We start from the raw sequence: 56,260 nt of genomic DNA, 5'->3' as shown, positions 1-56,260 counted from the left end.
CTCAATGAAGAAATGACAATCGGCACCGTTGTCCGGGATTTTCGCGCGGCATTGCCGGAGGCGCGAATTGTCGTCTGTGACAATGCGTCGACAGATAAAACTGCCGAAGTCGCTAAAGCTGCCGGTGCGGAAGTAATCTATGAGGATATGCCCGGAAAAGGGAACGCGATCCGCCGCCTGTTTTCGGATATTGAGGCGGATATCTATCTGATGGTGGATGGCGACGCCACCTATGAAGCTTCCCTTGCGCCGGTATTGGTGGATCATCTTTTGAAACGGCGACTGGATATGGTTTGTGCCAAGCGCGTGGCAACCGGTCAGGCCGCCTACCGCAAGGGGCATGTGCTGGGTAATCGGATGTTCTCTGGCATTGTTGCACGGGTATTCGGCCGCCGTTTCGAGGATATTCTGACCGGATACCGGGTTTTTTCACGTCGGTTCGTCAAATCATTCCCGATCCTCTCCGAGGGGTTCGAAATTGAAACCGAACTAACCATTCATGCGCTGGAACTCAACATGCCTGTGGCCGAAATCGCGAGCACCTATATAGAGCGCCCGGAAGGCTCTGCCAGCAAGCTTAATACCTTCTCGGATGGATTAAAAATCACCAAACTGATCGTCAAGCTGATTAAGGATGAACGTCCGATGACATTCTTCGGGGGCCTGTTCCTGTTGCTGGCAATGATATCAATCATCCTAGCGACACCTGTCGTATTTACCTTTCTGGAGACGGGGCTGGTACCGCGCTTTCCTACCGCTATTCTGGCAAGTGCCTGCATGCTGTTATCATTTCTATTTCTGGCATGTGGATTTATTCTTGATTCCGTCACGCGCGGGCGGCGGGAAAGAAAACGACTTTCCTATCTCTCGATTGCGGGTCCGGCTTCAATTAGGGCGCAACGCACAAAATGAGTAAAGATATCCTCATCCTCATTATGCCGTTCATTATTTCAGGTGGGCAGGTTCTGTTCAAAATTGCTAGCCGGGATGTGGCAGCCTTTGATCATAACTCTTTGGTCAGACTTTCGATGAATGGCTACTTTATTGTCGCCCTGATCCTGTATGGAATTGCAACATTACTCTGGGTCTATATTCTTAAGCATTTTCCGCTGAGTAAGGCGTATTTGTTCATGGGGCTCAGTTTTATCCTGGTCCCTGTGATGAGTTATATTTTCTTGAAAGAGCCGCTAAGCCTTCGGTTTATGGCTGGCGCCTTTTGTATTGTTTTCGGCATTTGGCTCGCCCGAGCGGCCTGAGAATTACAATACCCGGAAGAACTGGTAGAATACCACAAAACCTGCGACAGCGATGGCGACGCCATAGGGAAGTTTTAGGCCGAGGGCGGTTCCTGTTTGGAGATGCGGAGCCCGCATTCTTAAGACTTTTACAAAAATCCAGTCGATCCCATTTGATATCATTGGGTTGCGCGACAGAATAATTGGCAACACATAAGCAAGAGCTAGGACGCCGCCTGCTAGGCAAGTCATCAACAGAAGGAGAATTAGATGGTCCGGGCCGGCCCATAGCGCCAAAGCCGCGAGCAGTTTGACATCGCCGCCGCCCAGCCAGCCAAGGGCAAATATCATAATCCCGACAACAAGAACGCCCATGCCGCATAGCAAATGCCAGGGAAGATTGGCCCAGTCACCGGCGATTGTTGCTTGTAGCAAATAGAGCGCTGCAATGATCAGCGGCAGCAAATTCGGAATTCGGCGGGAGAAAACGTCCCATAGCGCAGCTATAAGAACCAAACCACCGGCTGACATCATCAGGACAGGCATTTATACACCCTTTAACGGCTAAGCTGTAAGATTGCCTGTAATCTTACGAGCCAGATATTAGCATATCGTTAAGGAAATCTGTCGGCCGATAGCGCAGAAAGGATGAATAATTGATGGTGCCCCTGGCCTGACTCGAACAGGCACGCCCTAAGGACAACAGATTTTGAATCTGTCGCGTCTACCAATTCCGCCACAGGGGCTGCGTCGAAAATCCGCACTATAGCGATGAATGGAGGCGGGTCAATAGGCGTTCTGCCTGGACACGCATCCTTAGGATAAATAACGATAAAGATTGAGACACTTTACAAAAACGTCTAAAAAGAGCGGTCTTCTTTTTTGATTTATTCAGGTTCTGGCCCGCTCTATGCTGCGACGTTTGTATGATTTCACCATGGGACTGGCGGCTAAGCCGCGGGCAAAGTGGTTTCTGGGGGGCATTTCCTTTGCCGAAAGCTCCTTTTTTCCCATTCCGCCGGATGTTCTTCTGATCCCAATGGTGCTTGCCAATCGACGGGAAGCTTGGCGGCTTGCGTTTATTTGTAGTCTGACATCGGTTGTTGGGGGGCTGTTCGGTTATCTCGTCGGGTACCTCTTTTTTGATTTGGTTGGTGCACCGATCATTGATTTCTACGGCTATACGGACAAGTTTGATAGTTTTACGGATGCCTATAATGAGTGGGGCGGATGGATTGTCGCCTTTTTTGGCCTGACCCCCTTTCCCTATAAGGTCATCACTATTGCAAGTGGCGTAACCCATCTTGATGTCCTCATATTTATCCTTGCCTCTGTCATTTCGCGGAGCCTTAGGTTTTTTATTGTTGCTGGCCTTCTATGGAAATTTGGAGCGCCAATTCAGACATTTATCGAGAAATATCTTGGCCTGCTGACGCTTCTTTTCTTTGTATTACTGATTGGCGGATCTCGTTGCCATCAAATATATGCTATAGCGTAAAGGAAAGGGCGGACCAGATTGACTTACCTGATGAAGAACGCGTTATGGGTAGCTCTGTTGGGAAGTGTTGGCGCGCTTGGCGCGGCCTTTATTGCGCAATATGTATTTGATCTCTGGCCCTGTGTACTTTGTCTGTATCAGCGCTGGCCCTATGCCGCAGTCATTGTAATATCTCTTGCCGGTATCGCCTTGCATAAGCGCATCGGTGCAGGACCGTTTCTTTTGCTCTGTGCGCTCGGGTTCGCGGTGACTGCTGCCGTTGCCGGATATCATGTGGGTGTAGAGCAGGGTTGGTGGGAAGGAACGGCGGAATGCGTTGGCGATACGGCCAAGGCCAGCAATTTGCAGGAGTTAAAGGCCAAGATTATGTCTACGCCCATTGTTCGCTGCGATGAAGTTGCCTGGTCTCTTTTCGGTATTTCGATGGCAGGCTATAATGTTATTGTCGGTTTAATTCTGACTGTTTTTTCGCTGTTTGCTGCGCTAAGTTCTTTTAAGAGTAAGTAAGGGACGGCAATGCCAGATAAATTATTGAACAATGAGAAACCCGCCTTCGGACGGCAGCCCGGCGACCTTAGCCCGCGTGAACAGCTGGAGAGAATTATCCGTGTCGATCACGCCGGGGAATTTGGTGCTGTCCGGATATATGAAGGACAGCTCGCCGTTCTGAAAGAAACTGAAGCCGCAGATACCCTTCAGCATATGAAGGAGCAGGAAGAGGTTCATAGAAAGAAATTTGAAGAGCTCCTTCGGGATCGACGTGTACGCCCGACCTTGTTAAGCCCGCTTTGGCATGTCGCGGGGTTTGCCCTTGGTGCGGGAACGGCCATGCTTGGGAAAGAGGCGGCGATGGCTTGCACCGAAGCAGTCGAAGAGGTCATCGATGAGCATTATCGCGATCAACTTGACACTCTTGGAGAGGACGAGCCAGAGCTGAAAGAGACAATTTCCAAATTCCGCGACGAGGAAATCGAGCATCGCGATACCGCGCGGGAAGAGGGGGCCAGCCAGGCTCCGGGTTATGAGCTACTGAGTTCTGCCGTTAAAGCGGGATCAAAGATGGCGATCTGGCTCTCTTCGCGAATCTGAGTAACGGTATTATTTACGGAAAATCACACCGCGTTGCAGAAATGGTGGCGAAGCTTTGCTTGCCTGCCAAAATACTGAAACGATATTCATTCGCCCCAAAAACCACACTCTTGTGAAGCGGAAGAACGCCTGTCAGGAGTTCTTTTTGGCCACCTAACTGTGTGAAGGTGATTTCGACCGGCTGATCAGGATCATACCAGGCTTCTACCTTGCCTTCCGCATTCACGACCGATTTTCCATTTCCAGTAACTGTAATTGAGCCATTACCAAGGCTGACTGAATTTCCGGGGCTGGAAAAGATTGGGGTATTGACGATGAAGCGCTTCGTTTCCGGCGCCGCGTCGCAATTCTGGCTGTTCTGGGCGAGTGTAATGAGGGACAGTAGCCGATCCGGCTCCAGACCGTCAGTCATACGGGTTTGCACCAGGTCCAGAATTTCGCGTGTGGGTCCGCTCGGGATTTCGTTCTCGAACTTGTCGCGCCACTGACGGGCCTCCGCCAAGGCAGCACTTTGTTTATCGAGGGCGGCACGGGCCTGATCATTCAGCCGGTCATTCTCACTGGTAAGAACAATAACCTGCCCTTCGATATCGGCGATGCGGCGATCGGCGTTGGCCTGGCCCTCATAATATCCATAGACACCGGCTGCGGCGACCAGCGCAATATACAAAACAAACTTGAAAAATCGGTTGCGGCGTTGCCGCGCTTGCTTTTTCTCAGAAAGACCAAGGCCATAACTCATAGTGCGTCACATCTTCAGCAATAAGGGAAAGACTATAGATTTGTTTCTATATAGACGCCGAAACGCAGGAAAGGCAAGTGGGGGCGGGGAAATTCGTCTATTCTTCGAGTTCGGTATCCCAATAAAGATAGTCACGCCAGCTTTCATGAAGATAATTAGGCGGGAAGCCGCGACCCTGATGATTAAGCATTTGCGGGGTCGGGATATAGGGTCGGATTTCGGGGAACATGCCCACTTCCCGGGTAAGCCTGCCCCCTTTTTTCATGTTGCAGGGCGCGCAGGCGGTCGTGATGTTCTCCCAGCTTGTCTGTCCCCCAAGACGGCGCGGCAAGACATGATCGAACGTCAATTCTTCCGGTGAGCCACAATATTGGCAGCGAAAACCATCACGCAGAAAAAGATTAAAGCGGGTAAAGGCAGGTTGCTTGCCTTGTTTGACATAACGCTTCAGGCAGATCACGCTGGGAAGGCGCATCTCAAAACTCGGGGACCGGACAACCCGGTCATATTCCGAGACGATATTGACCCGTTCCAGAAAGACCGATTTAAGTGTGTCCTGCCAGGACCAAAGCGATAAAGGAAAATAGCTTAAGGGCCTGTAATCGGCATTCAGAACCAGGGCTGGGTATTTTTCCACAGACGTTTGCAAGGCTCTATTTGTCTCCAAACGGGATATTATGGAGGAAAGTTTGGCCCTTCCCTTTGTAAATTGCAAACTCTAATACAGTATTTTGTGTGAAATAATTATGAAGCCACCGCATCTAGGGGGCGCCCTGAAGCCAAAATATTTTTCCGTAGGGTAAGTCGGAGTGTGCTCGTTTGTTTTCGCGGACCCTCTCTAAAACTATGTTTATTCAGGGTTTTTTTTGCGTGTTGGTGCCTGAACCACATCGGCATAATAACGCCACAAAATGCGCGCCGCGACCGTCCTGTAAGGACGGAGGGGTTCCGCCAGTTCATCCATTTTCGCCGCGTCCGGCCGGGTTGGGAGTTTTTTAAGATGCCCAAAGGCACTTTGAAGTGCCACATCACCGGCTGGCCAGATATCTGTTCGACCAAGACAGGCGATCATGTATATCTCTGCAGTCCAGCGTCCGATCCCTTTCACGCTGGTCAGCTGCGTGAGAACATTGTCGTCGTCATGCATGTGAAGGGCGTCGAGTCCTAGTCGCTCTGTCAGGATATCTTCGGCAAGGGCGCGGCAATAACGCGCTTTTTGGCGACTAAGCCCTAGTCCGCGGAGTTCTTCCTCCGTATGCGCGAGCATTCGTTCCGGGACAAATGGCGTCACGGCGCCCGCCAATCTCTTCCAGATGGCCTCCGCACTGGCCAGGGAGACCTGTTGTTCGACAATGATCTTTGTTAGATGTTCAAAACCGGCGGGCCGCCGCCGTTCCGGCAACGGTTGAATCAGGGTGAGAGCATGGGCAAAATCGGGGTCCTGATTGCTAAGGAATGCAAGAGCCTCAGCGATATCCCCCTCATTCTTCATTGGGCAGTAACGAGCGCCGTTTTCATATCCGTAGAGCAGTTCAGGGATTGTGCAGCGATGGCGATTTGTGCTTCATCGCTTTCGCCTTCATGAACAATATGCGGAATATCCGGTGTTAGCCCAACTCCGTGAAATGTTGGGCCGCCGCCCGTAGTGAACCGCCCCGTCGTTAACCGAAGGCCGCCACCATTCCGCAGTGGCATCAGCGACTGCATCAGGCCCTTTCCATAGCTCTTTTCGCCAAAAAGCTTGGCCCGTGCCTGATATTTCAGAGCGCCGGCAACAATTTCCGAAGAAGAAGCGGATTTCTTGTTTAGCATAACCACAATTGGTGCACCTTGGGTCTCGTCCCCCTGCACGGCATCACGTGATACAAGTTCCTTTCCGCGATTTCTGACGGAATAGATATTTCCGCTATCAAGAAAGGCGTCGGCAACAATCTCGGCCGCGGAAACCAGTCCGCCGGGGTTGTTTCGCATGTCCAGAACGATGCCACAAAGATTGGAACCAAGGGTGTACTGAATATCTTTCAATGCAGTGGCGACACCAGGACCGGTATTCCGAGTAAATGAAAAGATACGAATATAGCCAACATTTCCTTCAATACGGTGTTCTACGGCGACAACTTCCACATCCCGGCGCAAGACATCAATCTGTAGTGGTGTAGGCGCGCCTTCCCGCTGAATAGTCAGTGGCGCGAATGTATCTTCCGGTCCACGCAGCATTTCACGCGCTTGAGAGAGCGTGAGGCCCTTAATCGGCTCACCATCAACATGTGTGATAATGTCTTTTTCCAACAGGCCGGCCTCTTCCGCACCGGAACCGCGCAGCAGGCTCATGATTGTGAGATTATCGTCAATCATCCGGATATGAATGCCAAGTCCGACAAAATGACCATCCAAGCTTTCACGGTAAGAGGAAAAGCGCTGCGGCGCCATATAGCCGGTATATCGATCCATTGAGGCCAACATCGCATTCAGCGCACGGGTGGTGGGATCACTATCCCCTTCACCTTCTGCCGGGATGGCTTTCAGTCCTTCAATCGCCTTGTCGATCAGGTCGCCAGGGTTAACGGTATCGACATACCGTTGGTCAACCGTTTGCAGAACATCTGCCATGACATTGATATTCTCTGCCATCATGGGGTCGTTCTTCACGGTTTCACGATAAGCAACTTCATACCGGTCCATCGCAGCATTGACATCATGGTTTCTGGTAATCGGTATCGCACAAGCCGTTGCCAGCATTAAAATATTCAGCGCGATCAATATTCTTCTAAACATTCGTCTCGCCCGTTGACAATTTTTATAATTAATAAAGTATTAACAAAGGCTAGCGTCGGCCTTAGCGGCTGACAAGAAAAACAGATAAAATTTTACGCGTATTAGAGATTTATTTTCGGAATCACTCCCTTGTTAACTATATGGTAACTATAACGCGTTTTGCGCCGAGCCCAACCGGTTTTCTCCATCTTGGACATGTTTATTCCGCTTCTCTTGCCTGGAAGGCGGCGCGAGAGAGCGGGGGACGATTCCTTCTCCGCATGGAAGATATTGACCAGAACCGAAGTCGCCCGGAATTTGAAGATGCGATCTATGAAGATCTCTCATGGTTAGGCCTTGATTGGGATCCGCCAGTCCGCCGTCAGAGCGAACATTTTGAGGATTATGCGGTGCTCCTGGAAAAGCTGAGTGATCGTGGCCTGATTTACCCCTGCTTTTGCACCCGAAAGGAAATCGCAGCCGAAATCAATCGTAGTAATTCAGCGCCGCATGGGCCGGAAGGGCCCCAGTATCCGGGGACTTGCCGCGTGTTGGCGGAAGACGAACGGCAGGCGCGCTTCGCCCGTGGTGACGCTTATGCGCTGCGGCTAAATATGGTTAATGCGATTGCGGAAGTGGGGTTATCGACGCTGCGGTTTCAAGAAATGGGCAAGGGCTTCATCCAGTGCGACCCGGTACCATTTGGAGATGTCGTTCTTGCCCGGAAGGATACCCCGACCAGCTATCATTTGGCGGTGACATTTGACGATGCAATTCAGGGTGTTAACCATATAATACGGGGTCAGGACCTGTTCCCGTCAACACATATTCATAGGTTGTTGCAGGCCCTGCTCGACCTGCCAACGCCGACCTATTTTCATCATGGATTGATCTCGGATACGAAGGGGCGTCGCCTGTCAAAACGTGATAAGGATGCAACAATCAAATCTTTACGAGAATATGGTTACCAGCCGGAAGAGGTGCGGAAAATGGTCGATTATGGTTAATTTTCGGCGCTTTTCCGCGAATCTCCCGCTAATGCATTGATCAGGCGACATCCTCATATTTCATGATCATGTCGACCATGTCGATGACGATACCAGCCATATCAAAATCCTTTGGCGTATAGATCGCACTTACGCCCGCTTTTTTAAGCTTGTCTATATCTTCTGGTGGGATGATCCCGCCAACTACGACAGGAATGTCATCCATACCGGCGGCCTGTAGCTTCTCACAAACTTCGGTCGCGAGTGGGACGTGAGATCCGGACAGAATGGAAAGGCCGACAAGATCGACCGTGCCGTTCCGGGCAGCGGTGACAATCTGGTCCGACGTCAGGCGGATGCCCTCATAGACTACGTTCATTCCGCTGTCGCGAGCTGCCACGGCAATTTGCTCCGCGCCGTTCGAATGGCCATCCAGACCGGGTTTGCCGACCAGAACCTTGAGCGGTCGCCCAAGTGCCGCCGCCGCCGCTGCGACTTTCTCGCGCGCCGGTTCCAGAATATCGTTTTCGGCGTTGGAAACCGCAGAACCGACACCTGTCGGTGCACGATACTCCCCATATACGTGACGGAGTGCTTCGGACCATTCGCCTGTGGTAACGCCAGCCTTGGCGGCGGCGATGGAGGGGGGCATGATATTCTGCCCTTCCCTTGCCGCTTTCGATAAGGCGTCGAGTGCTTTTGCCACGGCGGTCTCGTCCCGATCCGCGCGCCAGGCCTGCAATCGCTCAATCTGCTCTGCCTCTGCGGCTGGATCGACGGTCATGATTCCGCCATCAGCTTCCTGCGTGAGTGGAGAGGGGCGGACTCGGTGAATTTGTTCACGCCAATGACAGGTAAGTCACCGGTAATTACCGACTGGACGCGGTTCGTGTTGGAATTCACCAGACTTTCCTTCAGGTAGCCCGTATCGACGGCGGCAACGGCGCCACCCATCTCCTCGATAAGCTTCAACTCCGCGCGCGCGGCGATCTTCAATTCCTCAACCTTACGATCAATCTCAGTCGATCCCTCAAATATATCGCCAAACTCCAGCAAATCGGTCTCGAAAGCCACAATCTGCTGCAAACGCAAGGACCATTGCTGATCCCAAGGACGGGGCAGACCGAGCGCTTCATTCCAGGCGGGAAGCTGAACGGCACGCGCCCGCGCATTCTTCGAAAGGACCACGGCCAGCATTTCAAGGAGAATGCGATAAACGTTATTCTCCGGCTGCTGTTCTGTTAGACCGAGCGAATTTACCTGTACGCCATAGCGGAATCGACGGAACTTCTCATCCTCAACACCATAGCGGTCGCGCAGAATTTCGTCCCAAAGATCGACGAAAGCGCGCATCTTGCACATTTCAGTAATAAAACGGATGCCGGCGTTGACGAAAAAGCTGATTCTTCCCGTGGCAGCAGGGAAATCCTCTGCGCTGATCTGCCCGCCTTCTTTCACTGCATCTAGGACCGAGATAGCGGTGGCGAGTGCAAAGGATAGTTCCTGCACCGGAGTGGCGCCCGCTTCCTGCAGATGATAGGAACAGACGTTGGTTGGGTTCCACTTCGGCATTTTCTGATAGGTGTAGCTTACCACATCGGTAATCAGCTTCATGCTCGGTTTGGGTGGAAAGATATAGGTTCCGCGGGAAAGATACTCCTTGATAATGTCATTTTGAACAGTGCCCTGCAGGGCGGACACGTCCGCGCCCTGTTCCTCGGCAACCGCGACATAAAGTGCCAGAAGCCAGGCAGAGGTCGCATTGATCGTCATCGATGTGTTCATTTTTTCAAGTGGAATATCATCAAACAGGGTGCGCATATCCCCGAGATGGCAGATGGGTACACCCACCTTGCCAACTTCTCCCCGGGCCAGGACGTGATCCGAATCATAACCGGTTTGGGTTGGCAGATCGAAGGCGACTGACAAACCAGTCTGGCCACGTGCGAGATTTGTTTTATAAAGCTCGTTCGACGCACTTGCGGAAGAATGGCCGGAATAGGTGCGGAACAACCACGGGCGATCTTTCTTCGGTGTGCCGGATTTTACGGCGTCCGTCTTGTCTTGTGCCATAATTATCTTTCGTATTTATAGTCTTATAAGTTCGGTTGTTACGTGTTTTTAATGCCGCACGTAATAACATAACTTTGTGTTGCAGCGCAAAAAAAACTTGTTATCTGGACAAAGGTCAGTAATCTTCTCATAAACCGGGCTAATGTAAAGGTCTCCGTTTCGTTTTTTGATGCAATGCGATATATGAAGGCGGATAAGGAATTTGCAATTTCTAAAGACTAACGCCCTATACAGTAGACTACACACAAAATACGAGGGATGTTTTTGATGTCAAATACGCAAGCTTCTGCGCAGTCTGAAGCAGGAAATGAAACGCCGGCAGGTGAGATTAAGGATCTCTACGAAGTAGGAGAGATTCCCCCGCTCGGCCATGTCCCCTCCAAGATGTATGCTTGGGCGATCCGCCGGGAACGTCACGGGGAGCCTGAAAAAGCTATGCAGGTGGAAGTCGTGGAAACGCCGGAACTGGATAGCCATGACGTGCTGATTCTGGTTATGGCGGCCGGCGTCAACTATAACGGTGTCTGGGCAGCCCTTGGTGAGCCTATTTCCCCGTTCGATTATCATAAGCAGCCCTACCATATTGCGGGATCGGATGCCTCCGGCGTCGTCTATGCGGTCGGCAACAAGGTGAAGCGCTTCAAGATTGGTGATGAAGTCGTTGTTCATTGTAACCAGGATGATGGGGATGATGAGGAATGTAATGGCGGCGATCCCATGTTTTCGCCGAGCCAGCGCATCTGGGGCTATGAAACGCCAGATGGTTCCTTCGCCCAGTTCGCCCGCGTGCAGGACCGCCAGTTGATGCCGCGCCCGAAACATCTGACCTGGGAAGAAAGCGCCTGTTACACGCTGACCCTCGCGACTGCTTATCGCATGCTGTTCGGTCATCGGCCGCATATCCTGCGTCCTGGCCATAATGTTCTGATCTGGGGGGCGTCAGGCGGTCTCGGTTCCATGGCGATCCAGATTTGTGCTGCCGCGGGTGCTAACGCCATTGGCGTTATCTCCGATGAAAGCAAGCGCGACTTTGTGATGTCGCTCGGCGCGAAAGGCGTTCTTAACCGCAAGGACTTTGATTGCTGGGGCCAGCTGCCGACAGTGAACGGTGAAGGCTTCGGCGATTATATGAAGAAAACCCGCGAATTCGGCAAGGCCATATGGGAAATTACCGGTAAAGGCAATGACGTTGACTTCGTGTTTGAACATCCCGGAGAGCAGACTTTTCCGGTTTCCTGTAACGTGGTCAAGCGGGGCGGTATGGTCGTTTTCTGTGCGGGCACGACGGGCTTTAATCTGACAATGGATGCCCGCTTTGTCTGGATGCGCCAGAAACGTATCCAGGGTAGTCATTTTGCCAATCTGAAGCAGGCTTCGCAGGCAAATAACCTGGTTGTAGAGCGGCGTATTGATCCCTGTATGTCAGAGGTTTTCTCCTGGGATGATATCCCGCGCGCGCATACAAAAATGATGAATAATAAGCATAAACCGGGCAATATGGCTGTGTTGGTTTCGTCGAAGTATCCGGGTCTGAGAACGATCGAGGATGCGATTGAAGCCGGTAACGAGTAAGCGCAAGCCGTAATCAAAAGGAAAAATAATAATGACAATGTCTGAAATGACTGAAACGTCCGGCACAATCTTGTTGGACGGGCTGGATGGCCTATGCGAATCAGCGCTTGGCGCGGCTGAATCTTTCAAGCAGCAGGCGATCATGGCCGTCGCGGATATGACCCGCGGCAGCAATGGCCGGATCAGCGCGGAGCTGGTTGAGGCCAATCAATACGCTACCCACGGCCTTGCCTGGCTCGCAACCTACGTGGAGGCTTTGCGCGAAACCCTGAATTGGTCACGCCATCTTGCATCGGAAGGTAAATATGGAGAGTTGGAACAGCTCACCCTGCAGGCGGGCTTCGGCGAGTATCTAAGCCAGATCACCGGCGGTATTCCCATGTCTCTCGGGGAAATTATTCGCCCGCAGGACCTAGGTCTGGATGACGCCGCGATCGCAAAATTCAAGACGGCAGACGTCTTGACGCTTCTTGAATCGGGTTATAGCGCGGCGGTTAAGGAAAGAATTGCTGAACTGATAGCCGACGGAATGGACACTGGTCATTTCGGCGATCCGGGACTGGATGAAACCTTCTCGATGATTCGGGATCAATTCCGCCGTTTCGCCAATGAAGAGGTGATGCCCTATGCCCATGAGTGGCATTTGAAGGACGAGCTGATCCCGATGCCAGTGGTCGAGAAAATGTCGGAACTTGGTGTTTTTGGCCTGACTGTGCCAGAAAAATATGACGGCCTTGGTCTTGGCAAGATGTCCATGTGTGTCGTGTCAGAAGAACTCTCCCGTGGATATATCGGAGTGGGATCGCTAGGAACACGCTCTGAAATTGCGGCAGAGCTAATCCTGACAGGTGGTACCGACGCGCAGAAGGAAAAATGGCTTTCCCCGATTGCAACAGGCGAAATACTGCCGACGGCTGTCTTCACGGAACCCAACACTGGCTCCGACCTTGCGTCTTTGAAAACCCGCGCTGTGAAGGACGGTGATGTATATAAAGTCACAGGCAACAAGACATGGATCACCCATGCGGCGCGTGCGGATGTCATGACCATGCTGGTGCGCACCAATCCTGATGAGCCGGGCTATAAAGGTCTTTCCATGTTCCTCGCGGAAAAGCCTCACATGACCGAGGAGGAGGATTTCCCGGCCGATGGTATGACTGGTGGAGAGATCGAGGTTCTCGGCTATCGCGGGATGAAGGAATATGAGCTTGGTTTCGATAACTTCGAGATCAAGGCGGAAAATTTGCTCGGCGAAGAAGAGGGTAACGGTTTCAAGCAGTTGATGCAGACATTCGAAAGTGCCCGTATTCAGACAGCGGCCCGTGCCCTCGGTGTGGCGCAGAACGCCATGGAACTTGGACTTCGTTATTCGTTGGACCGCGTTCAGTTTGCTCGCCCCATCATCAAATTCCCGCGTGTTGCCGGTAAGCTTGCCTGGATGGCTGTGGAAATCATGATGGCGCGTCAGCTCACATATGCGTCTGCCCGTGCGAAAGACGAAGGCCGACGTTGTGACCTTGAGGCGGGTATGGCTAAATTGCTTGGTGCCCGCGTTGCCTGGAGCACGGCGGATAACGCCCTGCAAATCCACGGCGGCAACGGCTTTGCCCTCGAATACCCGATAAGCCGGGTTCTCTGTGATGCGCGTATTCTAAACATCTTTGAAGGTGCCGGTGAAATACAGGCGCAGGTCATTGCCCGCCGTCTGCTAGAAGGCGCGAATTAAAAAGTTTAGCCGGAAGCGGTCTGTTTAGGGCGCTTCCGGTAGTTCCTTTTTCGTTGAGGCTCGCCAGTCTACCGTTTTTCCATATCAGCAGTGAATTCAAAGCCGAGGACGGCGGCAATGGTCGCGCCGAACAGAACAATCCCCCAACTGACATAAAGCCAGATCAGAAAGAGCGGAATGGCCGCCATAGCGCCATAAACGACCTCATAGGACGGGAAGAATTCCAGATAAAGCTTGAACATAAATTTTCCAAAAAGGAAAAGCGCGGTTGCAATTCCGGCACCGATGAAGGCATGGCGCCATTTCACATCGCAAGCCGGTACGATGCGATACAGGACAAATAGTATGATGAAGGGGAGCAACATGGGCATGACTTCGCTGAGTAGGGAATAGGCTCCTTTCACCTCAAATCCCGTTGCTTCCTCGCTGATATCGATCACCCAGTTTATGAGCGTCAGGCTGGAGCCGACCGCAATGGGCCCAATCAGCGTTATCAATATATAGGTCATCAGCCGTTTAAACGGATTGCGTGTTGCCGCTACCTGCCAGATCTGACTGAATATTTCCTCGATACTGGACATCAGCATAAGTGCGGTAATCGCGATACCCGCAAGACCGAAATAAGTCAGTTGGCTCGCATTGACAGCAAAGTCATTGAGTACGGCATCGACCGTTGATATTTTTGAAGGCAGCAGATTATTGAACAAAAGCGTTGTCAGCTTGACCTTCAGGTGCGTGAATGCCGGGATCGCGGTGAAGAGGGCAAAGACTACAGCTGCCAGCGGCACGATTGCGAGCAGAGTTTGATAACTCAGGGCCGTCGCCATGCGCAGGCAATGCTGATCCTTGAAATGGTGCCAGATGCGGATTAGCAGCGCGACAATGAAAATATTCTGCACCTCGTCTCCTCAGTCGGTTGATCTAGTCTGGGAATTTAGTGACTGCGAGTTCTCCGCCAATGCTCCAATCTTCCTTGGAAACATCATTGATCACCACATGGACACTTGCCTCACTGCAACCCGTGATTCGAGCCATTTCTGTGGTCATTGATTTGACCAGCTTCTGTTTGGTCTCCCGATCCCGTCCTTCAAACATTTCAATTCTGATAATCGGCATTCTTTGTCCTATTGATTTAGTTAAACGATATTATGCTCTGATATAGCCTCTCCTGTCACCAGCCTAGAGAAGGAGAAGCGATTTAGATCGAGGCTGCGGTATTCTCCGAATGTGATTAACTCGGCGATGGCACGTCCAACGGCGGGTGATTGTTGCAGCCCATGGCCGGAGAAACCATTGGCGAAATAGAAGTTGGTGACGTCGGGATGCGATCCCAGAATGGCATTTTGGTCTAGAATGTTATAGGCGTAGTGTCCGGCCCACGCGTTTTCGAGCTTGATGGCCTCGAAGGCGGGAACACGATGTGCCAGAACCGGCCAGATATGTTCCTCGAACCATCCGTAATCAACATTGAAATCTGTGCAATCGGGATCATTCTCCGGCCCGGGCGAACAGCCCGCTAGAAATTGATGCCCTTCGGGGCGAAAATGCACGCCGCTTGGATCAATGATCAAAGGACAGCCGGTAATTTCCGTTCGACAGCTGAAGCTATAGGCAAATCTCTTCCGGGATCGAACAGGTAGATCAATGCCCGCCCATTTGGCGACTATCGCCGCGGCCGGGCCCGCCGCGTCAACAATATAACCTCCAGGAATGCGTGTGCCATCTGCAAGAAGAACGGCGGATACCTTGTTTCTGTCACCGTCAAGTCCCACAACCTCCTTCGCCATATAAGAGGCCCCGAGGGAAATTGCTTTCTTCCGGAACGCCTGATTAAGACTGTAGGCATCGAGCCAGCCTTCCCCGGAAAGGCCCAAGGATCCCCCGGCGAGATCAGTGACATTCATCCAGGGAAACCCCCTTGCAAGATCATCTGCGTCCAGCAGGCCGACATTGACGCCAAGCCCTCGTTGGATGGCATTATTGCTGTACAGGCGTGGAATATGACGATCTTCCGCCAGAAAGAGATAGCCCTGTTCATGGTAGCTGACGTCAACCGGGGTATCATCTACTCCAAGTAAACTTGATATCTGACCCAGGAATTCTTGCGTGTACTGAGACATCTGGATATTTTCCGGCGTTGAAAACTGTTGCCGGACACCTCCCCATGAGCGGGCGGTGGAGCCAAATTCATAACTTGGATCTTTTTCGATAACGGTGACAGTGCCGGAAAACCCCGGCGTGGCCTTAAGGAAGTATGCAATGGCGGAGCCGATGACTCCACCGCCGACAATCACAACATCTCGGGTTGCTTCCATTAGAGTTCCTGTCCATATAAGGTGTAACGATGTAGTTTTGACTGCTGCATTTCTATATGACAGATCGGACCGTTCATGATCAATTATTTCATTCTCGCCGCCGTTGTCGCAACAGCTCTGGTTCTGTTATTCGGCGTGCTGACTTTCGCCCGGGGGGCGAGTTCAATCGCCGCTATGGGAATAAACTGATGCGTTTGCGCATCCTGATGCAGGCAATAGCTGTTGTCCTCATGTTGATCGGGTTTTGGATCGTGAATACTGGTAGTTAAACGTATAAGGCGAAGGCAGCACATGGTAAAACTGACCAAAATCTATACGCGTGGCGGAGATAAGGGAAAAACCTCGCTGGGCGATGGTGCCCGGGTGAGCAAGACAGATCCAAGGGTCGAGGCCTATGGTGATGTAGATGAAACCAATGCCGTGATTGGCCTCGTCCGGCTTCATGTGTCTGGGGAAGCGGATGAGATGCTCGCGCGTATCCAGAACGATCTCTTCGATCTTGGGGCTGATCTTTGTACGCCTGAACAGGAAAATCCGAAATATCCTCCCCTCCGGATTGCACTGGAACAGGTTGAACGGCTGGAAAAGGAAATTGATCGCCTCAATGCAGAACTTTCACCGCTCAACTCTTTTATTCTACCGGGCGGATCGACTGCTTCTGCAAATTTGCACTTGGCGCGGACAGTCTGCCGGCGGGCGGAACGGCGGATGATCTCTTTTGGCGATTCGAACATCCTCAATCCTGTTGCCATCGCCTACATCAATCGACTGTCTGATTTTCTGTTTGTTCTGGGCCGTTACCTCAATAACAAGGGGGTGGAGGACGTTCTGTGGGTGCCGGGCGCAAATAGGTGACCTTTTCTGGTAAATTTTGGCCGGAAATAGACATCTTTCAACTGTGCTAAAATGTCCTGCTTCGGCGAATTGACAGATAGTCATTAGCTATTTATTGTGCACTGCCGAATAAGAGTAGAAACAACGTATCTAATAACCTGAAATTCATACCGTCGGAATACGGGCTTTCGTCGGATGTGAAAAAACTATGACCCTGGAGTAGACCGATCCATGAAAGTTCTCGTCGCTGTTAAACGTGTCGTGGACTACAACGTTAAGATCCGTGTTAAAGCGGACAAGACTGGTGTAGACCTCGCAAATGTCAAAATGTCCATGAACCCCTTCGATGAAATCGCTGTAGAGGAAGGGCTTCGCCTGCGCGAAGCTGGTGTCGCAACGGAAGTTGTCGCCTTGTCCGTTGGCCCACAAGCCGCCCAAGAAACCCTGCGGACTGCGCTTGCGATGGGTGCCGACCGGGGCATTCTTGTCAAAACCGATGAAATGGTGGAACCGCTTGGCGTTGCGAAACTGATGAAGGCCGTGGCAGAAGAAGAAAAGCCGGACCTTATTATTGTTGGTAAGCAGGCGATTGATGATGACTCCAACCAGACAGGCCAGATGCTGGCTGCTCTTCTGGGTTGGTCGCAAGGTACATTTGCCTCCAAGGTCAGCCTTGAAGACGGCACGGCGAAAGTCACCCGCGAAGTTGACGGTGGTCTGCAGACGATTGATCTGAAAATGCCGGTTGTGGTGACAACGGACCTTCGCCTGAACGAGCCCCGCTATGCGTCCCTGCCGAACATCATGAAAGCGAAGAAAAAGCCGATTGATGAAAAAACACCGGAAGATCTTGGCGTTGATATCGCGCCACGTCTGACGACGTTGAAAGTGGAAGAACCGGCGAAACGTGAAGCTGGCGTAATGGTAGAATCTGTCGCGGAGCTGGTCGACAAGTTGAAAAATGAAGCGGGGGTTATCTAATGACTGTTCTTGTTCTTGCTGATCATGACAATGAAGCGTTGGGTGCCGCAACTTTAAACGCAGTTACTGCCGCAACCAAGTTGGGTGGCGATGTTCATGTGCTGGTCGCCGGAAATGGCTGCGCGGCTGTTGCAGACGAAGCGGCGAAAGTCGCTGGTGTCGCCAAAGTCCTGCTGGTTGAAGATGCTCTGTATGCGAACGCCTTGGCCGAGAATATGGCTGCTTTGATCGTTTCGCTCGCGGATGGATATGATGGCATTCTTGCTGCTGCGACGACGTCGGGTAAAAACATTCTCCCACGCGTTGCGGCACTTCTCGACGTTGCACAGATTTCAGAAATTGTTGAGGTTGTCTCTCCGGATACCTTCGTTCGTCCGATCTATGCCGGTAACGCCATGGCAACAGTGCAGTCTGGCGACGCCAAGAAGGTGATTACAGTTCGTTCGACCAATTTCCCGGCAGCGGAAGCAACAGGCGGTTCCGCCTCTGTTGAAGCGGCTAGTGCCGCCGCAGATAGCGGACTGTCGACTTTTGTTAGTGATGAACTCTCTGAATCGGAGCGCCCGGAGCTTACATCGGCGAAGATCGTTATTTCCGGTGGTCGCGGTATGCAGTCCGGCGATAACTTCCACCTTCTGGAGAAGGTGGCCGATAAGCTTGGTGCCGCAGTCGGCGCAAGTCGCGCCGCTGTTGATGCAGGCTTTGTTCCCAATGACTATCAGGTTGGACAGACCGGTAAGGTCGTTGCGCCGCAGCTTTATATTGCTGTTGGTATTTCCGGCGCTATTCAGCATCTTGCCGGCATGAAGGACAGCAAGGTGATTGTGGCGATTAACAAGGATGAGGAGGCACCGATTTTCCAGGTTGCCGACTACGGACTTGTCGCGGATCTGTTCAAGGCCTTGCCAGAGCTCGATGAAGCTCTGTAGTGGCGCAAATGAGTCAGGATTTCGGCGTAATGATCACGCTCACCTCTATGCTTGGAATTAGGCAATGATAAATAAAGTAAGTGTGATTGGCGCCGGTCAGATGGGCAATGGTATTGCCCATGTCATGGCGGTCGCTGGTATTGATGTGTTTCTTAAGGATATTTCCAAGGAACAGCTTGATAAGGCTCTAAAAACGATTGAGCGCAATCTGAGGCGTCAGGTCGGTCGGGGTGCGCTCTCTGAGGGCGATATCACGAAAGCCTTAAGCCATATCCAGACGGTGACTGATGATGATCATTTATCCGAAGTGGATCTGGTGATCGAAGCGGCGACTGAGAATGAGGAAATCAAGAAGAAGATTTTGGCCGCTCTCTGTCCGCGACTTAAACCTGAAGCGATAATTGCCACCAATACCTCTTCCATTTCTGTGACTCGTCTTGCGGCGATTACGGATAGGCCGGAGAAATTCATCGGCATGCATTTCATGAATCCGGTGCCGGTGATGCAGCTTGTCGAGCTGATCCGAGGTATTGCGACGAATGAGGAAACATTCGAGACGATCAAGGAACTTACCATCCGCTTGGATAAGACGCCAACTCCGGCGGAAGATTTCCCGGCTTTTATCGTCAATCGAATTCTTCTGCCTATGATTAATGAGGCGGTGTATACGCTCTATGAAGGCGTCGGTTCGGTTCGGGCGATTGATACAGCAATGCGTCTTGGTGCCAACCATCCGATGGGGCCGCTCCAGCTTGCCGATTTTATTGGTCTGGATGTATGTCTGGCAATCATGCAGGTGCTCTATGAGGGCCTCGCGGATACCAAGTACCGGCCCTGTCCGCTTTTGGTTAAGTATGTCGAAGCGGGTTGGCTTGGTCGGAAATCCGGCCGTGGCTTTTATGATTACACCGGGGATGAACCGATCCCCACGCGCTAGGCTAAACGCTGCATATCAAATAAAAAGCCCCGGAAATCTAGTTAGACTTCCGGGGCTTTCTTGATTGTAGAGCTGGGCCTAATTGACTTCGAAAAGTCCCGCTGCACCCATGCCGCCGCCAATGCACATCGTCACAACGACATATTTCGCACCGCGACGCTTGCCTTCGATCAGCGCGTGGCCCGTCAGGCGTGCACCGGACATGCCGAATGGATGACCAATGGAGATGGCGCCGCCATCAACGTTAAGCAAATCATTCGGAATGCCGAGTTTATCGCGGCAGTAGAGTACTTGTACGGCGAAAGCTTCGTTCAGTTCCCAAAGACCGATATCGTCCATCTTGAGGCCATTGCGTTCCAGCAGTTTCGGGATCGCAAATACCGGACCGATGCCCATTTCATCAGGCTCACAGCCAGCGACAACAAGGCCGCGATAGATGCCAAGGGGTTCAATGTTCCGCTGTTCAGCAAGTTTGCTATCCATAACAACACAGGCAGACGCCCCGTCCGACAGCTGGCTCGCGTTACCTGCCGTGATGAAGCAATCCTCACCCAGAACCGGTTTAAGGCTGGCAAGCCCTTCCAGAGTTGTGCTGGCCCGATTGCCTTCATCCTGCATAAGGGTGACTTCTTCTTCCAAGGTTTCCCCGGTTTCCTTGTTCACCATTACTTTGGTCGTGGTCATCGGAACGATTTCCTTGTCGAACCGGCCCGCTTCCTGAGCTGCAGCTGTCCGCATCTGGCTTTGATAGCTGTATTCGTCCATTGCCTCGCGGGAGATGCCATAGCGCGTTGCTACTGTTTCTGCGGTTTTCAGCATGGGATCATAAATGGCGGGTTTATTTTCCAATAGCCATTCATTTTGCGCGTGATACCGGTTCATATGTTCATTCACGACAAGGCTGATGCTGTCCATCCCGCCGGCGGCCATGACCGGGACTTTATCAACGATAACCCGCTGCGCCGCCATGGAGATCGTCTGCAGGCCAGAAGAGCAAAAACGGTTGACCGTGGTGCCCGATGTCGTAATGGGCAGGCCTGCCCTGAGTAGGGCCTGCCGGGCAATGTTGCCACCGGTCGCGCCTTCTGGGTTTGCGACACCGAAAATAACATCTTCAACTTCTGCCGGGTCTACTCCAGCACGTTCAACCGCGTGCTTGATAACATGACCACCCAGATCAGCACCATGGGTGTTGTTGAAAGCACCGCGATAGGCTTTGCCTATTGGAGTTCGGGCGGTGGATACGATAACGGCGTCTGCCATAAGATTTCTCCTCAATATTATTTTTTATACGCCCGGCATATCAGACTGAGACGGGAATTGCCGCTAATTCTATATACAGAGTTTCCTGATGGAAAGGCTGAATCTGCACCGGGTTGTGATGGCGGCGAAATTTCGACGAAATAGCGGAGGCTTATTCTGACTTACACTATTTCAAGAACCGATTCTGGCGGCCGGCCAATGCGTGCCTTGCCATTGGCAAATACAATGGGGCGCTCAATCAATTTCGGATGATCAACCATGGCCTGAAGGAGAGCGTCATCGCTGAGTGATGGATCTCCAAGGTTATTGTCCTTATAGTCTGCCTCCCCTTTTCGCATAAGATCGCGGGGCTTCATATCCAGCTGTTTCAGAATTTCCACAAGACGTTCTTTTGTTGGAGGGGAGGAGAGATATTCGACTACTACAGGCTTAATATCGTTCTCCTGCAAGAGCGCGAGGGTTTGTCTGGATTTGCTGCAGCGCGGGTTATGGAAGATCTCGACAGACATTATTTTTATTCTCCGGAATAGATAGTGGTTCTTATATTCACCTACCTATGTAGCGCAGCGGTGATCTGGATGCTAGCCGCTGAATGACAGGAAAGCCGGTTTCGCAATTGAGTGCTTGCTTGCGCGCGGTCAATTGCATATTTAAGCCCCATGACTTCTTACACGACAACCCATAGTAACCTGCAGAAGCCGGGCGTTCTGACTCGGATCGGCTCCATGATCGGCCTTGTGAATTGGCTCGGATTCATCACCTTGCTTTGGAAGGAGGTGCGCCGGTTTTTGAAAGTACCGCTGCAAACCGTGCTGGCACCAATGATGACAACAATCCTGTTTCTGGCGATCTTTACTCTCGCCTTTGGCGGCAGCGAGCGCTATGTGGGAGAGGTTTCCTACGCGAATTTTCTGGCGCCCGGCCTGATCATGATGGCGGTTATTCAGAACTCATTTGCCAATACCTCTTCTTCTATTCTGATATCCAAAATTCAGGGAAATATCGTCGATATTCTGATGCCGCCTCTCTCGGCCGCGGAATTAACGCTGGCGTATGTTCTGTCGGGCCTCGCCCGGGGTCTGACGGTGGCCTTGGTTGTCGGGATTGTCATGTGGTTACTTATCGATATTTCGATTCATTCCTGGGCGGCAGTAATCTACTACGTCATCGGTGCGGGCCTGATGCTGTCTTTGCTGGGAATGATCGCGGGGATCGTGTCTGAAAAATTCGATCATATGGCCGCAATGACAAACTTTGTTATCATGCCGTTGTCATTTCTATCTGGTACTTTCTATTCGATCGACCGACTTACTGGTGTCTGGTACCAGATCAGCCATCTGAATCCGTTTTTCTATATGATTGATGGGTTTCGATATGGCTTTATCGGGACCTCAGACAGCAGTCTTTGGGTCGGTGCTGTGTCGATCGCGGCGCTGGACATTTTGCTCTATATTGCCGTCTGGGCGCTCATAAAAAGCGGATATCGCCTGAAAGCCTGAAAATATTGTCTCTGGCACAAGAGTTTGATTGACAGAAACCGGTCTCCTGTCAATACTTCCGCGCTTTCTGACAGCGGAAATTGGCCGTATGTCCCGTCACTTCGTGGAGAAAGCATATGATTCCTGCTTTGTTATCAAATTATGCTCCTGCTGATCTTTCCTTTGAAAAAGGGGAAGGCATGTATCTCTATGGGAATGACGGACGACGATACCTCGATTTCGCGGCTGGCATAGCAGTGAGTGCCATGGGGCATGCCCATCCGAAGTTGGTCGCAGCTTTGACGGATCAGGCGTCCAAGGTGTGGCATGTCTCCAATATGTTCCGTATTCCGGGGCAGGAAGAGCTCGCCGAGAAACTCGTCAATGCGACATTTGCTGATGCCGTTTATTTCTGTAATTCAGGGGCCGAAGCAAACGAATGCGGTCTCAAGATGGTGCGAAAATATTTCAGTGCCAATGGTCATCCGGAAAAATACCGGGTCATTGCTTTTGAAAACTCCTTTCACGGGCGTACCCTCGCGACCATTGCGGCAGCGGGTCAACAAAAACTTTTGGATGGTTTTGGCCCGGCGGTTGAAGGCTTTGATCATGTCCCAGTTGGGGATATTGAGAAGGTGAAGGCGGCGATCACTAATGAGACGGCAGCGATTCTGATTGAGCCAGTACTTGGTGAAGGCGGAATTCAGGTCGTTGAAGCAGAGTTCATGCGTGCACTTCGAGAACTTTGCGACGAACATGGTCTGCTGTTGATGCTCGACGAGATTCAAACCGGTATGGGCCGGACGGGCAAGCTGTTCGCTCATGAGCATGCGGGAATCACCCCGGATATCCTGACGTCCGCGAAAGCGCTTGGTGGCGGATTTCCTGTCGGCGCTTGCCTAGCGGTTGAGAAGGTTGCCAAAGCCATGACGGTCGGCAGCCATGGATCTACCTACGGCGGAAATCCTCTTGCCATGGCCGTGGCAGGTGCCGTCGTTGATGTGATAACAGAGGAAGGTTTTCTCGATCATGTGAGCCAGATGGGCAATCACCTCAAGCAGGGACTTGCCGGTGTTGTTGATCGCCATCCCGATATACTTGAGGAAATACGCGGCATAGGTCTGCATATTGGCCTGAAATGCAAAGTTGAGAACACCAAGGTCGGCGACAAATTGTTGGAACTTGGCGTTTTAACAGCGAAGGGGGGCGATAATGTGGTTCGTCTGCTACCGCCGTTGGTCATAGAAGATACACAGATATCAGAATTTATAGGTCTTCTGGATGAAGCCTGCACGGAGCTTGAAAATGGCTAAGCCACAACATTTTCTGGATTTGAACGAGTTATCGAAGGCCGAAGTACGGCACATCATTGATGACGGGATTGCGCTTAAGCAAGAGCGTGCCGGCCTGCCGAAAGGTACGGAGGACAAGGAAACTCCGCTTGCGGGGCTGACACTTGCGGCAATTTTTGAGTTTCCCTCAACCCGGACCCGCGTTTCCTTTGACATGGCGATGCGTCAGCTCGGCGGTCATACGATCGTTCTGAATGGCAATGACATGCAGCTTGGCCGCGGAGAGACAATCGCCGATACCGCGCGCGTGTTGTCGCGCTATGTCGATGCAATTATGCTTCGGACAGATGAACATTCCAAGCTGCTTGAGCTTGCGGAATATGCGACTGTGCCGGTTATAAACGGCCTGACAAACGGGAGCCACCCCTGTCAGTTGATGGCTGATGTCATGACCTTCGAAGAAGCGCGCGGGCCGATCAAGGACAAGATCGTTACCTGGTGCGGAGATGGTAATAACATGGTCACATCCTGGATTCATGCGGCTGGATTGTTTGATTTCGAATTTCGTATCGCTTGTCCGGAAGAATTATCACCAGACCCGAAAGCACTCGCCTGGGCTAAGGAAATTGGTGCAAATGTCCATGTCACTCGTGATGCGGCGGAAGCGGCAGCGAATGCGCATTGCATTGTCGCGGACACTTGGGTGTCTATGGGGGATGATGTTGCCAATCGTCATAACCTGCTGATGCCTTATCAGGTGGATGACGCATTGATGGCACGTGCGGCGGCTGATGCTGTCTTTATGCACTGCCTGCCTGCTCATCGCGGAGAGGAGGCAACGGCCGACGTCATGGATGGCCCGCAATCGGTGATTTTTGATGAGGCCGAAAACCGCCTGCATGCTCAAAAAGCTGTCCTACGCTGGTGCCTCGGCACCTGATACTCCTTTAATTTGGTGAGAAAAGACTGATGGCCCAAGACGGTCAAAAAATAATTACTGATGATCTTATCCAGCCTTTCCAGATGGCCAAGGCCGGGGTACGCGGTCGGATCGTGCGAATGGGAAGTATCGTCGATTCGATCCTGAACCGGCACGGTTATCCTGACGCGGTGGCCCAGTTTTTGGGGGAGGGGATTGTGCTTGCCGCGATGCTGGGAGGTGCGCTCAAGTTTGACGGTATATTTACGGTTCAGACCAAGGGGGATGGCGCGATTTCCATGATTGCCTCGGATATGACGACGCCGGGAAATATGCGTGGTTACGCATCCTTCGATCAGGAAAAACTTGATCTCATAACTTCCTCTGCTGTGGCGATGAATGTGGAAAACTACTTGGGCAAGGGCTATGCGGCCTTTACCATCGATGCAGGCGAAGAGCATAAAAGATATCAGGGCATTGTTGATCTGGAAGGGGAGAGCCTCGCCGACTGTATGGAGAATTATTTCGATAAGTCGGAACAGATCGACACGCTCTTGCGCGTAGCGGTTACCAAGGTTGATGGGAAATGGCGTGCTGGCGGCCTGATGATCCAGCGGTTGCCGGATGAAAACGCAACGGAATTCAATCAGGACCAGGAAGAGGAAAACTGGCGCAATGCACAAGCCCTTGCGGGCACAATTACGCCCGAAGAACTGACAAACTCACGTCTTAAATCGGCTGAATTGCTCTACAAGTTGTTCCATGAAGATGGGGTTTGGCTTTATGATCCTCAGGAACTCGCCGATCAATGCAGCTGTAGTGCTGAGCGGGTGATGAATACTCTTAAAACCTTCGCTGGGGCGGATCTAGAGGACATGGCAGATGATGGTGTGATCACCGCGGATTGCCAGTTTTGCTCCAGTAAATACGAAGTTCGAGTTGAGGATATCAGCTAGCGGCAGAATACGCGGCCAACCCGAAACAGAGGGTTGAATTTCGTCCAAGGACCGTAATAGAGTGGGGCCGGTTCAATCCTTCGCAAAGGTGAGAGTAACATGGCAGGCCTCCGTCGTTTTCTGACAACCCTATCCCTTCTCATGACAACCGCACTTCTGGGGTGCGTGGATGCGCCGCCAAACCCGGTATATCCCGAAATCACCTTTCAGCATTTGAATCCGTTGTATTTGAATGTTGGTGAGATCAAGATTGTCGACGAATTTACGCCGCCGCTCAAGCATCCGCACGTAGAGCATGAATTGCCTGTCTCCATTGATCAATCGGTGCGTAACTGGGTGCGGGACCGTCTGCGGACAACGGGGAACAGCGGTGCGATAGCGACAATCACCATCAAGGACGCAAGTGCCGTTGAAAAGGGCTTGGATAAGGATACCGGTCTGAAAGGGCTGATAACAAAGGATCAGTCGGAGCTTTACGTCTTTCATGTTCTGGTGGAGCTTAAAATCACCGAGATTTCGGGTTCTTCCGCCTTTGTAACGGCGGAGGCGACCCGGTCGAAATCTGTACCGGAAGGGATTACGCTCAATCAGCGGGAAAAAACCTATTTCACACAGGTAGAGGCGCTGATGCAGGCGTTTGATAAGGAAATGGAAAAGAATATCCGGACCTTCATGGGGGGATATCTGCGCTAAGGCGCAAATTGTTCTGCCTTTGACGCTCAGCTGATTCAATATATCTCCGTCGGATATCCTTGTGCTTTCGCCTAATTTGGCTTAGCTTTGCGAACAGTTCAAACGATTGACCTAAATTGATGCCTGAAACAAAACAAACAGCTTCCGACCGGATGATAGAAGCCGCGGGCCGACTCTTTTCTGAACGGCCGTTCGATGCGGTTTCGACGCGGGAAATAGCTTCAGCTGCGGGGGTTAACCTTTCCGCCATTTCCTATCATTTCCAGAATAAGGATGGGCTTTATCGCGCAATCTTCAAAAAGATTATACTGGATTTGAAACCTGTTCGGGTCGGGCTTGCAATCTTGTTGGAAAACCAACTGACGGCAACCCGTGATGACCGAAAAGCCTATGCCGATTTTATCTCCGCGTTTGTTTCCCGCGTTGTTGATAGCGCGTTTTCACCGTCCACAAGATGGAAAATGCGCTTGCTCAAGCGGGAAACAGAAATGCCGACGGATTGCTTTCAACTGCTTATGGAGGGGCATGTCGATATCATCCATGACTTGTTGGGAATATTACTCGCCAAGATATCGGGGGAATCGCCAACGAGTGAGAAAATCAAGCTTGAAGCCAATGCAATTCTCTCGCTCTGCCTGCAATATGCACTCAATGAAGAACTTGTGAAGGCGCGGATGGGATGGTCGTCGATCGGATCGTCAGAAATTCAGAAAATTAAAAAAATAACGACGGAAATGGTATTGCGGTCCGTTAACCTAGGGGAATACTGCGGTCAGATAAAAGAAGGATAAAAAGCGTGAAGCTTCTGCTCAAGGTACTGTTGCCGCTTGTTATTTTGGGTGCGGGGATTGCGTTGACTGCTTACCTCGTGGCGACAAAGCCAGTGATTGAGCCGGAGGCTGTGAAGGAACGCGTCTGGACTGTTGCGGCGATTCCTATCGAGTTTAAGGACCAGTCTGTTGACCTGAATCTATTCGGTTCCCTGAAGGCTGTGCGAGACGTCGAGTTAAGATCGCTGGTCGGAGGTGAGGTGATTGAGGTCAGCGATAATTTTCGTGAAGGGGCGCTTCTCAATAAGGGGGATTTGCTCGTTCGCGTTGATCCATTCGAGTTTGAGGCAATGCTCAATGAGAACAAGGCTTCCCTGCTCGAAGCACAGGCGCGCCTTAATGAGCTGTTGGCGATGCAAAAGTCGGAAGTGACAGCACTGGAACGCGAACGTGAAGTGCTGGAACGGGAAATACGTAACGTCGAAAGATCGAATAGCCTCGCCAAAAGGGGCAACATCTCGGTAAAATCTCTGGATGATGCTAGATCGGCGCTTAGCCGTCAGCGTCAGACAGTTGAATTGCGCGAAGCGCAGCTTGATATCATTAAACCCCGCATTAGTCAGCAGCGCGCTGTCATTGACCGGCTTGAGGTGGGGGTCAGGCGAGCCGAACGTGACGTGTCGAATACTAGCCTCCGCGCGCCCTTTAGAGGCTATCTCACGGAAGTAAGTGCAGAATTTGGCAAGAATATCGGGGCGAGCGATAAAGTGGCGAGGCTGATTGATGCGGCCCAGATGGAAGCGCGTTTTTTACTCTCCGACAGCCAATTTGGCCTTCTTCTGGGCAGCAGCGCGGGCATCGTCGGCCGACCAGTCATTGTATCTTGGCAATCCGGAGAGAGCGAACTCGTCTTCAGCGGGCAGGTGGCCCGTCTCAGCCCGGAAATAAGTTCTGAGACTGGTGGGGTGGAGGTTTTTGCCGTTCTGGAGGCGAACGAATATACGCCGCTTCTCCGCCCAGGGGCCTTCGTCGAGGTGGTTTTGTCCGGAAATCGTTATTCCGATGTGGCCAAGCTTCCCGACAGCAGCATTTATGAGAACTCAAAAGTTTATGTTGTGATGGACGGACGATTAGAGCCACGCATGATCGAAATAGTGGCGCGAAATGGCGGCGAGATATTTGTCCGCGGAGATATTAAAGAGGGAGAGTTAGTTGTAACAAGCCGACTACCTGAGATCGGCCCTAATCTGAAAGTGGATGTCCGCTGATGGATCTTAGCCGCCTCGTTAAGATATTTGTCCGTCACAAGAATGCTGCCAATCTGCTGATGATCATGATGATTGTCATCGGGGTGGCGTCCATCTATCGGCTCAACACGCAGTTTTTTCCGGACTTTGGAACCGAGGTGATCACCACCAGCATTATCTGGCCGGGCGCAAGCGCGGAGGATGTCGACGGTAATATCACAACGGCGATTTTGCCGGAGGTTCGCTTTCTCAACGGGGTCAAGCGCGTTACCTCCTATTCCGTGGAGGGCAGCAGCGCAATTGTTGTGGAGTTTGAGCCCGAAACCGACATGCAGGCGGCCCTTTCCGATGTCGAACAGGGCGTTACGCAAATCACGACCTTCCCCGATACCATCGAAACGCCCATTATAAAGCGGGCTGTGATCTATGATCCCATAGCTCGCCTTTCGATCTCAGGGCCGTATTCAGAGGCGGCCCTCAAGCAGATTGGCAAGACAATGCGCGACGACCTGCTGGATCTCGGAATTGACAAGATTACTCTTTTCGGCGCACGGGATGAGGAAATCTGGGTTGATGTCGACAAGAGGGATTTGCGGCGGCTTAATCTCAGCCTTACCGATATTGCTGCGATCATTCGCGATAATTCCCAAGACGTGCCGCTTGGGACTGTTTCCGGCAGTTTTGAACGTCAATTGCGATCACTCGAACAGAAGACCAATGCGAAGTCTCTTGGAGAGTTAGAGATTAAGTCATTCGACGATGGGCAGAAAATTTACTTGCGCGATATAGCCAATGTTCGCGACCAGTTTGTCGAAAAAGGATCAACAGGATTGCACCATGGCCGCGCAGCGGTGGAAATCAGTATTCAGCGGGCCCAGTCGACGGATGCCTTGAAAGCGGCAAAGATAGTTTCTGATTATTTTGAGCAGGAAAAGGGGCGCTGGCCAGCTGAACTTGAGATCAAGCAGTATGATGTGCAGGCAGGCCTGATTGAAGATCGTATCCGGCTCTTGTTGTACAACGGGGCGAGTGGACTGGCTCTTGTCCTGATTATCTTGTTTATCTTCCTCAATGTTCGTGTCGCCTTTTGGGTGGCGGCTGGTATCCCGGTTGCGATTTTTGCGACTGCGGGTGTTATGCTTTTGACAGGGCAGTCGATAAACATGATCAGCCTGTTCGCGATTATCATGTCCCTTGGTATCATTGTTGATGATGCGATTGTTGTCGGCGAACACGCTTCATACCTGCGTTCGACCGGAATGTCTGCGGCTGAGGCTGCGGAGCGAGGGGCGCTTAGGATGTTGGCACCGGTTTTTGCCTCAAGCCTGACAACGATTGCCGCTTTTTTACCGATTTTCCTGATTGGGGATATCATTGGACAAATCATTCGTGCCATCCCGTCAGTCGTCGTAGCGGTATTGATCGCTAGCCTGATCGAATGCTTCTTAATATTGCCGGGACATATGCGGCATGCGCTCCGGTTTCAGGGAAATGGTGCCAGTCGGCTACGCCAGAGTTTCGATGAAAAATTTCGCTATTTCCAAACTCATCTGTTCAAGCGCCATGGTGGAACTCGCCGTGAGCTGGCGGTATGCGACGCTTGCCGCTGTCGTTGCCATGTTGATCATTTCTTTCGGCTTCTTTTTGGGGGGACGGATCGGATTTAATTTTTTCCCCTCTCCCGAAGCAAATGTGATTAATGCCAATGTAGTTTTTGCACCCGGCAGTGCGCGCGGTGATACGGAAACCATGGTCAAAGAGCTGGAGCGTGCACTCTATAAGGCCGAGAACGATCTGACGGATGGGGAGGGCGGCCTTATTATCATGGCGCTGGGTAAGATCGGCATTAGTACCGGTGATCAGTTCAGCTCTGTTTCTGGTGATAATCGCGGCGGCATGATGGTGGAGCTCATTTCCGCCGATCTTCGGAATGTTAGGACGGCGGATTTTGTCAAGGCATGGCGGAAAGAGATCATGGAAATGCCGGGCCTTCAACGGATTGCATTGACTGAGAGGATCGGCGGTCCGCCGGGCCGGGAACTGGATATCCGGTTAAAGGGGGACGATGTAAATACGTTGAAGGTTGCGGCAGAGGAGGTAAAAGCTCTTCTTAAGAAATTCCGGGGTGTTTCGGATATCGAGGATGATTTGCCGCATGGCAAGCAGGAGATAATTCTTGAGCTGACGCCGCGTGGCAGGGCACTAGGCTTCACGACAGAGACTATCGCGTCTCAGGTACGTGCCGGATTTGAAGGCGTCATCGCTCGAAAATTTGCCCGCGGGGATGAGGAAGTGACAATTAGGGTGCAGCTCCCGCGGGATCAGATCGCCATGGAAGCCTTGCGAGACTTTTACCTGAAAAGTGCCTCTGGGATTGAGGTCCCGCTATCCGCGGTCGTGACCGAACGGAATCAGGTTGGTTTCGCCCGGATCAAGCGCGAGGACGGCGTGCGTGAAGTATCCATTGCAGCGGAAGTGGATGAAAACTTGACGTCATCGGATCAGGTGCTGTCGGCTCTGCCGGAGGGCGGGCTTGAAGCGATTGCTTCGACATATGGTTTGACCTACCGTTTTGCTGGCAAATCAGAGGAACAGGCGGATACGATCGCAGATATGCAGTTTGGTGCCACAATCGGCCTCTCTGCGATTTACCTTATTCTGGCCTGGGTGTTTTCATCCTATTGGCGACCCATTGTTGTGATGTCGATCATTCCTTTTGGCTTGGTCGGGGCAATCTTTGGCCATTACCTACTTGGCTTTAATCTTACCATCCTTTCGATGATTGCGTTGTTGGGATTATCGGGGATATTGGTCAATAACTCTATAATTCTGGTTAGTGTGATTGATGAACGCCTTACCAAGGGGCAGGCATATGCGGAGGCGGTAGTCGACGGCACCTGCGATCGGTTACGGGCGGTCTTGCTCACGTCCCTCACGACAGTTGGCGGATTGACCCCGCTACTTTTTGAAACCAGTCTTCAGGCGCAATTCTTGATCCCGATGGCCATTACCTTGGTGTTCGGATTGTTGGCGGCGACGTTTTTGGTTCTTTTTCTGGTGCCAGCCTTGCTAGTCATTCAGGCAGATTTCGGCCGGGTGACGGGCTGGATAAAGGCGTTCTACTTTCCGAAAGCTCAGGCTGATTAACGATTAGCGCTGCCAGAAACGGCGGGAGAAAAGCACGAGTACGGTAAAAAGCTCAAGGCGCCCGAGCAGCATGCCAAGTGACATCAGCCATTTTGCTGGATCAGAGAGCGATTTAAAAGTCCCGGACGGACCGACAGTCTCCCCAAGGCCCGGGCCCACATTCGTGATGGATGTTGCCGCGCTTGAAATCGCGGTCAGGAAATCCAGACCGGTGAGGCCGAGCGCGATTGTGAGCAGGGCGAAGATTACAATAAAAAGAAAAACGAAGCTGGTGACCGATCCAATGGTTTCCTCGGCAAGTGGCTGACCATTGTAGCGCGGTTTATAAATTGCGCTTGGCCGGATCATCTGCATCAATTGACAGCGTGCGGTTTCCACAAGAATTTGAATGCGGAAGATCTTGATGCTGCAAGAGGCTGAGCCCGCACAACCACCAACAAACATAAAAAAGAAGAAGGCTGTCGTACCAAATCCACCCCAGTTGCTGTAGTCGGCGGTGGCATAGCCTGTGCCGGTAATAATGGAGGTTACATTGAAAGTGGCATGTCTCAAGGCGACCCAAAAAGAGATGCCCTCATGCCGTATTTGCCAGATGGTAATGGCTACAATTCCAATCAGGACGATCGAGAGAAACCACCTGACCTGACTATCCGTAAGAAAGCTGCCCGGTTTTCCTTTGACGATATGCAGATACATCAGAAAGGGTAGGGCGCCCAAAATCATGAAAACGACCATGATACTCTCAACAAGCGGGCTTTCAAAATCACCGGCGGATTGATCAGAGGTAGAAAATCCGCCTGTCGAGATTGTCGTCATTGCATGAGTAACAGCATCGAATAAGCTCATCCCTGTCATCCAGAGGGCAAATGTGCAAATCAAGCTTAGGACGAGATAGATGTAGCCGATCGCCTTGACGATATCTGCAACGCGGGGCAGAGCCTTTTCTGATGTCGCCTCGGAGGCTTCCATACGGAAAAGTTGCATGCCGCCAATTCTGAGTAGAGGCATGATCGCAATCGCTGTCACAATGATGCCAATGCCACCAGTCCATTGAAGTAAAGCTCGCCACATCAGGATGCCGGGTGGCGCTGTATCAAGACCGGTCAGAACTGTTGATCCGGTGGTTGTCAGGCCGCTCATCGCTTCAAAAAAGGCGTCCGTATAGGAGATGTTCATCTCGCTGAATGCGAAGGGCAGGGCCGCAGTTGCCGGGAGGATAATCCAGACGGCAGTCGTGAGCAGGAAAGCCTGACGTCGCCCAAGCTCCAGGCCGCTACCGCGATTTGAAAGAAACAGTCCGCCGCCTACGAAAATCGACACTGTCGCCGAGACGAGAAACACCTGCCAGTCCCTGTTGCCAACGGCAAGATCGACGGCGGCGGGTACAAGCATGGCGAGCCCGATAAAGACAAGGAGAATTCCGTTGATTGCGAAAATCAGGCGAAAGTTGATCACGGCCCTGCCGCACTCAGCCTTTATCGATGAAAGAGAGTAACTCGCGCCGAGTAATATCTGACCGGCGGAATATGCCGAGCATCGTGCTTGTTACCATCGTGACGCCGTCCTTATGGACGCCGCGTGTTGTCATGCATTGATGGGCGCTTTCGATGATGACGGCGACGCCTTTCGGTTGCAGCGTCCTCTCGATTGTCTCAGCAATCTGTCGGGTGAGTTTTTCCTGAATTTGCAATCTTTTGGCATAGGCGTCCACGACCCGCGCGAGTTTTGATATGCCGACAACCCGATTGCTGGGCATATAGGCGACATGAGCGACCCCGATAATCGGTACCATGTGATGCTCGCAATAGCTTTCGACCCGAATATCTTTCAGGACCACCATCTCGTCATAGCCATTTACCTCTTCAAAGGTGCGGGATAGATACGTGTCGGGATCTTCATTGTAGCCGGCAAAAAACTCAAGATATGATCGCGCTACCCGATCCGGCGTTCCGACCAGCCCTTCGCGTTCCGGATCATCCCCTGCCCAGCGGATCAGGGTTCGCACGGCCTCTTCGGCCTGATCTTTCGTTGGTTTCTTAGGGTGGCTATGTTTGTTCATATCTGAATATTTCCTGAGATGGGCAGCGCCGCCATTTAGTGGAGGGACGACATGGCGTCCGGGCTATCCAGTGAGAACGCCGGAATGTCGACTGCGAACAAATTTCCTTCTTCCGATTCCATATCATAGGAGCCAACCATGATGCCCGACGGCGTCGAAAGCGGCGTTCCGCTGGTATATTCATAAATATCGCCTGGCGCAAGGATCGGTTGTTCTCCGACGACACCTTCGCCGTCCACTGTTTCCGTATGGCCCTCAGCACTTGTAATGCGCCAATGACGGTTACGAAGGGTTACTGTCCGCCTTCCCTGATTCTCTATCTTGACCTGATAGGCCCAGACATAAAGCCCATCCTCCGGGCGGGAGCGGTCGCTCAGGTAGATGGGTGTCACTGAAACCTGGACATTTTCCGTGATTTTGCTATAAGCACCCGCGTCCGTCATATCGTTTCCTGCCCGCCTTCATTCCGATTGGCTCAATTCCCTTGAATATTGCCCTATGGGCCCGTTTTGTCCAGTAAATCGGTAAAAGAACGGTGTCGGCGCGGCGGAAATATCAGTCCCGCCGCCCCATACCTCAATCTGTTTGGTGGCTTAGCGCGTAGCCAAGATCTTCTATCAGGTCATCCACATCTTCAAGGCCGACTGATAGGCGAACCATGCTTTCGGTGATGCCGAGCTCTTTCTTAATGGCGTCATCAACGCTGGAATGGGTCGTCGTCGTCGGATGGGTAATCAGTGATTTCGCATCGCCGAGGTTATTACTGATATCGATCAGTGACAGCCGGTTGAGAGCGGAGAAAGCCTCTTCCTGCCCGCCCTCGACTTCAAAGGTGACAAGTGTACCGCCGCGGGCCATTTGTTGTTTGGCAAGGGCATGTTGCGGATGCGTTTCGCTGCCTGGAAAAATGACGCGGCTTATCGCCGGATGATCTTCAAGAAAGGCGGCAACTTTCTCTGCATTGTTGCACTGCTTATCGACGCGCAGTTCAAGTGTTTCAAGACCTTTCAGCAAGTTCCAGGCGTTGAATGGGCTGAGGGCCGGTCCGGTATGCTTGAGATAGGGGGCGAGAGTATCCTCGACAAACTCTTCCGATCCCAAAACGATTCCGCCAAGGCAGCGCCCCTGTCCATCGATGTGTTTAGTGGCCGAATAAACCACGATATCGGCACCGAGACTGAGAGGATGCTGCAAGACAGGTGTTGCAAAGACATTATCGACTATTACCTTCGCGCCGACCTTATGGGCCAGATCGGAAATAGCCGCGATATCCATGATCTCAAGCGCCGGGTTGGACGGCGTTTCAAAGAAAACACAGGCCGTCTTCTCATTGATTGCGCTTTTCCATTGATCGATGTCGGTGCCATCAATCAAGGTGACATTCACACCGAACCTCGGCAGGACGGTTTCGATAATATAGAGGCAAGAACCAAATAGCGCCTTGGGTGCCACCACATGATCGCCCGCTTTAAGCAAGGACATCAGCGCGCCATTCACGGCTGCCATGCCGCTCGCGGTCGCGCGTGCTGCCTCCGCTCCGTCTTCCAGAAGGATCATCCGGTCTTCGAACATGGAAAGGGTCGGGTTGGCGTAGCGGGAATATATAAATCCCTCATTTTCGCCCTTGAAGCGACCCGCCGCCTGTTCCGCGCTGTCATAGACAAAGCCCGAATTCATAAAGATGGCTTCTGATGTTTCGTTAAATTGGGAGCGTTTGGTGCCGCCGCGCACCAGTTTTGTGGCGGTTCGGTAGCTTTTGGCGCGGGCTTGCGCTGTCTCTTTTTCGTTCGTCATGTTATCCTCGAGGCATAAAAAAACCCCGACCATCGATCAGGGTTCCTACGAGCCCCGACCTTTTAGCGTTTCTTTTACGTGGCCGCAAGCCGGTCGGCACAAATCACCACATCGAAATGATTATCGCCATGGTTATGGGCTGTCAAGAATTTCTGTTGCGGTGAATAGAGACTTTCTGTACTTAATTGTTGGAATGCGGGCGTAGCTCAATGGCAGAGCAGAAGCTTCCCAAGCTTACGACGAGGGTTCGATTCCCTTCGCCCGCTCCATTTTTTTCTGCTACTTCCCTACCATATCTTCGGGGCGGACCCAGTCATTGAATTGCTCCTCTGTGAGGAGGTTCAGCTTGAGGGCGGCTTCTTTCAGGCTGCTGTTGTCCGCATAGGCTTTTTTGGCTATTTTGGCGGCGTTGTCATAGCCGATATGCGGGTTGAGCGCGGTCACCAGCATCAGTGATTGTGCCATCAACTCGTCAATCCGGGCTTTGTTCGCCTCGATCCCGGTAACGCAATTATCCGTAAAGCTGCGGAGCGCGTCGCCGAGGAGCCGGATCGATTGCAGGACATTATAGATGATCACCGGCTTAAACGCGTTCAACTCGAAATGACCGTTGGAACCGGCGACGGTGACCGTTACATGATTGCCCATGACCTGCGCCGAGACCTGCGTCACCGCCTCGCATTGGGTTGGGTTAACTTTCCCGGGCATGATCGAGGAGCCGGGTTCGTTTGCGGGGAGAATCAGCTCACCAAGGCCGCTTCGCGGTCCACTCGCCAGGAAGCGTATATCATTGGCGATTTTCATGGCGCTCGTCGCGATCACATTCAGAACACCGGAAAGCTCGACCAGTGCATCATGGGCGGCAATCGCCTCGAACTTATTCTTCGCGCTGGTAAAGGGAAGACCGGTCAAGTCGGAAAGGTTTGAGACGAACATTTCCGCAAAACCCGGCGCGGCGTTGAGTCCCGTGCCGACGGCGGTGCCGCCCTGCGCGAGTTCCATCACACGGGGGAGCGCATCCTTCAGGCGTGCCATGCTGAGTTCTATCTGACGGGCATATGCCGAAAACTCCTGACCGAGTGTGATGGGCACGGCATCCTGCGTATGCGTTCGGCCGATCTTGATAATATCAGCGAAATAGTCACTTTTTTTCTGTAGAGCCTGATGAATATGCGCGAGCGACGGGAGCAGGTGATGTGAGACTTGCTCTGCCGCAGCGATGGACATGGCGGTAGGAAAGCTGTCGTTGGAGCTTTGGCCTAAATTAACGTGATCATTGGGATGGACCGGGCTTTTTTGTCCGAGCGGGGCACCCAGAATTTCATTGGCGCGGTTCGCGATCACCTCATTGGCGTTCATATTGCTTTGCGTACCCGAACCTGTCTGCCAGATAACCAACGGGAAGTGCTCGATGAGCTTACCGTCGATTACTTCGTCAGCCGCCATGATGATGGCATCGGCGAGCTTGCTATCGAGCTTTCCCAGCATCTGGTTGCTGAGGGCCGCCGTTTTTTTCTGTAGACCAAGCGCACGAATGAGCGGCGCGGGCAGGTGTTCCGTACCGATTTTGAAGTTCTCATGCGATCGTTCTGTTTGCGCGCCCCAATAGCGATCCGCGGGAACAGAAACTTCTCCCATCGTATCCGTTTCAACTCTAGTTGCAGACATGTCAGATCTCCTTTGAAGTATCAGCTTGTCTCAGTATCTGGTGTCACGCCGTCGCATATACAAACAGCGCTTGCAGACAAAGATAAATCGCGATGGCGATCAGGAACAGATTGAGGGTGCGGTCGGCGGCCTTTCCCATTTCCTTCAGCTTTCGGGCGAAGAAAATTCGTGTAATAAACAGGACAACAAAAAGAACCGAGAGAATTTTCAGGATCATTCGGCGGCCGCCAGATCTCTGCCTTCAGATTCTCTTTGGGCTTCATCCGTTGGTACATAAACAGCAATATCATTCCCGCCGCGCGATTTCGCCTCATACATCTGATTGTCCGCGATATCAACCAGTGCGGACCATGCCCCGACATTCGCGGATTGCCGATCGACGATACCAAAGCTTGCCGTCATCATTTTGCCGTCCGGGCGCGCGCCGAGTCCGATATTCCGAAGCCGACGAATGGATTTGAGCGTCCCTTCCGCATCCGTATTGGGCAATAGAATCACAAATTCCTCTCCCCCCACCGGACAATCACATCTGATCCACGAGCGTTGCGGCGGATACTCGCGGCGGCGTTGGCAAGAACCCTGTCGCCGGCTTCATGTCCGTAGCGGTCATTTATGGCCTTGAAGTTATCCAAATCGACGAAAACGAGAGAGAAGGGCATGTTCTGACGTTTGGATATCTTGAACTGCACATCAATGATTTCCTCGCCGCTGTTACGGCTATAGCATTGTGTCAGCGAGTCGATGGAAGCCTGATCGACCAGCAGAGATATGTACATAAGCTGGCTGATGGCAGCAAAAATACATAGTAGGCCTGTCACCATCAGGGTGAGCAGGATCCCAAGCCGTTGATGTGGGTCCGCATTTTCTGGCATGAGGATAAGAATAAACATCTGCACAACGAAGAAGAGGATGAGCGTGAGAACCCCTTCTTTGATCGTGAGCGGAAAGATGGCGAGACACCCAACGATTAGGAAGGGGAACAATAGATACCCCGCGGTGGCAAGGTTGGTGACCGCAAAAATGCCGGTGATATCAAGAAGGGGCTGATACATCGTTTGAAAGGTCAGCAGGATCGCAAAAAAGATGCCGAGTGCTCGATACGCGTCCCGTAAGGTTTCCCCGCCACTTATCCCGAAGAAAAGGGAAAGAAACAGGACGGCTATCAATGCGCGTGTGATCCCAAGGGTGACATAACTTTCAACATCGAATGTCGCAAAATCCAGCAGAAATCCAAGCGGAAAGGCAACCACACAAAGAAGGCTTAAAAACCGGACACGTGACAGGATAACTCGAGCTCTGCGTCGTTTTAGCAGGGGGAATGGCTCTCATTGGAAAGAAGGCGATCTACTGCTTCAACGGACAGCGATTGTCTGCTGCCTCCCGAAAACACATTGTATAAGTAAACCAACACTTGTTGCCCACCCCCGACGCGGCAAAAATCATCGCTCCTTCATAGCAAAAAATTGTCATGAAAGGTAATGAATTTGCGCGGTGTCGGTGGCGGGATCGGAATACTAGCGAGGCCGGTTAAGGAATTTTTCCATCATCTTGTGAGGCTCTTCGCTTTCATAGGAATGGGCAAAGGCTTCAATTCCCAACTGGATGCCGTCGCGCAGCGGATTATTTTCCCAATCGTTGCAGAGCTGCTTTTGAATGGCCATTGCATTGCGACCACCATCAAGAATTTCTGCGATCACCTTGTCAACTTCGGCATCAAGTGCATCATCCTCGACCAGGCGCTGGACAAGTCCGGCATCGCGCGCTTCCGTCGCGCTCAAGCTCCTGCCTGTCAGAACAAGATCGCGGGCGAGATTGAAACCAAGTATCTGCGGCAAAAGCGCGGCGTCAATTACGGACGGGATGCCGACACGTACTTCGGGCATGGCAAACTGCGCACTCTTGCAGGCGATAATCATATCGCAGGCTGCAGCAAGTTCCATACCTGCGCCAAGGGAAAAACCGTTCACACGAGCAACAACTGGCGCATGGAAATATCGCACCTTGTGGCAGGCGTGATGCATATTGGTGATGAATGTCCGGGCAGTATCAGGGTTCAGACCCGCCATTTCGGATATATCCGCCCCGCCGATGAAACTCTTGTTACCGGCGCCAGTCAGGATGAGAATGCCAATGTCCGTATCTTTGTCGAGGTGAGTGAGTGTCTCGTTCAACTCTCCGATCACGATAGAGTTCAGCGTGTTAAGTTTCCGCTGGTTATCGATGGTAACACGGGCGATCTTGCCTTCTGGCGTATCCTCAAGATCGGTCCTGACAAACTTCGTCATTGTTTTCTCCGTTTTTTTTATTAGTTTAAGACTGTGGATGCGGCCTTTATTGCATTTTCACAAGAGTCAGTCTTCACATAAGTGACAATAGAGACGAAAAGATGTTTATTCAGACGAAGCCAGGCGACACAGCGACCGAGCTTGAATTTTTTCCGGCCGAAAAAGTTTTTGAAAGTGGTCCACTTGCCATTGTGCGCGAGCAAGCCGCCGAGAAATCGCCCTTGGCGGCACGGCTTTACGCAATTGACGGCGTTACGGCGGTCACCTTGAAAGAGGAGAGTATTGTCGTTGCCAAGGCAGAGACGGCAGACTGGTCATCGCTGCGGACAGAAATTTTCGGTGCTATCGTTGCACATTTTCAAAGTGGTGATGCGGCCGTCAGAGAGACTGCCGATGATGAAGCTCTGGGCGAATTCGATGCGGAGATTATTGAACAGATTAAAGATCTGCTTTCAACGCGGATTGTACCGGCAGTGACCCAGTCGGGCGGGGATGTTTCTTTTCACAGCTACAAAAATGGTAAGCTTTACCTGAAGTTTCAGGGGCCCGCCTTTTCAATGCTGACCGGCATTCAGAATATGCTCCGTCATTATATTCCGGAGATTACGGCCGTGCTGGATTATCGCGAATCATTGCCGAAGCCGGGGCTGAAAACGGCGGAAGGCCTGGCTATCCAAAATCTGCTGGAAGAGAAGGTCAATCCTTCTATTGCTGCTCATGGTGGACGGATTACTCTCGTAGATCTGCAGAAGGACCGTGCCTATGTCCGTCTTGACGGAGGTTGTCAGGGCTGCGGCATGGCGGATGTGACCTTGAAGCAGGGTGTTGCCGTGGAAATTCAGAAACTGGTGCCATCCATAACGGAAGTGCTGGATGTGACCGATCACGCGGACGGAACCAATCCTTACTATCAGCCATCGTGATAGGTTTTAGTCATTCATTCGGTAGATAGTCACGGGATCATGTCGGCCTTTTAGCAGGGTGTCGCCAATTTTTTCCGCGTGGGCGTTATGGCTGGCGTTAAAAGTGGCGCCCGTCATCAGGGTAAGCACTTCATCCGTTTGATCCGACGGCAATGTCTTGCCATATTGCTCCATGCGCTGAGCGATATTTACCGTATCACCGACGACTGTATAATTGAGCCGTCCGGCGGAGCCAATATTGCCAACAACCAGCGGCCCGGTATGAATGCCAATACGCATGTAAACCTTGTCGAGGCCGGTGTTTTGCCTTTTTTCATTGTCTGCCATTATGGCAGTTTTTATGGCTTGTGCCGCACGGCAGGCGCGTGCTGCGTGATCTTCCTGCCGTTCGGGGGCGCCCCAAAAGGCCATCACTGCATCGCCGATGAATTTATCAACAGTGCCGCCCTCCGCCTCAATGCAGGCGGTAACAAGTTCGAAATGATGATTTAAGAATTCCGCAACCTCGTCTGTATCCATGTTTTCAGCCTGTGGCGTGAAGCCAGCAATATCTGTAAACATAACGGTCACGACGCGTTGTTCTGACCGCGCCTCTCCACTCTCCATAAGCTTCCGGACGAGAGACTTTGGAACATAGGTCTCGAACCAGGATAGACCACGGAGCATGCTGTTGTAGGCGTTATTCGCTTCATTCACTTCGGTAAAGCGGCTTTGGGGAAGGGCTTTGACGGCATTGAAATCAAGCTTGGAGATTTGCCGTGACGCTTCAGAGAGCGCAAGGACGGGGCGCGAGATCTTTCGTCCAATAACAATAGCAACCACCGTACTCAAGAACATAACGCCGAGCCCAGCTAGCCCTGCCATAAGTAATCGACGCAATTCCGCGGAAACTTCGTCGTTAAGGAGCCAATACCCAACAGTAAAGGGCTTGTCAGCATATCCCGTAATTTCTTTGTAAAAATAGATGTAGCCCTGTCCACCCACCTCAAGATAATGGCTGTTAAAGGCAGTTTGATTGCCCATCAGCTTCAATTTTTCTGCCTTTTCGGACCAAATGGCTTTTAACACCGGATCATCAATTTCTTCCAGCGTTGGAACGGCATCCTTAATATCAAGGACCGTTGAGGTGTGATCGGCACCTTGTTCCATCATTACGCGATCGTTGCCATAGAGTATGAACCGTTTGCTGTTGTCCAAAGTCGGCGCAGCATTCATCCGGGTGTTCACTGAAGACACTGTAATTGTCGCAATCAGTGCGCCGACAAATTTTCCGTCCTTAAAAACGGGCTCTCTGAAGTTTAGGACTGTTTGTCGGAGCGTCGGGACATAAACAAGCGGCCCCCAACTGCCTTTTTCATGAGTTGAGAGATCGGCGATGCTCTGTTTTGCAACGGGATCGCTGCTTTCATCAAACCTCAGAATTTCCTTACTTTGCCGGTGAGAGGCTGTGACCTGCAAATCAGGCGCCACAAAGGTGAGGGTGTTAATTTGCGGGGTGCCTGCAATGGCACCCAGCAAAAAATTAGCCAACTGTTCACGATTGTTAATGTCGATCCTGCCCGCGTTGATCAATTCTGCGATATAGACGGCCTCGTACGCGGCCGGATTCAGAAGTTCAATGAAATCATTTTGCGCAGCGGACATTGCGGCTGTTGCCTTATCAATCAGAAGATCCTTTGTATTGGTTAAGCCTGAGACCAGACTGATACCAAGGACGATGACAACGGTTATGACAACCAAAGTGCCGAAACTAAATGCCAAGACAGTTGCAATTGGCAGGGATTTGATTGATCTTTTCGGCGGGTTGGTAATAGCGTTTCTCCTGTTTTTACGGCTGCCTCCGATAGCATGAAGCAGGAAAATGATCAAAGATTAACGCTATATGGGTTTGTAGACAAAGCTGTGCAAGAGGGTATACTCCTCGCATGAATCTGGTTGTCGCGTTTGAAGCAATATTGGTTGTATGTTGCCTGATTTCACTAAATCTGGCGCGACAGGCTTTTTTCCAGCAAATCTTTTCTGGGCATTCGGTGCGGTTTGCATCGGCATAACAGCGGCACTTGGCGGGTTTAAATTTGCTGGTTTTGAAGCGGTCGAAACATATCACCTAACCGCAAAATATTTCGCGGGCTCAATCGGCATGGCTGCATTTGCGCTCGGAGCGGTGGCGGGGCTTTTCGCCGATTTTTTCATCCGGTTCCATTGGTGGATATTACTGATACTCCTTGTTATTCTGTGCGGAGCGCTATTGCTGGGGCAATGGCGATTTTCACCGACCGTCCAGATGGCGCTCGTCGGCATTATTTTTCTGGTCGGCCTTGTCAGGCTTCTCTCCTCCGGCGTGCTGGCAATGTATCTTATTCTTGGCGTTGTCTGCTTTATCTTGTCGGACGTTGCCGTTAAATGGTTGGCGCTGAATACCGGTATGGATCCGCTGAACATTTATCACGTCTTGATCTCGCTCGCGGTGGTGTCCTTCGGGCTTTCTGCATCGCGTGATAATTGGGAATAACATTTTTCTTATATTGCACCGCAATTTATTGTTTCTTTAGGCAATCTTGCTATAACCGGGCCGTATTTATGAAACGCAGCCGGTATTTTGAAAAAGGATTGTTATGTCAGAGGCGAACTCAAAGGTAGCGAAGGGCCTGTTTGTTGTCTTCGGTGGTAAGGTAACAGATACTCGAAGTAAGGACTTTGTCGATCCGGGCGATATGGATGTACGCGGGTTTTTCGACAGTTATGACGACGCGATGGCCGCTTGGCGGGCCGCCAGCCAGATGAAGGTTGATGATGCTTTTACGAAGTACGTGATTGTCAAACTCTGGTAGAAAACACGCCTCTTTTCCACTTGGCGGAAAAGTTCTATTGTGACCCGTTGTGATTTTGCACATCGGTTCGACATCGCGTAGTATCGCTGTTTCCCAATCATAAATTAAAAAGAGGGTTTTCCGTGCGTAATTTCTATAAAGCTGGCCGCTCCGTAACCTATGGTTTGACAGGCGCTGTTGCTACGTCCAATACGCAAGCCTCTCAGGCGGCACTGAGCATTCTGAAGTCGGGCGGGAACGCGATGGATGCTGCAATTGCGGCCTGTGCTATTCAATGTGTCGTAGATCCAATGCAGACCGGTATTGGCGGGGACTGCTTCGCCCTTGTTGCGATGGGCGGCGGTGGTGAGATTGAGGGTTTAAATGGCTCCGGTAAGGCGCCTATGGCTTTGACGGCTGATTACCTTCTGTCCAATGGTATGGATAAAATGGATCCAACAAATATCCATTCGGTCACAATTCCCGGTGCGATTGACGCCTGGACCAGATTGCATGAAAAATACGGCACTATGGATTTTGCCGATATTCTGCAGCCAGCTATTGATTATGCGGAAAATGGTTTTGTGGTCACGCAACGCACTTCTGTTGATTGGGAAGGCGCGGTTGGAAAGCTTCTGAAAAACAAGGCGGCCAGCGATATCTTCCTGAAAAATGGAAAACCACCAGCGGCCGGTACAGTCTGGCGCTTGCCAAAATTGGCAGCGACTTTGAAAGCAATTGCGAAACAGGGGCGGTCGGCATTTTATGAGGGTGATCTTGCTGAGCAGATGGCGGAAAGTCTGAAAGCGGCGGGTGGCCTGCATGAGGCGGATGATTTCGCCGCGACCAGTGCCGATTTCGTAACGCCCATCCATTCCGAGTATCAGGGGCACCGCATACATCAGATTCCTCCGAGTGGACAAGGCATCACAGCACTTATCATGCTCAATATCCTGAAGCGGTTCGATCTTGATGGGCTCGATCCAAATGGCGCAAAGCGGCTGCATTTGGAGGCGGAAGCAGCTCGGCTCGCCTATCTCGCCCGCAACAAATACATTGCGGACCCAACAAAAGCTGATGTTCCGACCGAAATGTTGCTTTCAGATGAGTTCGCGGAACATCTTTGCGGTTATATCGAAGTTGGAAAAGCCGGCGACCCTACAGGCGCTGACGCGCTTGAGCGACATCGTGATACAGTCTATCTGAGCGTTGTTGATAAAGATCGGAATGCGGTCTCCTTTATCAATTCCCTCTTTCAGGATTTTGGATCAGGCATTGCTTGTCCTCAGACCGGCGTCATTTTCCAAAACAGGGGTTTTGGCTTTGTCGTTGAGCCTGATCATCCAAATTGTGTTGCTCCTGGCAAGCGGCCCATGCATACGATTATTCCTGGCATGGTCACGAAAAATGGAAAAGCGGCTATTAGCTATGGCGTGATGGGCGGCGGCTATCAACCGGTCGGTCATGCTCATGTTCTCACAAATATCTGGAATTACGGCATGGATGTGCAGGAGGCCATTGATAGTCCGCGTGCGTTCTATAACGCTGGCACCCTTGAGGTGGAAGAAGGCATTCCTGATAACGTTCGTGCTGAGCTAACCGCTATGGGATATCAGCTTATGGACACAGCGATGCCCCTTGGCGGCGGGCAAATGATTGCTATTGATCCGGATACCGGGGTTCTCTCTGGCGGCTCTGAATCTCGAAAAGACGGCTGTGCAATCGCATATTAAGGGACTTCATTAAGGTGTGATACGTTCCGCAGGCGTCATTATGTAGGGCATTATTGCGCTTTTGGATGGATTACGACCCTTCCCGGGCGGCAATCAGGTTCTTCTTGACTTGGCCTAGTAATGCCAGCAGCTTTTCATTATCTTCTTCCGAGATGCCTGAAAGGGCTTGGGCGCGGACGCCATCCGCGACCTGCTCAAGTTCGGTTAAGACTGGATAAGCAGTCTTGGCAATGAATATCCGGAAAACCCGCCTGTCATTGGGATCTTTTTCACGGCGGATAAACCCTCGTTCCTCCAGCCGGTCAAGAAGACGGCCAATGGTCGATTTGTCGAGTTCGAGATAATCGGCAAGTTCGGTCTGGGTAATCCCGTCGCGGCGGTCAAGCACACCAAGCGCAAGCCATTTGGCTCGGGTAAGGTTATAGGGCTCGACCCGCCGGTCAATATGGGTTCTGAGCAGATGCGCCACTTCGTGAACCAGCGTGCCGAGCGTATTATCTGTTTTGCTCAACATACCAATAGACTATAGTTGCCATGGCTATAGTTGGCAAGGCGACAAAAAAGGCCGCATATATGATGCGGCCTTTCTGTCAGGTGAGATTAAGCCTCAGCGATGGAATTACCCGTGGCGCCAAGTTCATGACAGGCTTGCTGGACACGCTCTGCCATTGATTTTTCACATTCCCTCAGCCATGCACGCGGATCATATTGCTTTTTGAAGGGCGTGCCGTCTTCCGGATCGATCTGGTATTTGAACGCCTTGGGGTTCGCCTCGACATAGGCTCCGATCGGCTTGGAGAAGGTAAACTGGGTATCCGTGTCGACATTCATCTTGAACACACCATAGCTGACAGCCTCGGCGATCTCCTCCGGGCTGGAACCCGATCCGCCGTGGAAGACAAAATCAAGCGGCTTGTCCTTTGTGTCGTAAATGCCCTGCACATGATTTTGTGACGCTTGCAGGATTTCCGGGCGAAGCTGGACATTCCCCGGTTTGTAAACACCATGAACATTGCCAAAGGCTGCTGCGACAGAAAAATGCCCGATTGGAGAGAGGCGTTCATAGGCTTGCAGCACTTCTTCGGGTTGGGTGTAGAGTTTGCTGTTATCCATGACATCAACATCGCTGCCAACACCGTCCTCTTCACCGCCCGTAACACCGAGTTCAATTTCGAGGCTCATGTCAATTTTTGCAAGGCGTGTCAGGATACGCTCACATTCTGCAAGGTTCTCCTCAATCGGCTCTTCGGAGAGGTCAAGCATATGGGAACTGAACAGCGGTTTGCCAGTCGCGTTAAACTCATCCTCACTAGCGTCAATCATGCTCTCAACCCAGGGGATAAGCCCCTTGTTTGCATGGTCGGTATGTAGAACTACGCAGATGCCATAGGCTTTGGCGACCGTGTGTGCGTGGCGGGCGGCGGAGACGGCGCCAATAACCCGCGCCTCGTCAACATCCTTGATGCCCTTGCCGGCGAAGAATTGTGCGCCGCCATTGGAAAGCTGAATGATAATGTCGGACTTGCTCAGCATTGCGCCTTCCAGTGCAGCATTGAGGGTATTGGTGCTGGTGACATTGATTGCGGGCAGGGCAAACCCCTGCGCCTTGCAGTTTTTGACAAGGGCCAGATAGTCGGCACCTGTCACAACACCCGGTTTCAGTTTCTTGATTTCGTCTTGCACGGTCTAATTCCTCTTAAATGACTGTTTTCTTGTCCTGAGCGAAAAGATAGGAGACAAATATTTAAAATTCTTTACATCCGCTCCGGCACGTCAATACCCAGAATATAAAGCACCTGTTCCATCTGTCGAAGAGTAATGGCACAAAGCCGAAGACGGGACGCGCGAATTACGGAGTCCGGTTCGCCCAAGACTTGACACTCATGATAGAAGGCGTTGAACTCCTGACTCAGGCTATACACATGATCGCAGAGAATATTTGGTGCATTCTTTTCTGCGGCTCCTTTCACGGCCTCAGGTAGCGCCGCAAGTGCGAGCATCAAATTCCGTTCAGTATCATGTGTGGCCTGCAGGCGGCCTTCGTTCAGACCCTGATCCTTGGCCTTGCGGAGCATGGATTTTATACGTACGGCGGCATACATCTGATAGGGACCGGTGCGCCCTTCAAACTTGGTGAACCGTTCAATATCAAAAACATAGTTCGACATGCGTTGATTGTATAGGTCCGCATATTTGATGGCGGCAATGCCAACCTTTGTAGCGATGTCGGCTAGCTCAGCTGAGTCAAACCGATCTGACATACCCGATTCCGCAACTGTTTTTCTGGCCTCCTCGATTGCATCCTCAATCAAGCTGCGCAGACGAACAACTCCGCCATCCCGCGTTTTGAGGGGTTTGCCATCCTTGCCATTGACCGTGCCGAAGCCAATATGCTCAAGATGGCACTCCGGCTTTATGCTGTGGCATTTGCGGGCTGCGCGGAAAACCTGCTCGAAATGGAGGCTTTGCCGAGCATCGACTACATAAAGGATTGTATCCGGATCATGTTGCTCCCGCCGCATCTCGATGGTGGCGAGGTCCGTTGTGCCATACATCACCGCACCGTCTGATTTTTCTAGGATGAGTGGCGGCATCTTTTTCTTGTCGTCCTCTTCCGCTACATCGACAACGATGGCACCTTCGGAAACTTCTGCGTATCCTTCCTGCTTCAGGCGGGTCATCATTTCCGGAATATGATCGTTGGTATCCGCTTCGCCGTTCCATTCCGTGAACTGGGCACCCAAAAGATCGAAGTCAGTACGGGTTTCGTTGATTGAGATATTGCGCATATGCTGCCAGAGCGCATGATAGCCGGCGCGGCCCTTCTGCAGATCGAAGGTGGCGACGCGAGCGCTTTCGAGAAATGCGGCGTCTTCCTTCGATCGGGCGGAAGCGGCAGGGTAGAGTTCTTGCAATTGCTCTACCGTGACAGGAGAGGTTTCTGGATAAGGGCCGGTGAAGTTGGCATCAAAATAGGGAAGGTTCGGTTGTTCTCGCTCAATCTCCTTGATGAGCAACCCCATGGGCAGGCCCCAATCACCGAAATGCACGTCGCTAATCACATCATCGCCCAGAAATTCGCGCAAGCGGCGGAGGCTTTCGCCGATGATGGTGGCGCGCAAATGGCCGACATGCATCGCTTTCGCGACATTCGGCCCTCCGTAATCGAGAATCACCTTCTGAGAGTCATGTTCACCGCGGCAGCCAAAATGTGTATCCTCGGCCAGATCGCTGATATGGCCAAGAAGAAAGTCATCATTCAGTCGCATGTTGATGAAGCCGGGACCAGCGAGGGTTAACTCCAAAAAAAGCCCCGTTTTATCAAGTTCAGAGACAATTTCCTGCGCTATTTCTCGCGGATTGCGACCGACCTTCTTTGCGGCAGCCAAAGCACCATTGCACTGAAACTGCCCAAGTTCCCGGCGTTGCGATGGGGACACCTTGCCAAAAGAATTTTCTATGCCAATGTTTGAAAAGGCCTGACCGACGATCTGGCTTAATTGATTGAGAAGCGATGTTGTCACAGAAATTTCCTGGCCTTGTTTGATATCTTTACTTGTATTTACGCCGCCGCTTTCTTAATTGCGGGGAAAGCAATGACGCTCTATCTAATGGAAAATCGGGATGGGGCCAAGGGATTTGGGATTTCATCTCCCGCGATTGATCGAATTATTTAATTCGTGACTGAGATTCATAAGGAATTTTTTCTCCTCCCTTGACACTCGGTGGACATTTTATTACATCCATAGCGAATTTGTTAGCACTCCTCTCGATAGAGTGCTAACAAAGACAAATATGTTACCTATCCAAAGATGAGGGAGACTTTAATGAAATTTCGTCCTTTGCATGATCGCGTAGTGGTCAAGCGTATAGAAGCTGAAGAAAAAACAGCTGGCGGCATTATTCTCGTAGACAGCGCGCAGGAAAAACCGTCCCAGGGCGACGTTCTTGCCGTTGGTAACGGGGCAATCGCCGAAGATGGCTCTGTTCGGCCGCTCGACGTAAAAGTCGGGGACAAGGTTGTTTTCGGCAAATGGTCCGGAACCGAGATCAAGGTCGACGGCGAAGACGTCTTGATCATGAAAGAATCAGACATCATGGGCATTTTGGCCTAATCAACACACTTGTGATTGAGGAATAAAGACATGGCAAAAGAAGTCAAATTTAATACAGACGCTCGCCGGCGCATGCTGAAAGGCGTGAACATTCTGGCTGACGCTGTAAAGGTAACACTTGGACCCAAAGGTCGGAACGTCGTTATTGACAAATCCTTTGGCTCTCCGCGCATCACCAAAGATGGTGTGAGTGTAGCCAAGGAAATCGAACTTGAAGATAAGTTTGAAAATATGGGCGCACAGATGGTCAAGGAAGTTGCTTCCAAGACCAATGATATCGCTGGTGACGGTACGACAACAGCAACTGTTCTGGCTCAGTCCATCATTCAGGAAGGTCTGAAAGCTGTTGCGGCTGCAATGAACCCGATGGATCTGAAACGCGGTATTGATCTTGCTGTTGCCAAAGCAGTCGAGTCTATCAAAGATATGTCCAAGCCGGTTTCCGGTCAGGAAGAAATCGCTCAGGTCGGTACGATCTCTGCAAACGGCGAAGCTGAAATTGGCAGCATCATTTCCGAAGCAATGCAGCGCGTTGGTAATGAGGGCGTCATCACGGTTGAGGAAGCCAAAGGCCTCGCAACCGAGCTGGACGTTGTTGAAGGTATGCAGTTCGACCGCGGGTACCTTTCTCCTTACTTCGTAACGAATGCAGAAAAAATGGTTGCCGATATGGACAACCCTTACATCCTGCTTCACGAAAAGAAACTGACCAACCTGCAGCCAATGCTGCCGCTTCTCGAAGCTGTTGTTCAGGCTGGTAAGCCTCTTCTCATCATCGCAGAAGACATCGAAGGCGAAGCACTCGCTACTCTCGTCGTCAACAAGCTCCGCGGTGGCCTGAAGATCGCTGCTGTTAAAGCTCCGGGCTTTGGCGATCGTCGTAAAGCAATGCTTGAAGACATCGCGATCCTGACCGGTGGCCAGGTAATCTCCGATGATCTGGGTATCAAGCTTGAAAATGTTGGCCTTGACATGCTGGGTACGGCGAAATCCGTTACCATCTCCAAGGAAGAAACGACAATCATCGACGGTGCCGGTGAAAAAGCCGACATCGAAGGTCGTTGTAACCAGATTCGTGCGCAGGTTGAAGAAACATCTTCTGACTATGACCGCGAAAAACTTCAGGAGCGTCTTGCCAAGCTGGCTGGTGGTGTTGCCGTGATCAAGGTTGGCGGGGCAACGGAAACTGAAGTGAAGGAACGCAAAGACCGCGTTGATGATGCGCTGCACGCAACCCGTGCCGCTGTCGAAGAAGGTATCGTTGCCGGTGGTGGTGTTGCCCTTCTTTATGCATCACGTGCGCTGGATGGCCTCACAGGCGATAATGAAGACCAGAATGTTGGTATAAAGATTGTTCGCCGCGCTCTTCAGGCTCCTTGCCGCCAGATCGCTGAAAACGCCGGTTCCGACGGAGCGGTTGTTGTTGGCAAGTTGCTGGAACAGGAAAGCGCTACTTTCGGCTTTAATGCTCAGTCGGGCAAATACACTGATTTGCCTAAAGACGGTGTTATCGATCCGGCCAAGGTTGTTCGCGCTGCATTGGAAGATGCTGCGTCGATCGCCAGCTTGCTGATCACAACAGAAGCTATGATTGCGGATCTTCCGTCAAAGGACTCCGGTGCTCCTGCAATGCCTGATATGGGCGGCATGGGCGGAATGGGTGGCATGGGCTTCTAAGCCTGATCCTCTCACACGATCAAAAAATTGGGCTGCCTTCTTTCGAGGCAGCCCTTTTTTTATGGTCTGGTGACAGTGGCTGGGCCCGGCCGTAGTCCTTGTCGCTCAGATCTTCTCAAATAGATGGAAAAAGTTATTCGCGGGCATTGGCCTTGCGATTATATGGCGAATGCCATTTTTTACCGCTTCTTCACGCACGTCCTCTATGTTTCGAATGCCATACTCGGGATCGAGAGATTTTAGCCATTCTTCGAATTTTTTATTGCTGGGGGCAGTATGCTGGCCGTTAAACTTAAATGGACCGTAGAGAAAAAGACGCCCGCCGGCAGGGAGTATCCGACTAGCGCCCGCCATCAATCCTTCACAAGTCTGCCAGGGAGAAATATGGATCATGTTGGCATTGAAAATGGCTGTAATAGGCTTGAGCGAATAATCGGCAGTTTCAATCGACCATTCGGTTTGCGTCACGTCCAGCATAACTGGCGGCAGCAGATTGTCTGATGGCTTATGGGCAAGCCAGTCGGTAACACTGTCGAGTTGTTCCCGGTCAAAATTACTGGTTTGCCATTTGAGTGGTTTGACAGCAGGCGCAAAAAAAACGGCGTGCTCGCCGCTGCCGCTCGCAATTTCCAGAACTGTTCCATCACCCGGTAGCCAGTCTTTTAGCGTATCCAGAATAGGCTCCCGATTTCGCTCCGTCGCAGGGGCGAACTGCCGCCGGTCCATCATTCCCGATCTTCTTTTTTCATCTTGGACGGCCTTTTCGGCGGATGGAACCCTTCCTTGAAGAAAGCAGCGCGATCGCCATCGGGAAGCGATTTGGCAAGTTCCAGCATGGAGGCTTGCATATAGCTCTCGATCTGAAGCTGCTTCGCGATCATGTCGGCGTATGTTTGATTGATGGCGACAAGGTCTAACTCCTTGGCACTAAAGAGTTCCGCCAGCCTGTCTCGATACTCGCGAAACTCCTTAAAGTAGGGGCGAATATTCTTGCGGCGTTCTTTCCAGAAATCCTTCAACTCTTCGCGCTGCTTATCATCCAACACGGCAACCGCTGCGTGGCGATCAAAATGGAACCTGTCGCCATGCCGCTTATCCGGTCCAAGGTCGATCCATTGTGTAACCACAAACCCGCCGATAAGGATATTTACGGCGACCGAAAGGATTAATGCCGCGGACAGGAATTTCTGCCTAGAGATTTTCATAGTCATTTTCCAAATCGCTCATGGTGCTGCCGCTGAAAAAGGTGCTATTGAGCGCATATTCATCTCCATCGGACAAGATATTGGGGCTTGTAAACCCGAGCAGAATGCCAAGACAGGCGGCCATCGCCATGCCTGCGGCCGGTTGCCAGATAGATCCAAAGGGCCAGAGGCTTTTGAGAAGCGGACCCGGGTTGACCTCTTCGGCACTCACCAATACACGACCAAGTAGATCCGATGAATGGTGCGCGGGCAGAGAAAGATCCTGAAGAAGTTGATCAAATTTCTGCTCCTGACGCAGAAGGCTGCGGGCCACGTCGGAGGACGCAAGCAATCTTTCCATCATGGGCAGATCTTCCAGCGGCCAGGCTTTTACTTCGGCGCCATAGGTTTCCACAACCGCTTTAAACCGCTCAAGCTCTTCAGACAGATCTTCCTTCATATCTCCTCTCCATCCATTAAACGTCGAGTGGGTAACAATAATTCTTTCAATTTGCGTCGCCCCCGTGCCAGCAGAGATTCAAGCGCATCAACGGAAACTTCCATAATGGCTGCCGCCTCTATATTTCCACATTCCTCAAAATGCACCAACGAAATTGCAATTCGTTGCCGGGCTGGCAGTTTCTGAAGCGCCTCACTGACTTTATCACCAAGTTGCTGCTGAGCCTTAATTTGCAATACGTCTGGTCTTGGATCCTGCATGTCCGGGACTTCTTCATCACTATATCGTTTTTGTGCGCGCAAGTAATCGACGCACAAGTTATGTGTGACGCGATGCAACCAGGTTCTGATCTGTGCTTTGGCTTGCCATTTTGGCGCCTGTTTCCACAGCTTGATAAAAGCTTCCTGAGCCATATCCTCGGCAAGGCTGTTGTCCCCCAGGATACGCAATGCCAAGTGATAAGACCGATCAAGATAGAGATCGGCAATCATTCGGCTTGCGGAAGCATTCCCGTTAGCGACTTCCTGCATAAGCTTTGCGTCTTTTTCGATTTCGCTCGATTTATGCATTATCACCTGACGGTTCCTCGGGAACGGCAGTCCGCCGTCCGTCACAATTAATAGTTAAACGGAGGGCAGGGCTAAATCCGTCGCTAGAAATTATATTAACGACTTCGGGGCGTGAAATGGGTCTTGTGGCTAGGCTGATTCTTTTTCGGCCTCGGTTTCGGTCACTTTCGACTTTTCTTTTTCTTTTTCCATCTCCGTCAACAGGTTTGGCTGTTCACCGGCAATCTTTTGCATGGAACCGCCAATCTCTCCGCCTGGCTCAATCTCAATCTCGCCGTAGCTGATTGTGCCTGTTACGCAGCCGGTTTTCCGGATGACCAGGCGCTTGCGCGCTTTCATCGTGCCGTCGAACTTGCCGGAAATATCGGCCGTATCGATATCAACGGTGCCGTTGAACATTCCGCTTTCACTGATTTCGATTTCCTTGCTGGTCATCGATGCTTCGACTTTTCCTTCGACAATCAGACGGTCACAGGCTGTAATTTCACCTTTCAGGTGGATATCCGCGCCGACGTGGAGCTTGCTGCCTTCTTTTTTTGTTTCCGTTGCTGCGCCATAGGTTGTGGGTTTCGCGCGTGCGCTGTTATCAATGCCAAAGCTTCTTGTTCCGCCAGTTGTTGTCATCGGTTTTACTCTGCTTTCAAGTTTCTGTTCAGAAGGAGCTGAAGTATCCTTATCGGTTTCAGGTGCATCGGTTAATTTCGGTTTCTTATGAAACATATTTTTCCCCAATAGTACTAACGTCGTAAATATTCCCGAGTTGGCCATAGAATAATGTCCGGCATGCGTTGGTATTTTGTCAAAAGTGTGGCAATAACTATCTGTTGTTTGCTCATGCGGCTTGCCGTTTAGCCTATCATATCCAGTGAAATGAAAACTGTAAAATTTGTATAATTATGACGTCCTCTCGAAAAATAATAGGCTTGATCGGATTGCTGTTTCTTCTGGGAATCTATTGTGCGATCTGCGTTTTCATCGCCACGGAGTTTCTGCCTGAAAATAGGCTGGTAGAGTTGATATTTTACCCTGTGGTGGGCGTCATCTGGATTTTCCCCGCTGCAAAAATTGTAAGGTGGATGCAGACGCCGGCAGACTTGAAAGAATAGGCATAAAAAAAGCCGGATCGAGAGGGGGATCGATCCGGCTTTATATTGCCTTTCAATGGGAGAGGGGGACTTTCCCAAGGATCAGCAAAAGTTTGATAGCGTCTGTAATAAGCTACACATTCTATTTGGTACTTATTTTAACAATTTCCAGTGATGAATATCACTCTTTTTTCATGCGCGGCTATTACCGGTTGGGCCGAATCGTAAATAATTAAAAAGAGTGTTACTGTCCAACAAGTTACCCATCAATGGATGGCTCTATAATCTCTATCTCTATATCTGAAAAATATGACGGTTTTACGGCAATTCGTGCTAGTTTTTCGGCTAGTTACAGCATATTGCCAATACGTTCCGTCGCCAGGATCAGGCGCGTGATGTCATCCGGCTCGGAGAGGCGGTGATCCCCACTTTTAATCAAAGAGACAGTTACATCTTCACTAACAAGTGCTTCCTGAATTTTAAGAGCAGTCTCCCACGGGACGCTCTCGTCCTTCATGCCCTGCAGAAGATGAACAGGGCAAGTCACATCTATTGGCCCGTCCAGAAGAAAGTTACGTGGCCCATCATCAAGCAGCTTCTTCGTAATGACATAGGGCTCGTCAGCATATTCAGACGGCTGTTCCCAGAACCCTTTTGACTCAATTGCGTCCTTCCCGCTTTGTGGCATGTCATCCCACATGCGTGTGGTAAAGTCCGGCGCCGCGGCAATGCCGACAAAACCGGCAATACGTTCCGGACGCAGCTGTGCCATGCGTAATCCGATCCATCCGCCCATGGAGGAGCCGACAATGATTTGCGGCCCCGCCGTGCAGTCGTCCAGTATCGCCAAAGCATCATCGGTCCATCGGCTTATCGTGCCTTCTGTAAAGTTGCCTGTTGATTGCCCGTGCCCAAGATAATCAAATCGTGTATAGCTACGGTGAAGGGCAGTCATGGCTTTCTCAAGTGCGGTCGCCTTGGTTCCTTCCATATCGGACATAAAGCCCGAACAAAAAATTACACCGGGAGAAAAGCCTGCCGTGTGATGATAGGCGAGGGATTGACCGTCAGGCCGGGCCAGCATACTAGGTGTGTCTGTCGTCGTCATTTGAGAGTAAAAAACCGTTGATGAGCAATATGGATCCCGAGCATAGCACTCCTTCATCACTGAACGAAAGCCGTCATCCGACTGTTTTACAAATCCTGCCAAGTTTAAATGGCGGTGGGGTGGAGCGCGGTACGATTGAAATGGCCTCGGCCATGAAAGAGGCGGGCTGGACACCTATCGTTGCCTCTTCTGGCGGGATCATGACCCATGAGCTCAAGCGCATCGGGGTACGCCATATCACTTTGCCACTGGCTTCCAAAAACCCCTTTGTGATGCGGCGGAACATTTCCCGGCTCGCGGCGATAGTTCGTGAATTTGACGTTGATATCCTGCATGCAAGGAGCCGTGCTCCAGCTTGGAGCGCTTATTTTACAGCAAAAAGGACGGGCGCGCATTTCGTCACGACATTTCACGCGGCCTATACTCGCGGTGGATTTTTAAAGAATGCCTATAACTCGATCATGACCAAAGGGGAGAAGGTAATCGCGATATCGGATTTCATCGCGGATCATATTCTTCGAAATTATGATATCGCACCCGAGAAAGTGGTGATCATTCCGCGCGGTGTGGATGGTCGGAAGTTCAATCCCGCGGCGATTCATGCGGAACGTATTATAGATATGGCGCGGAGCTGGGGGTTGCCCGACGGTGTGCCAGTCATCATGTTGCCAGGGCGCCTGACACGATTGAAAGGACATGGTACGTTTATCGAGGCCCTCTCCCGGATCAAGGACAGGGAATTTCTGGCTCTTCTTGTGGGGAGCACGGAAGGACGGGAGGCGTATTGCGAGGAGCTGAATGTCCTTGTGAAGTCGTACGGTCTTGAAGGTCGGGTCCAGATAAAGGGACATTGCGATGATATGGCGGTGGCACTGATGCTTTCCGACGTTGTGGTTTCTGCTACGACAGTGCCGGAAGGGTTCGGTCGCATCGCGGTAGAGGCGCAGGCGATGGGCCGGCCTGTTATCGCGACAGCGCATGGAGGTTCCATGGAGACGATTATCGATAGGGAGACGGGCTGGTTGGTGCCGGTTGGAGATGTTGATGAGATGGCGGCGGCATTGGCAGAGGCGATAGATCTCTCCTCTGAAGATCGCGAGGCGGTCGCAATCAAGGCGAGAGAACATGTCATGACCCACTTCGCAATCGAACATATGTGTAATGCGACGATTGCGCTTTATGAAGATGTTCTCGATCGCTAGCTAGCCCCTAAATACAACGGATTTCACGCTAAATCGCCATCAATGGCGTCTATCGCTTGACATGCCCCGCCAGTTTTCTACATTCCCGGCATGATCGCGGATCCAGGACAGGGTGTTGTTCGGGACCGATCATGGAATGGATGGTATTTAAT

General features: G+C 51.6%; 58 protein-coding genes, 2 tRNA genes, 2 pseudogenes and 1 riboswitch (2 of these 63 cut by a window edge). Of the genes and pseudogenes, 32 read left to right on the top strand and 30 right to left on the bottom strand.

What is annotated here, in order from left to right; all coding sequences use genetic code 11:
* On the top strand, positions 1-912 hold the 3' portion of the coding sequence (locus AC0L73_RS08890; protein WP_473655353.1) for a glycosyltransferase family 2 protein. The gene continues 93 nt to the left of window position 1, outside the view; 912 of the gene's 1,005 nt are visible here — the last part of the coding sequence; its start codon lies off the left edge, out of view; it ends in the stop codon at positions 910-912.
* The gene (locus AC0L73_RS08885) at positions 909-1,256 is read left to right on the top strand and encodes an EamA family transporter (protein WP_227948665.1); all 348 of its coding nucleotides are present in this window, start codon (positions 909-911) and stop codon (positions 1,254-1,256) included. Before AC0L73_RS08890 ends, AC0L73_RS08885 begins: the two co-directional genes overlap by 4 nt.
* 3 nt (positions 1,257-1,259) lie before the next feature.
* Here the strand turns inward: AC0L73_RS08885 and AC0L73_RS08880 are convergent, their stop codons facing one another.
* The gene (locus AC0L73_RS08880; RefSeq protein ID WP_473655352.1) at positions 1,260-1,781 is read right to left on the bottom strand and encodes an A24 family peptidase; all 522 of its coding nucleotides are present in this window, start codon (positions 1,779-1,781) and stop codon (positions 1,260-1,262) included.
* Between the two features lie 114 nt (positions 1,782-1,895).
* Positions 1,896-1,981: transfer RNA gene (locus AC0L73_RS08875), tRNA-Leu, on the bottom strand.
* Between the two features lie 164 nt (positions 1,982-2,145).
* Between AC0L73_RS08875 and AC0L73_RS08870 the strand changes: the two genes are divergently transcribed.
* From AC0L73_RS08870 to AC0L73_RS08860, 3 genes are read left to right on the top strand one after another with little or no spacing between them, the layout of a single operon-like run.
* Positions 2,146-2,733 carry a YqaA family protein gene (locus tag AC0L73_RS08870; RefSeq protein ID WP_473655351.1) on the top strand — a complete coding sequence of 196 codons (588 nt, stop codon included), beginning with the start codon at positions 2,146-2,148 and terminating at the stop codon, positions 2,731-2,733.
* A gap of 30 nt (positions 2,734-2,763) precedes the next feature.
* Positions 2,764-3,240 (top strand): disulfide bond formation protein B, encoded by a 477-nt coding sequence (locus AC0L73_RS08865; RefSeq protein WP_473655350.1) that lies wholly within the window; start codon positions 2,764-2,766, stop codon positions 3,238-3,240.
* A gap of 9 nt (positions 3,241-3,249) precedes the next feature.
* Complete coding sequence (locus AC0L73_RS08860) at positions 3,250-3,822, top strand: demethoxyubiquinone hydroxylase family protein (RefSeq protein WP_227948674.1); 573 nt, start codon at positions 3,250-3,252, stop codon at positions 3,820-3,822.
* Between the two features lie 13 nt (positions 3,823-3,835).
* On the opposite strand, the gene AC0L73_RS08855 is transcribed toward AC0L73_RS08860, so the two are convergent.
* The 4 genes from AC0L73_RS08855 to AC0L73_RS08840 form a co-directional block, all read right to left on the bottom strand.
* Complete coding sequence (locus AC0L73_RS08855; protein ID WP_227948676.1) at positions 3,836-4,564, bottom strand: hypothetical protein; 729 nt, start codon at positions 4,562-4,564, stop codon at positions 3,836-3,838.
* Between the two features lie 97 nt (positions 4,565-4,661).
* On the bottom strand, positions 4,662-5,213 hold the full coding sequence (locus AC0L73_RS08850) for an HNH endonuclease (RefSeq protein WP_227948679.1): 552 nt from the start codon (positions 5,211-5,213) through the stop codon (positions 4,662-4,664).
* 201 nt (positions 5,214-5,414) lie between these two features.
* On the bottom strand, positions 5,415-6,056 hold the full coding sequence (locus AC0L73_RS08845; RefSeq protein WP_227948681.1) for a DNA-3-methyladenine glycosylase family protein: 642 nt from the start codon (positions 6,054-6,056) through the stop codon (positions 5,415-5,417).
* Positions 6,053-7,339 (bottom strand): S41 family peptidase, encoded by a 1,287-nt coding sequence (locus AC0L73_RS08840; protein WP_227948683.1) that lies wholly within the window; start codon positions 7,337-7,339, stop codon positions 6,053-6,055. Before AC0L73_RS08840 ends, AC0L73_RS08845 begins: the two co-directional genes overlap by 4 nt.
* A gap of 140 nt (positions 7,340-7,479) precedes the next feature.
* On the opposite strand from AC0L73_RS08840, the gene gluQRS reads away from it, so the two are divergent.
* Positions 7,480-8,325, top strand: coding sequence for a tRNA glutamyl-Q(34) synthetase GluQRS (gene gluQRS / locus AC0L73_RS08835; RefSeq protein ID WP_227948686.1), 846 nt, complete (start codon positions 7,480-7,482; stop codon positions 8,323-8,325).
* Positions 8,326-8,365: 40 nt separating this feature from the next.
* On the opposite strand, the pseudogene AC0L73_RS08830 reads toward gluQRS, so the two are convergent.
* Positions 8,366-10,377 (bottom strand): annotated as a pseudogene (locus tag AC0L73_RS08830) (methylmalonyl-CoA mutase family protein).
* 267 nt (positions 10,378-10,644) lie between these two features.
* Between AC0L73_RS08830 and ccrA the strand changes: the two are divergent.
* A complete protein-coding gene (gene ccrA / locus AC0L73_RS08825; protein WP_227948690.1) occupies positions 10,645-11,949 on the top strand; it encodes a crotonyl-CoA carboxylase/reductase in 1,305 nt (434 codons plus the stop codon).
* A gap of 37 nt (positions 11,950-11,986) precedes the next feature.
* Entirely contained in the window at positions 11,987-13,675 is a 1,689-nt protein-coding gene (locus AC0L73_RS08820; RefSeq protein WP_415776500.1) for an acyl-CoA dehydrogenase family protein, read from the top strand.
* A gap of 68 nt (positions 13,676-13,743) precedes the next feature.
* Here AC0L73_RS08820 and AC0L73_RS08815 read toward each other — a convergent pair whose 3' ends face one another.
* Genes AC0L73_RS08815 through AC0L73_RS08805 form a run of 3 tightly spaced genes read right to left on the bottom strand, consistent with a single transcriptional unit; the run spans position 13,744 to position 15,990 of the window.
* Entirely contained in the window at positions 13,744-14,574 is an 831-nt protein-coding gene (locus tag AC0L73_RS08815; protein ID WP_227948695.1) for a YihY family inner membrane protein, read from the bottom strand.
* Positions 14,575-14,596: 22 nt separating this feature from the next.
* Positions 14,597-14,791 (bottom strand): 2-hydroxymuconate tautomerase, encoded by a 195-nt coding sequence (locus tag AC0L73_RS08810; RefSeq protein WP_227948698.1) that lies wholly within the window; start codon positions 14,789-14,791, stop codon positions 14,597-14,599.
* A gap of 20 nt (positions 14,792-14,811) precedes the next feature.
* On the bottom strand, positions 14,812-15,990 hold the full coding sequence (locus AC0L73_RS08805; protein ID WP_227948700.1) for an NAD(P)/FAD-dependent oxidoreductase: 1,179 nt from the start codon (positions 15,988-15,990) through the stop codon (positions 14,812-14,814).
* Positions 15,991-16,178: 188 nt separating this feature from the next.
* Here AC0L73_RS08805 and AC0L73_RS08800 point away from each other — a divergent pair, with 188 nt between their 5' ends.
* The 5 genes from AC0L73_RS08800 (at position 16,179) to AC0L73_RS08780 (ending at position 19,671) form a co-directional block, all read left to right on the top strand.
* A complete protein-coding gene (locus AC0L73_RS08800; RefSeq protein ID WP_473655431.1) occupies positions 16,179-16,259 on the top strand; it encodes a hypothetical protein in 81 nt (26 codons plus the stop codon).
* A gap of 22 nt (positions 16,260-16,281) precedes the next feature.
* Positions 16,282-16,845: a cob(I)yrinic acid a,c-diamide adenosyltransferase gene (locus AC0L73_RS08795; protein ID WP_227948705.1), complete on the top strand. Its 564-nt coding sequence runs from the start codon at positions 16,282-16,284 to the stop codon at positions 16,843-16,845.
* A gap of 210 nt (positions 16,846-17,055) precedes the next feature.
* Positions 17,056-17,805, top strand: a complete 750-nt coding sequence (locus tag AC0L73_RS08790) for an electron transfer flavoprotein subunit beta/FixA family protein (RefSeq protein ID WP_227948707.1) — start codon at positions 17,056-17,058, stop codon at positions 17,803-17,805.
* Positions 17,805-18,734 (top strand): electron transfer flavoprotein subunit alpha/FixB family protein, encoded by a 930-nt coding sequence (locus AC0L73_RS08785; protein WP_227948715.1) that lies wholly within the window; start codon positions 17,805-17,807, stop codon positions 18,732-18,734. The genes AC0L73_RS08790 and AC0L73_RS08785 overlap by 1 nt, the downstream gene beginning before the upstream one ends.
* Positions 18,735-18,798: 64 nt before the next feature.
* A complete protein-coding gene (locus tag AC0L73_RS08780; protein WP_473655349.1) occupies positions 18,799-19,671 on the top strand; it encodes a 3-hydroxybutyryl-CoA dehydrogenase in 873 nt (290 codons plus the stop codon).
* Between the two features lie 78 nt (positions 19,672-19,749).
* On the opposite strand, the gene AC0L73_RS08775 is transcribed toward AC0L73_RS08780, so the two are convergent.
* Both AC0L73_RS08775 and arsC read right to left on the bottom strand, forming a co-directional pair.
* Positions 19,750-20,934 carry an acetyl-CoA C-acyltransferase gene (locus AC0L73_RS08775; RefSeq protein ID WP_227948719.1) on the bottom strand — a complete coding sequence of 395 codons (1,185 nt, stop codon included), beginning with the start codon at positions 20,932-20,934 and terminating at the stop codon, positions 19,750-19,752.
* Between the two features lie 161 nt (positions 20,935-21,095).
* The gene (gene arsC / locus AC0L73_RS08770; protein ID WP_227948722.1) at positions 21,096-21,443 is read right to left on the bottom strand and encodes an arsenate reductase (glutaredoxin); all 348 of its coding nucleotides are present in this window, start codon (positions 21,441-21,443) and stop codon (positions 21,096-21,098) included.
* A gap of 150 nt (positions 21,444-21,593) precedes the next feature.
* Between arsC and AC0L73_RS08765 the strand changes: the two genes are divergently transcribed.
* The 9 genes from AC0L73_RS08765 (at position 21,594) to AC0L73_RS08725 (ending at position 31,436) form a co-directional block, all read left to right on the top strand.
* Positions 21,594-22,433 carry an ABC transporter permease gene (locus AC0L73_RS08765; protein ID WP_227948724.1) on the top strand — a complete coding sequence of 280 codons (840 nt, stop codon included), beginning with the start codon at positions 21,594-21,596 and terminating at the stop codon, positions 22,431-22,433.
* Positions 22,434-22,549: 116 nt separating this feature from the next.
* Positions 22,550-23,725: an acetylornithine transaminase gene (locus AC0L73_RS08760; protein ID WP_473655348.1), complete on the top strand. Its 1,176-nt coding sequence runs from the start codon at positions 22,550-22,552 to the stop codon at positions 23,723-23,725.
* Positions 23,718-24,644 carry an ornithine carbamoyltransferase gene (gene argF / locus AC0L73_RS08755; protein ID WP_227948729.1) on the top strand — a complete coding sequence of 309 codons (927 nt, stop codon included), beginning with the start codon at positions 23,718-23,720 and terminating at the stop codon, positions 24,642-24,644. Before AC0L73_RS08760 ends, argF begins: the two co-directional genes overlap by 8 nt.
* A 29-nt stretch (positions 24,645-24,673) precedes the next feature.
* Positions 24,674-25,579 (top strand): Hsp33 family molecular chaperone HslO, encoded by a 906-nt coding sequence (locus AC0L73_RS08750; RefSeq protein WP_473655347.1) that lies wholly within the window; start codon positions 24,674-24,676, stop codon positions 25,577-25,579.
* A 99-nt stretch (positions 25,580-25,678) separates the two neighbouring features.
* Positions 25,679-26,272 carry a hypothetical protein gene (locus tag AC0L73_RS08745; protein WP_227948733.1) on the top strand — a complete coding sequence of 198 codons (594 nt, stop codon included), beginning with the start codon at positions 25,679-25,681 and terminating at the stop codon, positions 26,270-26,272.
* Positions 26,273-26,391: 119 nt separating this feature from the next.
* Positions 26,392-27,063, top strand: a complete 672-nt coding sequence (locus tag AC0L73_RS08740; RefSeq protein WP_473655346.1) for a CerR family C-terminal domain-containing protein — start codon at positions 26,392-26,394, stop codon at positions 27,061-27,063.
* 5 nt (positions 27,064-27,068) lie between these two features.
* Complete coding sequence (locus tag AC0L73_RS08735; protein ID WP_473655345.1) at positions 27,069-28,310, top strand: efflux RND transporter periplasmic adaptor subunit; 1,242 nt, start codon at positions 27,069-27,071, stop codon at positions 28,308-28,310.
* Entirely contained in the window at positions 28,310-29,956 is a 1,647-nt protein-coding gene (locus tag AC0L73_RS08730; RefSeq protein WP_473655344.1) for an efflux RND transporter permease subunit, read from the top strand. Before AC0L73_RS08735 ends, AC0L73_RS08730 begins: the two co-directional genes overlap by 1 nt.
* Complete coding sequence (locus tag AC0L73_RS08725; protein WP_473655430.1) at positions 29,853-31,436, top strand: efflux RND transporter permease subunit; 1,584 nt, start codon at positions 29,853-29,855, stop codon at positions 31,434-31,436. The genes AC0L73_RS08730 and AC0L73_RS08725 overlap by 104 nt, the downstream gene beginning before the upstream one ends.
* A 3-nt stretch (positions 31,437-31,439) precedes the next feature.
* On the opposite strand, the gene AC0L73_RS08720 is transcribed toward AC0L73_RS08725, so the two are convergent.
* The 4 genes from AC0L73_RS08720 to metZ form a co-directional block, all read right to left on the bottom strand.
* The gene (locus AC0L73_RS08720) at positions 31,440-32,891 is read right to left on the bottom strand and encodes a TrkH family potassium uptake protein (RefSeq protein ID WP_227948748.1); all 1,452 of its coding nucleotides are present in this window, start codon (positions 32,889-32,891) and stop codon (positions 31,440-31,442) included.
* A gap of 13 nt (positions 32,892-32,904) precedes the next feature.
* On the bottom strand, positions 32,905-33,495 hold the full coding sequence (gene folE / locus AC0L73_RS08715) for a GTP cyclohydrolase I FolE (protein WP_227948750.1): 591 nt from the start codon (positions 33,493-33,495) through the stop codon (positions 32,905-32,907).
* A gap of 35 nt (positions 33,496-33,530) precedes the next feature.
* The gene (gene apaG / locus AC0L73_RS08710; RefSeq protein ID WP_473655343.1) at positions 33,531-33,938 is read right to left on the bottom strand and encodes a Co2+/Mg2+ efflux protein ApaG; all 408 of its coding nucleotides are present in this window, start codon (positions 33,936-33,938) and stop codon (positions 33,531-33,533) included.
* Positions 33,939-34,071: 133 nt separating this feature from the next.
* The gene (metZ, locus tag AC0L73_RS08705) at positions 34,072-35,289 is read right to left on the bottom strand and encodes an O-succinylhomoserine sulfhydrylase (RefSeq protein ID WP_227948755.1); all 1,218 of its coding nucleotides are present in this window, start codon (positions 35,287-35,289) and stop codon (positions 34,072-34,074) included.
* A gap of 42 nt (positions 35,290-35,331) precedes the next feature.
* Positions 35,332-35,409, bottom strand: a riboswitch (SAM riboswitch).
* Positions 35,410-35,484: 75 nt separating this feature from the next.
* Between metZ and AC0L73_RS08700 the strand changes: the two genes are divergently transcribed.
* Positions 35,485-35,558, top strand: a tRNA-Gly gene (locus AC0L73_RS08700).
* 10 nt (positions 35,559-35,568) lie between these two features.
* Here the strand turns inward: AC0L73_RS08700 and fumC are convergent.
* From fumC to AC0L73_RS08680, 4 genes and pseudogenes are all read right to left on the bottom strand, one after another.
* Positions 35,569-36,957: a class II fumarate hydratase gene (gene fumC / locus AC0L73_RS08695; protein WP_473655342.1), complete on the bottom strand. Its 1,389-nt coding sequence runs from the start codon at positions 36,955-36,957 to the stop codon at positions 35,569-35,571.
* A gap of 43 nt (positions 36,958-37,000) precedes the next feature.
* A complete protein-coding gene (locus tag AC0L73_RS08690) occupies positions 37,001-37,174 on the bottom strand; it encodes a hypothetical protein (protein ID WP_227948759.1) in 174 nt (57 codons plus the stop codon).
* Positions 37,171-37,733: pseudogene (locus AC0L73_RS08685) on the bottom strand (GGDEF domain-containing protein). Before AC0L73_RS08685 ends, AC0L73_RS08690 begins: the two are co-directional and overlap by 4 nt.
* 738 nt (positions 37,734-38,471) lie before the next feature.
* Positions 38,472-39,242, bottom strand: a complete 771-nt coding sequence (locus AC0L73_RS08680) for an enoyl-CoA hydratase (RefSeq protein WP_227948763.1) — start codon at positions 39,240-39,242, stop codon at positions 38,472-38,474.
* Between the two features lie 101 nt (positions 39,243-39,343).
* Here AC0L73_RS08680 and AC0L73_RS08675 point away from each other — a divergent pair, with 101 nt between their 5' ends.
* Positions 39,344-40,165, top strand: coding sequence for a NifU family protein (locus AC0L73_RS08675; protein WP_473655341.1), 822 nt, complete (start codon positions 39,344-39,346; stop codon positions 40,163-40,165).
* 6 nt (positions 40,166-40,171) lie between these two features.
* Here AC0L73_RS08675 and AC0L73_RS08670 read toward each other — a convergent pair whose 3' ends face one another.
* Positions 40,172-41,926: an adenylate/guanylate cyclase domain-containing protein gene (locus AC0L73_RS08670; protein WP_473655340.1), complete on the bottom strand. Its 1,755-nt coding sequence runs from the start codon at positions 41,924-41,926 to the stop codon at positions 40,172-40,174.
* 202 nt (positions 41,927-42,128) lie between these two features.
* On the opposite strand from AC0L73_RS08670, the gene AC0L73_RS08665 reads away from it, so the two are divergent.
* The 3 genes from AC0L73_RS08665 (at position 42,129) to ggt (ending at position 44,708) form a co-directional block, all read left to right on the top strand.
* On the top strand, positions 42,129-42,677 hold the full coding sequence (locus AC0L73_RS08665) for a hypothetical protein (protein ID WP_473655339.1): 549 nt from the start codon (positions 42,129-42,131) through the stop codon (positions 42,675-42,677).
* A gap of 103 nt (positions 42,678-42,780) precedes the next feature.
* Positions 42,781-42,996 carry a DUF4170 domain-containing protein gene (locus AC0L73_RS08660; protein WP_227948771.1) on the top strand — a complete coding sequence of 72 codons (216 nt, stop codon included), beginning with the start codon at positions 42,781-42,783 and terminating at the stop codon, positions 42,994-42,996.
* 122 nt (positions 42,997-43,118) lie between these two features.
* On the top strand, positions 43,119-44,708 hold the full coding sequence (gene ggt, locus AC0L73_RS08655; RefSeq protein WP_473655338.1) for a gamma-glutamyltransferase: 1,590 nt from the start codon (positions 43,119-43,121) through the stop codon (positions 44,706-44,708).
* Between the two features lie 70 nt (positions 44,709-44,778).
* Here ggt and AC0L73_RS08650 read toward each other — a convergent pair whose 3' ends face one another.
* The 3 genes from AC0L73_RS08650 to argS all read right to left on the bottom strand — a co-directional run bounded on the left by AC0L73_RS08650 (position 44,779) and on the right by argS (position 48,232).
* A complete protein-coding gene (locus tag AC0L73_RS08650) occupies positions 44,779-45,222 on the bottom strand; it encodes a MarR family winged helix-turn-helix transcriptional regulator (RefSeq protein WP_227948776.1) in 444 nt (147 codons plus the stop codon).
* Positions 45,223-45,308: 86 nt separating this feature from the next.
* Positions 45,309-46,379 (bottom strand): class II fructose-bisphosphate aldolase, encoded by a 1,071-nt coding sequence (gene fbaA, locus AC0L73_RS08645; RefSeq protein WP_415776501.1) that lies wholly within the window; start codon positions 46,377-46,379, stop codon positions 45,309-45,311.
* An 83-nt stretch (positions 46,380-46,462) separates the two neighbouring features.
* On the bottom strand, positions 46,463-48,232 hold the full coding sequence (argS, locus tag AC0L73_RS08640; protein WP_227948780.1) for an arginine--tRNA ligase: 1,770 nt from the start codon (positions 48,230-48,232) through the stop codon (positions 46,463-46,465).
* Positions 48,233-48,535: 303 nt separating this feature from the next.
* Between argS and groES the strand changes: the two genes are divergently transcribed.
* Together groES and groL are read left to right on the top strand one after the other, a co-directional pair.
* On the top strand, positions 48,536-48,823 hold the full coding sequence (gene groES, locus AC0L73_RS08635; protein WP_265334755.1) for a co-chaperone GroES: 288 nt from the start codon (positions 48,536-48,538) through the stop codon (positions 48,821-48,823).
* Between the two features lie 30 nt (positions 48,824-48,853).
* Positions 48,854-50,500, top strand: coding sequence for a chaperonin GroEL (gene groL / locus AC0L73_RS08630; protein ID WP_227948784.1), 1,647 nt, complete (start codon positions 48,854-48,856; stop codon positions 50,498-50,500).
* A 105-nt stretch (positions 50,501-50,605) separates the two neighbouring features.
* On the opposite strand, the gene AC0L73_RS08625 is transcribed toward groL, so the two are convergent.
* The 5 genes from AC0L73_RS08625 to AC0L73_RS08605 form a co-directional block, all read right to left on the bottom strand.
* Positions 50,606-51,229 carry a DUF938 domain-containing protein gene (locus AC0L73_RS08625; protein WP_473655337.1) on the bottom strand — a complete coding sequence of 208 codons (624 nt, stop codon included), beginning with the start codon at positions 51,227-51,229 and terminating at the stop codon, positions 50,606-50,608.
* Positions 51,226-51,705 carry a periplasmic heavy metal sensor gene (locus tag AC0L73_RS08620; RefSeq protein WP_227948789.1) on the bottom strand — a complete coding sequence of 160 codons (480 nt, stop codon included), beginning with the start codon at positions 51,703-51,705 and terminating at the stop codon, positions 51,226-51,228. The genes AC0L73_RS08625 and AC0L73_RS08620 overlap by 4 nt, the downstream gene beginning before the upstream one ends.
* On the bottom strand, positions 51,692-52,144 hold the full coding sequence (locus tag AC0L73_RS08615; protein WP_227948791.1) for a hypothetical protein: 453 nt from the start codon (positions 52,142-52,144) through the stop codon (positions 51,692-51,694). Before AC0L73_RS08615 ends, AC0L73_RS08620 begins: the two co-directional genes overlap by 14 nt.
* Positions 52,141-52,713: a sigma-70 family RNA polymerase sigma factor gene (locus AC0L73_RS08610; protein ID WP_227948874.1), complete on the bottom strand. Its 573-nt coding sequence runs from the start codon at positions 52,711-52,713 to the stop codon at positions 52,141-52,143. The genes AC0L73_RS08615 and AC0L73_RS08610 overlap by 4 nt, the downstream gene beginning before the upstream one ends.
* 129 nt (positions 52,714-52,842) lie before the next feature.
* Positions 52,843-53,433, bottom strand: coding sequence for a bactofilin family protein (locus tag AC0L73_RS08605; RefSeq protein WP_473655336.1), 591 nt, complete (start codon positions 53,431-53,433; stop codon positions 52,843-52,845).
* A gap of 176 nt (positions 53,434-53,609) precedes the next feature.
* Between AC0L73_RS08605 and AC0L73_RS08600 the strand changes: the two genes are divergently transcribed.
* Positions 53,610-53,819 (top strand): DUF2842 domain-containing protein, encoded by a 210-nt coding sequence (locus AC0L73_RS08600; RefSeq protein ID WP_473655335.1) that lies wholly within the window; start codon positions 53,610-53,612, stop codon positions 53,817-53,819.
* Between the two features lie 328 nt (positions 53,820-54,147).
* Here the strand turns inward: AC0L73_RS08600 and AC0L73_RS08595 are convergent, their stop codons facing one another.
* Positions 54,148-54,906 (bottom strand): alpha/beta fold hydrolase, encoded by a 759-nt coding sequence (locus AC0L73_RS08595; RefSeq protein ID WP_473655334.1) that lies wholly within the window; start codon positions 54,904-54,906, stop codon positions 54,148-54,150.
* Positions 54,907-54,926: 20 nt separating this feature from the next.
* Here AC0L73_RS08595 and AC0L73_RS08590 point away from each other — a divergent pair, with 20 nt between their 5' ends.
* Both AC0L73_RS08590 and thrS read left to right on the top strand, forming a co-directional pair.
* A complete protein-coding gene (locus tag AC0L73_RS08590; protein WP_473655333.1) occupies positions 54,927-56,108 on the top strand; it encodes a glycosyltransferase family 4 protein in 1,182 nt (393 codons plus the stop codon).
* 150 nt (positions 56,109-56,258) lie between these two features.
* Positions 56,259-56,260: a 2-nt sliver of a threonine--tRNA ligase gene (gene thrS, locus AC0L73_RS08585; RefSeq protein ID WP_473655332.1), read on the top strand. The gene runs 1,930 nt beyond the window's last position; a 2-nt sliver of its 1,932-nt coding sequence is all that appears in the window; only part of the start codon is in view: it crosses the right edge, with 2 bases visible at positions 56,259-56,260; the stop codon falls past the right edge of the window.

Source organism: Sneathiella sp. D3-11 (genome assembly GCF_055809395.1).
This window is presented reverse-complemented; position numbering and strand designations above follow the sequence as displayed.

Coding starts and splice junctions, on each gene's coding strand:
- AC0L73_RS08885 (WP_227948665.1), top strand. CDS start 909: ATGAGTAAAGATATCCTCATCCTCATTATGCCGTTCATTATTTCAGGT.
- AC0L73_RS08880 (WP_473655352.1), bottom strand. CDS start 1,781: ATGCCTGTCCTGATGATGTCAGCCGGTGGTTTGGTTCTTATAGCTGCG.
- AC0L73_RS08870 (WP_473655351.1), top strand. CDS start 2,146: ATGCTGCGACGTTTGTATGATTTCACCATGGGACTGGCGGCTAAGCCG.
- AC0L73_RS08865 (WP_473655350.1), top strand. CDS start 2,764: ATGAAGAACGCGTTATGGGTAGCTCTGTTGGGAAGTGTTGGCGCGCTT.
- AC0L73_RS08860 (WP_227948674.1), top strand. CDS start 3,250: ATGCCAGATAAATTATTGAACAATGAGAAACCCGCCTTCGGACGGCAG.
- AC0L73_RS08855 (WP_227948676.1), bottom strand. CDS start 4,564: ATGAGTTATGGCCTTGGTCTTTCTGAGAAAAAGCAAGCGCGGCAACGC.
- AC0L73_RS08845 (WP_227948681.1), bottom strand. CDS start 6,056: ATGAAGAATGAGGGGGATATCGCTGAGGCTCTTGCATTCCTTAGCAAT.
- AC0L73_RS08840 (WP_227948683.1), bottom strand. CDS start 7,339: ATGTTTAGAAGAATATTGATCGCGCTGAATATTTTAATGCTGGCAACG.
- gluQRS (WP_227948686.1), top strand. CDS start 7,480: ATGGTAACTATAACGCGTTTTGCGCCGAGCCCAACCGGTTTTCTCCAT.
- ccrA (WP_227948690.1), top strand. CDS start 10,645: ATGTCAAATACGCAAGCTTCTGCGCAGTCTGAAGCAGGAAATGAAACG.
- AC0L73_RS08820 (WP_415776500.1), top strand. CDS start 11,987: ATGTCTGAAATGACTGAAACGTCCGGCACAATCTTGTTGGACGGGCTG.
- AC0L73_RS08810 (WP_227948698.1), bottom strand. CDS start 14,791: ATGCCGATTATCAGAATTGAAATGTTTGAAGGACGGGATCGGGAGACC.
- AC0L73_RS08805 (WP_227948700.1), bottom strand. CDS start 15,990: ATGGAAGCAACCCGAGATGTTGTGATTGTCGGCGGTGGAGTCATCGGC.
- AC0L73_RS08800 (WP_473655431.1), top strand. CDS start 16,179: ATGCGTTTGCGCATCCTGATGCAGGCAATAGCTGTTGTCCTCATGTTG.
- AC0L73_RS08795 (WP_227948705.1), top strand. CDS start 16,282: ATGGTAAAACTGACCAAAATCTATACGCGTGGCGGAGATAAGGGAAAA.
- AC0L73_RS08790 (WP_227948707.1), top strand. CDS start 17,056: ATGAAAGTTCTCGTCGCTGTTAAACGTGTCGTGGACTACAACGTTAAG.
- AC0L73_RS08785 (WP_227948715.1), top strand. CDS start 17,805: ATGACTGTTCTTGTTCTTGCTGATCATGACAATGAAGCGTTGGGTGCC.
- AC0L73_RS08780 (WP_473655349.1), top strand. CDS start 18,799: ATGATAAATAAAGTAAGTGTGATTGGCGCCGGTCAGATGGGCAATGGT.
- AC0L73_RS08775 (WP_227948719.1), bottom strand. CDS start 20,934: ATGGCAGACGCCGTTATCGTATCCACCGCCCGAACTCCAATAGGCAAA.
- arsC (WP_227948722.1), bottom strand. CDS start 21,443: ATGTCTGTCGAGATCTTCCATAACCCGCGCTGCAGCAAATCCAGACAA.
- AC0L73_RS08765 (WP_227948724.1), top strand. CDS start 21,594: ATGACTTCTTACACGACAACCCATAGTAACCTGCAGAAGCCGGGCGTT.
- AC0L73_RS08760 (WP_473655348.1), top strand. CDS start 22,550: ATGATTCCTGCTTTGTTATCAAATTATGCTCCTGCTGATCTTTCCTTT.
- argF (WP_227948729.1), top strand. CDS start 23,718: ATGGCTAAGCCACAACATTTTCTGGATTTGAACGAGTTATCGAAGGCC.
- AC0L73_RS08750 (WP_473655347.1), top strand. CDS start 24,674: ATGGCCCAAGACGGTCAAAAAATAATTACTGATGATCTTATCCAGCCT.
- AC0L73_RS08745 (WP_227948733.1), top strand. CDS start 25,679: ATGGCAGGCCTCCGTCGTTTTCTGACAACCCTATCCCTTCTCATGACA.
- AC0L73_RS08740 (WP_473655346.1), top strand. CDS start 26,392: ATGCCTGAAACAAAACAAACAGCTTCCGACCGGATGATAGAAGCCGCG.
- AC0L73_RS08730 (WP_473655344.1), top strand. CDS start 28,310: ATGGATCTTAGCCGCCTCGTTAAGATATTTGTCCGTCACAAGAATGCT.
- AC0L73_RS08725 (WP_473655430.1), top strand. CDS start 29,853: ATGGTGGAACTCGCCGTGAGCTGGCGGTATGCGACGCTTGCCGCTGTC.
- folE (WP_227948750.1), bottom strand. CDS start 33,495: ATGAACAAACATAGCCACCCTAAGAAACCAACGAAAGATCAGGCCGAA.
- apaG (WP_473655343.1), bottom strand. CDS start 33,938: ATGACGGACGCGGGTGCTTATAGCAAAATCACGGAAAATGTCCAGGTT.
- metZ (WP_227948755.1), bottom strand. CDS start 35,289: ATGACGAACGAAAAAGAGACAGCGCAAGCCCGCGCCAAAAGCTACCGA.
- fumC (WP_473655342.1), bottom strand. CDS start 36,957: ATGTCTGCAACTAGAGTTGAAACGGATACGATGGGAGAAGTTTCTGTT.
- AC0L73_RS08690 (WP_227948759.1), bottom strand. CDS start 37,174: ATGATCCTGAAAATTCTCTCGGTTCTTTTTGTTGTCCTGTTTATTACA.
- AC0L73_RS08680 (WP_227948763.1), bottom strand. CDS start 39,242: ATGACGAAGTTTGTCAGGACCGATCTTGAGGATACGCCAGAAGGCAAG.
- AC0L73_RS08675 (WP_473655341.1), top strand. CDS start 39,344: ATGTTTATTCAGACGAAGCCAGGCGACACAGCGACCGAGCTTGAATTT.
- AC0L73_RS08665 (WP_473655339.1), top strand. CDS start 42,129: ATGTTGCCTGATTTCACTAAATCTGGCGCGACAGGCTTTTTTCCAGCA.
- AC0L73_RS08660 (WP_227948771.1), top strand. CDS start 42,781: ATGTCAGAGGCGAACTCAAAGGTAGCGAAGGGCCTGTTTGTTGTCTTC.
- AC0L73_RS08650 (WP_227948776.1), bottom strand. CDS start 45,222: ATGTTGAGCAAAACAGATAATACGCTCGGCACGCTGGTTCACGAAGTG.
- groES (WP_265334755.1), top strand. CDS start 48,536: ATGAAATTTCGTCCTTTGCATGATCGCGTAGTGGTCAAGCGTATAGAA.
- groL (WP_227948784.1), top strand. CDS start 48,854: ATGGCAAAAGAAGTCAAATTTAATACAGACGCTCGCCGGCGCATGCTG.
- AC0L73_RS08625 (WP_473655337.1), bottom strand. CDS start 51,229: ATGATGGACCGGCGGCAGTTCGCCCCTGCGACGGAGCGAAATCGGGAG.
- AC0L73_RS08620 (WP_227948789.1), bottom strand. CDS start 51,705: ATGAAAATCTCTAGGCAGAAATTCCTGTCCGCGGCATTAATCCTTTCG.
- AC0L73_RS08615 (WP_227948791.1), bottom strand. CDS start 52,144: ATGAAGGAAGATCTGTCTGAAGAGCTTGAGCGGTTTAAAGCGGTTGTG.
- AC0L73_RS08610 (WP_227948874.1), bottom strand. CDS start 52,713: ATGCATAAATCGAGCGAAATCGAAAAAGACGCAAAGCTTATGCAGGAA.
- AC0L73_RS08605 (WP_473655336.1), bottom strand. CDS start 53,433: ATGTTTCATAAGAAACCGAAATTAACCGATGCACCTGAAACCGATAAG.
- AC0L73_RS08600 (WP_473655335.1), top strand. CDS start 53,610: ATGACGTCCTCTCGAAAAATAATAGGCTTGATCGGATTGCTGTTTCTT.
- AC0L73_RS08595 (WP_473655334.1), bottom strand. CDS start 54,906: ATGACGACGACAGACACACCTAGTATGCTGGCCCGGCCTGACGGTCAA.
- AC0L73_RS08590 (WP_473655333.1), top strand. CDS start 54,927: ATGAGCAATATGGATCCCGAGCATAGCACTCCTTCATCACTGAACGAA.